Source organism: Aquaticitalea lipolytica, assembly GCF_014641635.1.
Taxonomy (GTDB): domain Bacteria; phylum Bacteroidota; class Bacteroidia; order Flavobacteriales; family Flavobacteriaceae; genus Aquaticitalea; species Aquaticitalea lipolytica.
Genome location: NZ_BMIC01000008.1, coordinates 1 through 47,202, shown reverse-complemented (window position 1 = coordinate 47,202; position 47,202 = coordinate 1). Strand labels below are relative to the sequence as shown.

The window sequence follows — 47,202 nt, the reverse complement described above, 5'->3', positions numbered from 1 at the left end:
ATCTGTAATTATATCTATAACATTTGTTGTTATATTATAACGATAGATATCTCCATTTAAATTATTTAATGCAAATAGCTCATTATTATTATTGCATACTAATGATTTAAAAGCAGAAAAGTTAAGTTGAGGAACATTTAAAATTGCTAAAACATTACTACTTCCTGTTTGTAGATTTATTTCAATAATTTTGTCGTTTGCTATTCCATAAAAACTTCCAGAAGGGGAAATAGCAATATCATTTATAACACCATCTGAACCTGTATTAACAGTAATAATATTAGTTAAAGTATTGTCATCATTTAATCTATAAATTGTATTATAAGAGGTGGAAAAATAAATGTTTTGACCAAAAATATTAATTGAAACAAAAAATAAAACTAACCATATTGCTCTTGCCATAAATTCTTATTTTATGTATAATGTAATTATCCTGAATTAAATATGTTTTGTTAATCTATCTACAATTCATAACTATTATTATTCACAAAGAAAATAGCGTTTACTAAAAATAGTTTTCCGTTTTCCCAAAAACTTCTAAACATAGTATTATCAACCATATACACAATACTTCCATTACCAATTCTCTCTTCGCCAAAAACTAACGAATTACTCAAGCCTTTTAAAGCCTCTTTACCAGCATAACCAGAAACATTTTTTGGGTTGTCGCCTAAATACGCAATGTTATAACCGTTTTCTAGCAAACTATACGAACTGCTTCCTAATTTTAAAGTAAAGTAGTTATTGTCATAACCAAAAGCCATAGGATGTGTATTATCAACATTAGATTTAAACACAGCTCCAGTGATCATGTTTTTAGTATATTCTCTTTCGCGCTCAGCATAAGGCGTAATGTTTTTGTCGGTTTTTGTAGAGTCTTCAGGTTTGTTTCGTTTTAATCCAAAGCCTTTTTTATCAGCAAAACTGTTTAAAGCACCATCAATAGCAATTAATTTTCCGCCTTTGCTAATCCAGTTTTGTAATTTCTCAATATTAGCATCATTTAATAAGCGACCATAATAACCATTAGGGATTATTAAAACAGTGTATTTATCTAAATTTACCTGTCCAAAATCATCTGTATTAATTGATGTTACAGGATAATGTAATTGTTGCTCAAAAAAGTGCCACAATTCGCCATAACTTAATGACGATGTATAGTTGCCAGATAAAATGGCAATTTTTTGTTTGTTAACCAATTTTATATCTGGCGAACCAAAATCTGGACCTCTTTTAGCAAATCCTGTAGTAGTACTCGTTAATTTAACATTAAATGAAGATGCAATTTCTGCTAAAGTCGCATCAAAAGTATTCATGTTTTTATTGTCACCTTTTGTAATAATAAGAGAGCCTCTGTCAAAATTCTCACCATTGTTTTCGAATGGTTTTTCGGTAAAACGAACTTTAAAGTCTTGTTCTAATAAAGCAGCAAGAAATTTTGCATTATTTAAACTATTCCAATGTGTAATATAACCTACAGCATCAGATTGCACTGAAGTTTCATTTTTGTTTGCATTATATGGTTTTGAAGGCACTAAAGATGTACTTGCAACTGCATTTAAACCATAAGCATAAGGAATACTCCAAGCAGTAATATCATAAGTTATAGAGTCGCTTAATTTTGCATTAGGTTCAAATAATACTTTTACCATTTTGCCTTTTGGTTGGTTTGTACTCACCACCAAATCGTTAGCTGTAGTTGTCATACTACCTTCTTTACTTGTAGCATATAAATAACCAGATACCTTACCAGAATTAGCATTGCCATACTTTATATCGTGTTTGTCTAATAAGGCTGTTAATGATTTTATTTTATCAGCATTACCTTGTAAAACGTAGCTTTTGTATTTTAAAGCATTATTATCGAAGAATTTTTTAAATTCAGTATTCAGTTTTTGAGCATTTTTTGAAGCAATTTCAACAGTCGATAATCCTGTTGTTGTATGATGTGCTATTCTGTCAATTAAAGTCAGCTCAATACCTTCATCATTCATTATGCCTAATCCAGCCATGCCATGACCAGCTTGCTCGTAAGTCATACCAATTGCTCCCATATATGTAGGATAAGTATCGCCATAACTTGGGTAAAATAAATCGAAACGCTCGCGAGTAAAATATAGCCAACCATTAGCATCGAAATATTTTGCGTGATTTTTACCTATTTGCGTTTGAAAATCGCGTTGCCAATCGGTTATTATTTCGTGAAAAGGTTCTGCTGCAGGAGCAAAATAATAAGGTTCATTAATGCCTTGTTCATGAAAATCGACATGAATTTGAGGTAACCATTTGTTATAAACTTTTAGTCGTGAAGCCGATTCAACTTGAGTTGCCCAAGCCCAATCTCTGTTTAAATCAAATAAATAATGATTTGGTCGTCCTCCAGGCCAAGGCTCGTTATGTTCGCTAGCTTGTTGGTCGACATCGTAAGGTTGACTCGAAGTTTCATTAAACCAATTCGCATAACGATCTCTTCCGTCAGGATTAATACAAGGATCAATAATTACAACTGTATTTTTTAACCAATCTTGCTTTTCTATTAGTAGCTTATATAAAGTATTCATCGAAGCTTCTGTGCTTGATGCTTCATTACCATGCACATTATAACTCAGCCAAACTATTGCAATTTCGTTTGATGATGAATTACCATCTAAAACACCAGCATTTTTGAGGTTGTTTTGTCTTATCGTTTCAAGATTTTTAATGTTTTCTTCAGATGAAACATAAGCAACATACAAAGGTCTGCGCTCATTGGTTTCGCCATACTTTTCCAGTTGAACTTGACTAGGCATTTGTGATGCTACGTGTTTAAAATAATCAACTACCTGATGGTGTCTCGAAAATTGAGTGCCTAACTCATAACCTAAAAAATCTTTTGGCGATTGTAAATTTTGAGCAATTGAAAATGTGATTGCATTAAGAGTAAGAAACAGAGCAATATAAATTTTTTGCATGGTTGTATTTTTTGATGTGAATGTAAAAGTAAAGATATAAATGAGAAACGAATTAACTAAAATTTAGGAGATAAAATAGTTAAGAGCATTATATTTACATCAGAATTGAATATCAACTATGCCAACAGACTGTATTCCGTTTAGAGAAACCTATTATTTTTCATCATTAATTTGTGATTATTTAGATGAAAAACAACATCTGCAACCCTTTTATAACAGATTTCCAAAACTTGAAAATTTTAAAGCTCAAATAGAAGAGAAAGGCTCGTCTGTTAGAGCACAGTCGAGAACTGTTTTGGTAGAAAGTTTGAAAAACCAATACAAAGGTTTTGATATTTCAGATTTAACTTCAAAACATATTGAGTCTTTAAAGCAAGACAACACGTTTACAGTTACTACAGGACATCAGCTTAATATTTTTACAGGACCTTTATATTTTTTCTATAAAATTATATCGACCATAAATCTTTGTAAAGAATTAAAAACGGCTTATCCACAACAAAACTTCGTGCCTATATATTGGATGGCAACTGAAGATCATGATTTTGAAGAAATCAACTATTTTAATTTTAAAGGCAAAAAAGTACAGTGGAATAGAAATGCCTCTGGAGCAGTTGGTGAATTGAATTTAGACAAACTTGATCATGTATATGAAGTATTTGCTTTACAATTAGATAAAAGCAAAAATGCAGAAGAATTAAAAGACCTTTTTAAATCGGCTTATTTAGAACATCATACATTAACTGAAGCCATGCGTTTTTTGGTTAATGCTTTGTTTTCAGATTACGGATTGGTAATTCTCGATGGAAATGATAAAGCGTTAAAACAACAGTTTATTCCATATATTGAGAATGAATTAATCGAACAAGAATCTTTCAAAAAAGTATCAGAGACGAATCATCAAATCAACGAAGCATCAAATCAAGATTATAAAATTCAAGTTACACCACGTGAAATCAATTTGTTTTATATTCATGATGGATTGAGAGAACGTATTGTTTTTGATAATGATACGTTTAAGGTGCTAAACACAAATATTACTTGGAGTAAGAGTGAGCTACTAAAAGAAGTTAATGACTTTGCAGAGCGATTCAGTCCGAATGTGATTATGCGTCCTTTGTATCAAGAAGTAGTGTTGCCAAACCTCTGTTATATTGGAGGAGGAGGCGAATTAGCTTATTGGTTACAACTAAAATCTAATTTTGAGGCTCAAAAAGTGGTTTTTCCAATGCTTTTACTACGTAATTCGGTATTGCTAATTACAAGTAAGCAAAAGGAGAAGCTAAATAAACTGAATGTAACAGTAAAAGATTTGTTTTTAAATCAGCACGATTTAATGACTAAAGTAACTAAAGAGCTTTCAAAAATAGATATCGATTTTGCGCCACAAAAAGAGCATCTTAAAAAGCAATTTGAAGATTTATATAAACTAGCAGAACAAACCGACAAATCGTTTAAAGGTGCAGTTGCAGCACAAGAGAAAAAGCAAACACAAGGCTTAGAAAATTTAGAAAAGCGATTACTAAAAGCACAAAAGCGAAAATTAGAAGATGTTTTAGAGCGTATCAGACTTATACAAGATGAATTATTCCCAAGGCAAAGTTTACAAGAGCGAAATGCTAATTTTTCTGAATTTTATTTAGAACATGGTAATCAGTTTACACAAAAACTCATTGAAAATCTTCAACCTTTAAAAGGCGAATTTTTAGTTTTAGAAATTTGAATAAAAAATCGGAAAACTAAATCGTAATTCTAAAATCCTTGTTATTTTTGCACATGCAACACAACAAGGTACTTATTTTAGATTTCGGTTCGCAATACACACAACTTATTGCGCGAAGAGTTAGAGAACTCAACATTTATTGTGAAATTCACCCATACAACAAAATTCCAACAAGTATTGAAGAATACAAAGCTGTTATACTTTCTGGAAGTCCATTTTCTGTACGAGGAGACGATGCACCACATCCAGATTTATCACAAATACGAGGGAAAAAGCCATTATTGGCAGTTTGCTATGGCGCACAATATTTAGCACATTTTTCAGGTGGTGAAGTAGCGCCTTCTAATACTAGAGAGTATGGAAGAGCAAATCTTGATTTTGTAAAAGAAAACGAAGCATTTTTTGCAGGTATTTCAAGAGGAAGTCAAGTATGGATGAGCCATAGTGATACCATTAAACATTTACCAACCAATGGTGTATTATTAGCAAGTACTCACGATGTTGAAAATGCAGCATTTAAAATTGAAGGTGAGCAAACATACGCTATCCAGTTTCACCCAGAAGTATATCACTCAACAGACGGAAAACAACTATTAGAAAACTTTTTAGTTCATATAGCAAAAGTTAACCAAGATTGGACACCACAATCGTTTGTTGAAGAAACTGTTGATGGATTAAAAGAAAAACTTGGTAACGATAAAGTAGTATTAGGTTTATCAGGTGGAGTAGATTCATCAGTAGCAGCTATTTTGTTACATAAAGCAATAGGCAAAAACCTATATTGCATTTTTGTAAATAACGGATTACTACGTAAAAATGAGTTCGAAAACGTATTAAAACAATACGAAGGTATGGGACTCAATGTAAAAGGTGTAGATGCTTCGGCACGCTTTTTGGATACTCTTAAAGGATTGAGTGATCCAGAGGAAAAACGTAAGGCAATAGGTAATGCTTTTATTGAAGTTTTTGATGACGAAGCGCATCGTATAGAAGATGTAAAATGGTTAGCACAAGGCACAATTTATCCAGATGTGATTGAAAGTGTTTCAGCAACAGGAGGACCAAGTGCAACGATAAAAAGTCATCATAATGTTGGAGGTTTACCAGATTTTATGAAACTAAAAATTGTTGAGCCTTTGCGCATGCTGTTTAAAGATGAGGTTCGTCGTGTTGGTGCTTCAATGGATATGGATAAAGACCTTTTAGGACGTCATCCTTTTCCAGGACCAGGATTAGCAATTAGAATTCTTGGAGATCTAACACGCGAGAAAATTCGTATATTACAAGAGGTCGATGCTATTTTTATAGACAATCTAAAATCTTGGAATTTATACGATAAAGTGTGGCAAGCTGGAGCGATTTTGTTGCCAGTAAATAGTGTAGGAGTAATGGGAGACGAGCGTACATACGAAAAATGTGTAGCGCTAAGAGCTGTAGAAAGTACAGATGGAATGACAGCAGATTGGGTAAATTTACCTTATGAGTTTTTACAAAAGACCTCAAATGAGATAATAAATAAAGTAAAAGGCGTTAATAGAGTAGTGTACGACATTAGCTCAAAACCACCTGCTACTATAGAATGGGAATAACATATAAAACAATGAAAAAACTTCTTTTAATCATCATCATTGCTGTTACATGTAGCATAACTGCTCATGCGCAAAAATTTAAAACTCATAAAGTAAAGCAAGGCGAAACTATTGAGAGTATTGCAAAACAGTACATGGTAACACCTTCTGATATTTATGCATTAAACCCTGATTCTAAAAAGAAGTTAGAAACAGATACTGTTTTAATTATACCTAATTCAAAATTTAAAGGCGAAAGTCTTACTACCGAAACTAAAGAGCTTGTAGGTTACGATACTCATAAAGTAAAGCGAAAAGAGACACTTTACAGTTTATCTAAAGAGTATAACATTGAGATTGATGAGATTAAAAAACATAATAAGCAATTATATTCTGAAAATCTTCAAAAAGGAGACAAAATTAGAATACCAAAGTACAAAACCATCATAACTAAAGTTGAATTAGATAACTCAATAAAAAAATACAAAGTATTGCCAAAAGAAGGAAAATGGAGAGTTGCCTATAAATTTGGTATTACAGTTGATGAGCTAGAAACGCTTAACCCAAATATGAGTGCAGTGCTTCAACCAGGTGATGAGGTAAATGTGCCAAATATAAATGTTGAAGAAGAAAAGCCAATTGAAGATAACTATAATTACTATACAGTATTAAAAGCTGAAGGTTTTTACCGTTTAAAAGTAAAACTTGGTTTAACCCAAGAGCAGCTAGAAACGTTAAACCCTAATCTTAAAGAAACAGGCTTGGTAGAAGGTATGGTTTTAAAAGTGCCAGAAAACATTACTGTAGGAACACTTAATGAAGATGCACAAATTGTAAACCTTACAACTGAGCTTAAAAATTTAAAAACTAAGCGTCTTGCTGTAATGTTACCTTTTAGGTTAAATAGAGTAGATGTTGACTCTATCCCAGAAGCCAAAGAGCTTATTAAAACAGATAGGTTATTATCAGTGTCTTTAGATTTTCATTCAGGAGTACTTATGGCTTTAGATTCGGCTAAGTATTTAGGAATTTCTACTAATTTAAAAGTGTTTGATACTAGAAATCAATTGTCAGAAGTTTCTAAAATATTAGATAATAACGATTTTTCAGGGTATGATGCTGTAATAGGACCAATGTTACCAGCAAATTTTGAACGTGTAGCAGCACAACTTAAACAAGATCATATTCCATTAATTTCGCCATTAACGAAGCCAGAAAATCTTTATGATAATGTGTTTCAAACCATTCCGAATGAAGAAAACTTGGTAAAATGCGCTATCGATTTAGTAAAAAATGATGCTTCTAAAACTAATGTGGTTATTATTGCAGATGAAGCTAATACCAAAACGAGTACCAAACTCAAAGCCGAGTTTGTAACTGCAAGGCAGATTTATTCAAAAAAGAACAAAGAAGGTAAGGATGCTTATTATATAAGTTCTGCAGATATAAGTGATGCTTTAAAAAGTGGAAAAAACTATGTGTTTTTAGAAACAGCTAATGCTGGTTTTGTAATGAATGTAACTAACTCACTAAATAGTTTAAATACAAGCAGAGATAAAGAAATTATTTTAATTACTACAAACAAGACAGATGCTTTTGAGTACGAGCATGTTTCTAATGTTCATCTATCAAATTTAAAATTTCATTATCCTTCAATTTTTAGAGTTGCAAGTAGCGATTTGCCAAGCAATTTTGTTAAGCAATACAAAAGTAAATATGGTGTTGAGCCTAATAAATATGCAGTACGTGGTTTTGATTTAACTTTAGATATATTGTTACGTTTAGCGTCTGAAGACGATTTGTATAAAGCTTCGGTTGGTGGTTTAGAAACAGAGTATATTGAAAATAAATTTAGATACTCTAAAAAACTATTTGGAGGCTATTTTAACGAAGCAGTATATATGCTTCAGTATAAAGATTTAACTATAGAAGAAGTAAAACAATGACCTCTAAAGTAACTTATCTTGGCGATTTGCGTACTGCGTGTACTCATACAAAATCTGGAAATACATTTATTACAGATGCGCCAACAGACAATAATGGAAAAGGAGAAGCGTTCTCTCCTACAGATACTGTTGCTACAGGATTAGCAAGTTGTATGATGACAGTAATGGGAATAAAAGCCAGAGATATGGGCATTGACCTAAAAGGCACAACGGCTTCTGTAAATAAAATTATGGCGAGCGACCCAAGACGAATTTATAAAATTGAGGTTACGTTAGATATTCCTGTTGAAGTAGATGAAAAATCTAGAATCATTTTAGAGCGTACTGCTAATACATGTCCTGTACATTACAGTTTACATCCTGATATCGAAAAAGATATCACGTTTAACTGGAAATAATGTGTTATAAATTAGTACTGTTTTTTTATGTTTTTATGTTTACGCTTGCGCCTCCAAACGATGAGGTAATAACTTGGCGTGACGATATAAAACTATCATGGAAAAACTTTAAAGGCGACCCTAAACCTAACTCTAATGCAGTTGCTGTAACAGCATCTGGAATAACCTTTGAGTATTCAGTAAAAGAGGCACAAAGCAGAATTGTTAGTTTTACGACAACCATTAAAGCGCATTTTTATCCTAACAAATCGTGGTATATAAAAGAACTAGCAGATAACCATATTTTAGCACATGAGCAGCTTCATTTTGATATCACCGAATTGCATGTTAGAAAATTCAGGAAAGAAGTAGCTCAACTAAAAGTATCTCCACGTTTAAAAAATGAGTTGCGACGTTTACATGAAAAGATAAATACAGATTTGGCAACTATGCAAAACCTGTACGATACCGAAAGTGATAACTCTATTAATAAAGAAGCACAAGCTAAGTGGCAGCTGTTTGTAAAAAAAGAACTAAAAGCATTAGAGTACTACAAATCTAAAGACTAAATAATTGCTACTACAACCAGATAAACAGTTTCTTATAAAACTTGCTCATACCAAAATGCCTTATGGTAAATATCAAGGTAAATACCTTATCGATTTGCCAGAATATTATGTGGTTTGGTATCATACTAAAGGGTTTCCAAAAGGAAAATTAGGTGAGATGCTACAAACTGTTTACGAGCTTAAAGTTAACGGACTTGAAGAGCTAATACACAATATAAAAAAGGCATATCCTAAATAGGATTTTTTGAAGTTTCGTTTAACGGTTTGGCTATGGTTTTGTTGCGTGAAAATCCGCGAGGATTTTCCGCCGTAAACCGAGGATAGCAAATTTGCGAGGACTTTCCGAGAGGAAAGTCAGAAGCAATGAACTATAGCCGTTGTTGGCAACAGTATTTTTTAATTTTCAATTATGTGGAAAAAGTCACCAACAAATGTTAATTCTGGTTTATTAGGTCTATACAAAATCGGCTTACTTCGAAGTTGAATTTTACCCATTAAAGTATCTCCTTTTTTTAGTTCCAATTGATTTATAGTAAGGGAAAAATATTTTGGGTCATATAGAGCTTCAAATTCTCCGTCATACTTTCTAAAGTCAGCCCAAATAAATGCTTTGATATTTATGGTGTCGCTAATAAATATCTTAATTCCAGTTCCGCCAAGTCCTCGTTTAGAGAATCCAACTTCTAAAGTGTCGATTAGTTTTTTGTCATAAGAATAGTTTATCAGATATTCTTTGTCAAATTCTGTAGTTTTAATGTTTGTTTCAGTTGTTTTAAAAGTAGGGTCAATAACTATTTTTTGACAAAATGTTATATTAAATACTAAAAATGAAAATAAAGTGAACAGTTTTGTTTTCATATTGTTGCCAATGTGACGAAATGGATTGTTTTAATTATCTATATCGATAGTTAAACGAAGTTAGCTTTTTTTTGTGATAAAATAAATACGTAGTTCTACGTATTTTTATAGGTTAGCCTCCTGCAACCCTTTGCATTTTACGTATTTGTTATTACTTTGTTAATTAACTAAAATGGCAAATATTACAAAATAGAAAATCCGCGAGAACTAACCATTAATTATAGACGTTGTTGTCATTAGTTTTTATTAAATAAGAATATTAATGAAACAATTACTAAAATTGAACCACTATAAAGCAAGAGAGTATTCAATTGGAAAAAAACACCTGAATTATTTTCTTTATCAGTTCGATTTCTTTCATATTTATTAAGTGAGATTTTACCTAGGATCAGTAAAATAATTCCGAAGATTAAAATTCCAATTTCGAGCATTAATTCAGTTATTTTAAATTTAGATTATTTACCTTGTTAAGCAACTAATTTAGTAAATACAAACCGAATAGAATATTCCGCAGGAATATTCGTAAGTAGGCTAGAACTAGCAATAAATTATATACGTTGTTGCCACACGTTTTTATTCAGCCAGTTTAACGATTTCGTTTATTAAATTATAAGTGTTAAAGTTCGGTGTCGCCTGACTTATAGAATATGAAATTGCAGTTTTGGTTTCTGGGCAGTAGCCAATATATGTACCATAAAATCCGTAGTGTCCAAAATAAGTTTTCCCATTATAAATTGATTCATAAATTCCCAACCCATATCTGTTTTCATTCTCTTTACTAAATTTAACATCAATCATTGTATTTAAAGATTGTTTGTTGATTAATTTTAAATTAAATAGTGATTTTATGAAAATGATTAGGTCATTATTGGTAGAGACAAGACCTCCACCAGACCAATCAAATGAGGTATTCATTTCCGTGAAATTTAAATTTCCGACATATTGATTAATCAAGTTATTTTTTTGAATTGGTTTTTCGTAAAACTCAAAATACGTCTCTTTCATTTCAAGAGGTTTCAATATTCTATTCCTTATGCTTTCAGCTAGTGAGGTTTGATCAATTTGTTCAATAATTAGGCCTATTAATACAAAATTCATATCAGAATAGTACCATCCTGTATTTGGTTCGAAATGTGATAATTTATTTAAATTGTATTCAAAATATAATTCTACGATAGATTTTGGCGAGTATTGTTTGTTTGGATTCTGTAATAAAAGACTGAAAAACTCTTCTTCTTTATCAGTAAAAATATCTGCTAAACCTGTTCGGTGAGTCAATAATTGTTGTATTGTTATTTTATTTGCAAATTTCGTTTTATTGTAAATATGAAAATTTTCAAAATCAAGAAAGTCTATGTCTTTTAAATATTTTGAAGCTTTGTCATCTAAATTTATTTTTCCTTCTTCAATAAGTTGAAGTATTATTGTTGAAACAATGAGTTTTGTACTACTTGCTATTTTAAACTGTTCTCGACCTGAAACTAGAGATGAATCTTTGTCTTTTTTTCCAACTCCGTTATTATAACTTTTACTTTTATCTGAATTATCTATTTGAATTAAAATGTTAAGTACAGGATTTTCAGATGCGTAATTGATTCTTGATTCAATTACTGAATCAATTTTATCAGCTTGACCAAAAGAAAACAATGGCAAAATCATTAAAAAAATTAAATATACTTTCATTGGTCTCAAATTGTGGGTATTACTACGATATGGATTGTTTTAATTATCTATATCGACAGTTAAACGAAGTTAATTTTAAAAATTGAAATAATCAATAGGTAGTTCTACGTAAATTTTGGTAAGCTAAAACTCACCTTTATAATGTAATGCCTGTTTAATATGTGCTAAATGGTGGTTACTATGCCATGCATATACACCAATGGTTTCGTCTAAACGAAAACGTCGTCCATGTTCTGGGTGTATAAACTCTCTTGCCATTTGCTCTTTGGTAATACTACGTAATAGTATACCCAATTTGGCATGTAATCCTTTTAGTAGCAATAAGGTGTTTTCTAAATTATTATCGTTGCCATCAACAAGTGTTGCCCAACGGTCTTCGTAATAAGGTCGTATAGTTGGTGAGTCTTCAGTGAGTGCTAATTTAAATCTTATAATACTGTTCATGTGGCTATCTGCACAATGGTGTACAACTTGCTTTATGTTCCAGCCATTTGGTCTGTAAGGCCAATGTAATTGCTGTACAGTTAAGTTTTTTGTTAGCTCTGCTATGGCTGTTGGAAAACGCTCAATGTCTTCAATCCATGTTAAAATTAAAGCATCGTCAATTACTTTAGGAGCTTCAAAAGTTCCTATAGGATATTTTAGTTTTTCAAGTTTTTTGTCAGCCATGCTTTTAAATCGTCGTCAGTTTCTAGTTTTAGTAATTTTTCAACGTTTTTGTCTTTTTTTATACCACTATCTTTATTGTTAGTATATACTTTTATTATGCTTTTTAAACCTGCAAAATTCCCATTAAAAGAATCTTGGTCTTCAGGATTTTCAATAGCATATCTTGTCCATGCTCCCATAAAAGTAATTAATAGCGTTGGATTTTTTTCTGTTAAATCTAATACATAAGAAGAAATAGCTACTGAAACGTCTGGGCTTCCAGTTATCCATTGCATAAAAAATGCATTGGCATCTGTTCGTTTATTTTCATCTTTATTTATTGGTGTGTTTTCTAGCCAATTTACGCAATCAACAACATCTTTCTCCAACTTTTTATAGTCATCTGCTACTTTAAGTGTATAGTTTTTTGGGACTTGAAAATCTTGTGCATTAATAGTAGTAAATACAAAAAACAATAACATAAAAGCAAATAGGAGTTTAAGATTTTTCATAAGTATAGGATTTTAGTTTGTGAGAATTAAAATACAATTTAAAACGCAAATTATTACAACTCTAAATAAAAATTTAAAAATTAACCCTAAAACTCACATTTGGTGTCATGCCTAGCGATAGGTTTTCAACCTTATTAATGTTATCGTTATCATCAATATTATAGTAGGTATTGATATTGTTTTTTTTGTTTAGAATATTCCAAACTGAAGCACCAATAGTAGCAGTTACTTTATTTGTAAACTGAAACTGATAGGTTGTAGAAAAATCTGCACGTAAATAATCGCTTAATCTTTCGCTATTTGGTGAAGTATAAATTATAGTATTTGTTGAGCTCTGATTGTCTTGAGGTGGTGTTGTAGGTTTACCAGAATGCCAGTTAACACCTAATGCTAATTTTAAATTATTTACTGTGTAAGTGCCTGCAAAAGTTAACGCATGACGTATATCTAGATTGTTAGGGAATGAGTTCCCGTTATTAAGATCATCAAATGTGTAATCGTTTTTGCTATAAGAATAACTTAACCATGTACTAAAATTATTAAACTGTTTATTGATTAAAAAATCAATGCCTTTTGTTTGGTAACTTCCAACAGCATCTACAAACTGATATTGGTTTTGAAACCCTTGACTTCGCGTTGTAATACCATCAACATCTTTAATAAAACCTTCGGCACTTATTAGTAATTTGTTTTTGTTATAATGTACTCCAATTGAAGCTTGTGTACTTTTTATAATTGGGTTAGTAGTATTGTTTGAGAGCATCCAACGACGTTTTTCAATACCTAAAAAATCGTTTTGTAAATCGATAATTTGCGATATGGTCTGGCTTTTAAATTCTGCAAGAAACTCGATTCTAAAATCATTGTTTAGTTTATGACTTAAAGCTAAACGAGGTTCGGTAAAAAATTCTGAAAATTTTTCAATATAGTTAGTTCTTAAACCAATTCGTGCATAAGAATTTTTATTGGCTGAAGTAAATTCGGCTTCACCATATATAGAATGGGTTCTTATAACTTGTTGAATAAAACTTGTAAAGTCTGGATTATTTACATCTTCTGCATTGCTCACAATAACCTCATTAAACTGATAGCCTCCATGGAGTTTTAGATTACTATCTATGTGATTAGTCGCATTAATTTTTAATCCAATATCTCTCACCTTATTATCTTGTGACAAACGTTGGTCGTTAATAACATCATAATTAGTGCTTTGCAAATCGTAATTAGACATATATATCTGAGCAGTTGTAGTGAGTCTGTTATTCCAATATTTTAAGTACTCAACACCAGCAGCCAAATTATTTTGTTTTAAACTACTTTCTAAAGTTTCATTAGAGTTGTTTATGGTACTTAGCTCATCATAACTTAATTTGTTATTAATGGTTAAGAAATTGAAACGTAACTGATCAGAATCTGTAATGTCATATAAAAACTTAGCAGCAACATCATAAAAATAAAACTGCTCATTATTTGATGAAGTACTATTGGTTAAATCGGAATCTTGAAACACACGTTTGGAATACTGATTGTAGGTTGGAGTAAAAATAAAGTCGGTTATTGAGCGACGAGCAGATAATTGTAACTCGGTTTGTTTAGATAGAGGCACTTTGGCAAAAGCATCTGTACTAATTAAATTAAAACCAGCTCCAGCTTTAAAATCTTTATCAAGTGTATTAGAGTGCTGCATATCTATAACACTACTTACACCATCGCCAAATTTTACACTGGTTCCGTTTTTTGATACATTTACTATTTTGGTTAAATACGGATTAAATGCAGAAACCAATCCGAAAAAGTGCCCAGATTGATACATTTTAATGCCATCCCAAAGAATAAGATTTTGATCGTGAGTTCCGCCTCTTACATTAATATTTGAAACTGTTTCATCAACACTTAATACTCCTGGAAGTGCTTGTATGGTTTGAAGAATGTCTGGTTCTATTAATCCTGGAAGGATACCAAACTCTTCAGTATTAAAAATAATTTTACCATCACTCTTTTTTGAAATACCTTTAGTTAAATAGTTAGTAATAACTATCTCTTCAAGCTTTTGAGTTATAAAAGCACTAAACGGATTTGCTCTGTTAGATATAACAACACTAGAATCGTCAATATTTATAAAATCGAGATTAGTTTCAGATTCAAGAAAAGTTAGGGCTTCAATAAGTGTTAATTGCTCATCTGGTAATACTGCTTTTTTGTTTTCTATGGCAGAATCTATATAACTAAAATGGATGTTGTAACGTGTTTCTAAATGTGCTAAAACCTCTATAAGAGGTCGCTTTTCTTTTGTAGTATGTTGAGCAAAAATGCTATAAATACTGCAAAAAAAGACTATAAGAACGGCATAAGTTTTACGATTTTTACTCACGTTTTAATGTAATCGTATCGTCTGTTTTTGTATACGATATGTGTAAAGGTAAAGTTATAGATTTTAAGGCAACATCAATATTGTTGTGAGTAAAACTTCCTGTGAATAGTTGTGAGTCGTTAATACTTTGCAAATTAATGGTCATATCATACTGACGCTCAAATTCTGCAATAACCTCTCTGTAAGGTAAACTTTTAAAAACACTATTGTTGTTAATCCAAGATGGTTCAATTTGGTTTTCTTTTTCGGTAGCAATTAATTTCCCATCTATAAGTAGTAAGCGGTTTCCAGGTTGTAATTTTGTTTCATTATTATTGTAGGTGACACCAACTAAGCCTTCGTAACATACAACTTCAAAATAATTGTGTCGTTGTTTTATATTAAACTGAGTTCCTAAAACAGTAACAGTTCCAGCATCAGTTATAACTTCAAATTTTGAGCCTTTAGCAACTTTAAAATAGGCTTCACCATTAAGTTGTACTTGGCGATTTGTATTCCATTGTTTTTTATTAAAACTTACTGTAGTAGTAGCATTTAAAGCTACTGTTGAAGCATCAGGCAATTCAATAGTTTGTTTTTGTGAGGCTAATGTTTTAAAAGTAGTATCTAGAGTAGTAGTGTAATAGTAAACACCAAAACAAACAACAAATATGGCTGCAATACGAGATAATATTGGAATCCAACGTACAGATTTTTTAGGTGTTTTAATAGCATGCAAAACATCTTGTAACGCTTCAGAAGTATTATATTCTGGCGCTTTAAAGTGTTTTACACTATCGGATAGTTTAACCAAAGACTCATAGTCTTCAAGCTTTTTAAAAGCCTCAAGCTCATCAGTATTTAGGTTATTATCTAACCATTTTTTTATTAAATCTTCTCGGTTCATAATCTGTATTACACTTATATAACAGCTAACATTAAATAATTCCTACCTTCTTCTTTAGTAATTAGTTTACAGTCACAGTTGACAGTAGTTCCCAAAAGTGAACTGCGACTCAATATTGCGACTGAACACTTATAACTCATCAATGTCTTCTCTTAGTTTTTTTAAAGCTCCATAAATTCGTTTTTCAACTGCTTTGGTCGAAATATCTAGAAGTTCTGCAATTTCCTTAAACCGTTTGCCTTCAACTCTATTTAATAAAAAAGCCACTCGCTGTGCTTCAGATAAGTTTGCAATTGCTGTTTCTAATTTTTTCTGATACTCTTTTTCCTGCATTATAAATTCAGGACTTTCGTTGGTGTACGATTTTGGAGTTGATTGTTGATGCCTTAATACCACTTTATGATGTGCATATTCATTAAGCATTAAATTATTTGCTGTGGTGAATAAAAAACTCTTGGCTTTATCCGGAGTAACATTAGCACAATTTTCCCAAAGTTTTATAAAGGCTTCCTGAACTTTATCTTTCGGATTTAGATAGCTACCAAACTTATAGTATAAAAAATCATGAAGGTTTTTTGAGTGTTTTTCAAACAATGACGAGAACAGACGTTCTTCACATATATGTTCATGTAATTGTTTGCTCATAATCAATTTTCTTCGTTGCCTAAATTATAAAAATTTTGAAATTAAAGGTAGGAGTTTTTTAATCTAATCTGTTTTATTAATGAACTCTAAAAAAAATACTATGTTTTTTAAACCCAAATCATTATTAATCCTAGCCTTTTTTGCCCTCATGACATTTACTTCATGCGAAAATGAAGTTGTTGATTTAAATCCGAATAGTGACAGTACTATCGCGCCAGATTCAGTATTGGCAAATTTAATGCAAAGTACAAGCGCAAATGATGGTTCGGTTGATAACATTTTGGATAATGCTAATTGTTTATCTGTTAACTTACCTGTGACCATTTCTATAAATGGACTACAGTTAACTATAAATACTTTAGATGATTTAGAACTAATTGAAAATATTTATAATGAATATGAAGATGATGAAGATATTCTTGAGTTTCTATTTCCAATTACAATAACACTTAACGATTACACAGAGTATGTAATTAATAATCAAGATGAGTTAGAAGCGTTTATTGAAGAATGCTCTGAAGTTGATGATGTTATTGAGTGTATTGATTTTCAATATCCGATTTCATTTTCTTTGTACAACCCAAATTTTCAAATTATTGATACGGTTGTTATAGAAAATGATCAACAATTATACTTGTTTCTACAAAATTTGGAGAACACAAACAATGGAGCAGTTTTAGCAAGCCTAAACTTTCCAGTAACTATGGTATATGCAAATGGTGAAACTATTGAAGTGAACAGTAATCAAGAATTAGAAGCTGCAATTAATGCTGCTGGAGATGATTGCGATGATGAAAACGAAGACGATTGTTCTCAAGAAGAAGTAAGCATGTATTTACAAGAATGCTATTGGAAAATAGTATCTTATAATGGTGACGATAATTTTATTAATTATCAGTTATATTTTTCTGAAAATGGAGGTTTAGCAATAGCTGGAACAGGTACAGTTGCAGCAACAGGAAACTGGAGCACACTTGTTAATAGTGAAGGTGTCCTTGTAACATTTAGTGAGTTAACAAACTTTAGCCAAGATTTAGGTGGAGGTTGGTATGTTGTTGAATGTGATGATGACAGACTTAAATTAGTTAGAGGTTCAGCAACAGGTGCTAATACTTATATTATTTTAGAGCAAGTTTGTGATACTAATACAAATAATTGTAATCAAGGAGACGTAAGTGATTATTTAATGGAGTGCGGACAGGTTCCTACATTAAATGGTTATACACCATCATTTACAACTTTTAATTTTTTAAATGATAATAACTTATCAACCTTATATGAAGGCGATTTACTTTTTAATGGTACTTGGGATATAACAACTACTCAAGGATATGTTTATGTATATATTAATTTTTCAGGACTTGAAGACTATAATGGAGAATGGAAAGTTGTTGAGTGTTCGGATAATGGATTAGTATTACATAGAGGAAACGATACTTTATTGCTTACCCAAAACTGTAATTCAAACAATTCATTTGAATGTTTTGAAAGTTTTGAGGCCGAAATGGTTGAATGTGCTGAGAGTACAGAAGGATTTGCAACTTTTAACTTAACAAATGCTTATGCAAATTGTATTCAGCCAGCAGTACATAATGTAACTTATCATATCTCTCATGCTGATGCTGAAACAAATACAAATGCAATACCAAATCCGTCGGCTTATACAAACTTGTCTAATCCTCAAACAATTTATGTAAGAGTAGAAACAAATGAAGGGAATTTTGCTGTTTTTGAAATAGGCTTGGTTGTAGAAAATTGTACTAATAATTGTACAGAAGAAGAAGTTGATGGCTTTTTAGTAGAATGTATTTGGAATATAGTAAACTATAATGGAGATGACCATTTGATAAATTACGATTTTAATTTCAATACAGATGGAACAGTTATTATTACAGGAGAAGGAATGACAATAACAGCAATGTGGTCAACATCAATGTCTGCAAACGGAGTTGTTGTAGAGTTTTCAAATGTAGCTGGTCCAAATATTCAGGCCATTACTGGTAACTGGACAGTTGTAGAATGCCAAAATAACCGATTAGAGTTTGTAAGAGCAAATGATATAATGGTTATGGAACGTACATGTAATTAGCTCTTGAGTGACAATTATATTAGTTTTTTAGTTTTTTTAGTTGAGAAAGGGCTGCTGTTATGGGCAGCCCTTTTTTTATTAGATTATTTTATAATTGTAAACTTTATTTATAGACTTCAAATCCTTAAATTTGCCACTTGTAAATTTGAAGATAGACTATGTTTAATAATTTAAGTGAAAAATTAGATAAAGCGTTTCATGTTCTTAAAGGACATGGAAGTATTACTGAAGTTAATGTTGCTGAAACTTTAAAAGAGGTTAGAAGAGCATTACTAGATGCCGATGTTAACTTTAAAATTGCAAAAGATTTTACTACTGCTGTAAAAGAAAAAGCACTTGGGCAAAATGTATTAACAACCTTACAGCCAGGTCAGTTAATGATTAAAATCGTTAAAGACGAGTTAACCGAATTAATGGGTGGAGATGCTGAAGGAGTTAACCTTTCAGGAAATCCTAGTGTAATATTAATGTCAGGTTTACAAGGTTCTGGTAAAACAACCTTTTCTGGTAAACTTGCCAATTATCTTAAAAACAAAAAAAACAAAAAACCTTTATTAGTAGCCTGCGATGTTTATCGTCCAGCTGCGATTGATCAGCTACATGTTGTTGGTGATCAAATTGGAATTGAAGTTTATAGTGATAAAGGAAACAACGATCCTGTAGCTATTGCAAAAGCAGGTATTGCTCATGCTAAAGCCAACGGATTTAATGTTGTTATTATAGATACTGCTGGTCGTTTAGCTGTTGATGAAGTGATGATGAAAGAAATTTCAAATATTCACAGTGCTATTCAGCCACAAGAAACATTATTTGTTGTCGATTCTATGACAGGTCAGGATGCTGTAAATACAGCAAAAGCCTTTAATGATGTTTTAAACTTTGATGGTGTTATTCTAACCAAATTAGATGGTGATACTAGAGGTGGAGCAGCAATTTCTATTAAATCTGTAGTAAATAAACCAATTAAATTTATTGGTACAGGTGAAAAAATGGAAGCTATCGATGTGTTCTATCCTTCACGTATGGCAGATCGTATTCTTGGTATGGGAGACGTTGTGTCGCTTGTTGAGAGAGCTCAAGAGCAGTATGATGAAGAAGAAGCACGTAAACTTCAAAAGAAAATTGCTAAAAACCAGTTTGGATTTGATGATTTCTTAAATCAAATTCAGCAAATCAAGAAAATGGGGAATATGAAAGACCTTATTGGAATGATTCCTGGAGCTGGAAAAATGATGAAAGGTGTTGATATAGATGATGATGCATTTAAAGGAATAGAAGCCATTATTCATTCAATGACACCAGATGAAAGAACAAATCCATCAATCATAAACGCGAGTAGAAAGCAACGTATTGGAAAAGGATCTGGTACTTCGGTACAGCAAGTAAATCAACTACTAAAGCAATTTAATCAAATGAGTAAGATGATGAAAATGATGCAAGGTGGAAAAGGAAAAGCTATGATGCAAGCAATGAAAAACATGAGGTAACTCATGTTTTTTTGTTTTCAATATTATTAAATAAACACAACACAAACAATGGTTATTTTAGATGGTAAAAAAGTAAGTAATGACATTAAAAATGAAATTACCGAACAAGTTAAAAAAATGAAAGCTAAAGGTGAAAAAGTGCCTCATCTTGCTGCTATAATTGTAGGAAATGATGGAGCAAGTTTAACTTATGTTGCCAGTAAAGTAAAAGCATGTGAGCGTGTTGGTTTCGACTCTACAATGGTAAGAATGCCTAACACAACAAGTGAAATTGAACTGTTAGATAAAATTGAAGAACTAAACGAAAATCCAGATATCGACGGATTTATTATTCAATTGCCTTTACCAAAACAAATTAATACCCAGAAGGTATTATTAGCTGTAAATCCAGATAAAGATGTAGATGGGTTTCATCCTACAAACTTTGGAAAAATGGCATTAGATATGTCTACATTTATTCCAGCAACTCCGTTTGGTATTTTAGAACTATTAGACAGATATGGTGTTGATACCCAAGGAAAGCATACAGTAGTTATTGGACGTAGTCATATAGTTGGACGACCAATGAGTATCTTAATGGGACGTAAAGGATTTCCTGGAAATTCTACAGTAACTTTGACTCATAGTCATACTAAAAACATCACTCAAATTACATCACAAGCCGATATCATTATTTCTGCTCTAGGAGTTCCAAACTTTTTAAAGGCAGAAATGGTCAAAGATGATGCAGTTATTATTGATGTAGGTATTACACGTGTTCCTGATGAAACTTCAGAAAAAGGATACATTATTACTGGTGATGTTGATTTTGAAAACGTAAGTAAAAAAGCAAGTTATATTACGCCAGTTCCTGGTGGAGTTGGTCCTATGACAATTGCAATGTTGCTTAAAAACACCTTATTGGCAAGAGAACGTCAAATGTAATATGTCATTTTGTTATATTGCAGGATGATATTTCAATTAGCTGTTTTTATTTCTTCAATTGGTAGAGTTGCAATAGGCAGTTTTGAGCATCTTATTCCTATATTTTTTGCATTCGTTTTTGCATTCTTTTTTATAAGATTTTCAATAAAATGGTCTGCAAATAAACAACAAAAAGCACTTCACTTTTTTGCAGTTTTTGTGTCATTAACAATTATAATTTTCCATGCGTATTATTTTAGTTTAGGAAATTATAATTTTAAGACAGATTTACCTTTATATCTGTGTAGTTTTATAGCATTACTTATTCCAATTTTTACATATTATAGAAAACATTGGATGTATGAAGTTTTGCTGTTTTGGATTGTTGCAGGAACTTTACAAGGAGTCATTACACCAGATATCGCTGAAGGGTTTCCTACATTCGATTATTTTAGATATTGGATTGTACATTTGGGATTATTAATCATTATTTTTTATGCAACTTTTGTATTTGGAATGCGACCAACTTTTAAAAGTATTTTTAAATCAGTATTAGCGTTGCAAGTTTATGTAGTAATGATGGTAGCTATAAATGCACTTTTAGATGCTAATTATTTTTATTTAAATGAAAAACCTAAATCAGCTTCAGTGTTAGATTATTTTGGTGATTGGCCTTACTACATTATAGTAACTCAACTTATTTTAGTGCCTTACTTTTTGGTAATTTATCTCCCTTTTTATATTGAAAAAAGACGAAAGAAACAGTCTATTTAGCAAATAACTGACTTATATCTTTAAAAGCCTTAAACTCTAAAGCGTTGCCAGCTGGATCTTTAAAAAACATAGTTGCTTGTTCGCCAACCTGACCTTCAAAACGAATATAAGGTTCAATAATAAACTGAACATTTTTAGAGGTTAGTTTCCTTGCAAAATTTTGAAACTCATCCCAAGGTAAGACTACTCCATAATGAGGTACAGGAACATCTTTACCATCAACAGGGTTTATGTGTAATTGCTCTTCAGATTTTGGTTTGTAGTGAATAACTAATTGGTGACCAAACAAATTAAAATCAACCCAATGGTCGCTACTTCTACCTTCTTCGCAATTTAAGATATCTCTATAGAATGCTCGACATTCATTTAGATTATGAACAGGAATGGCAATATGAAAAGGAGAAATTGTAGACATAATTATTTTTTTTTGGTTGGCTTTTTAAAACTATTTTGTTTCTGATATACTTTTTTAGAATCTTCTAGTAGCCTGTTTAATTCTTTAAACTCATCTTTAGTTAATTCTCGATATTCACCAAGAGGCATATCTAGCTTAATATTCATTATTCTAACACGTTTTAAAGTCTGAACTTCATAATTAAGATATTCACACATACGACGTATTTGTCGGTTTAATCCTTGAGTTAAAACAATTCTAAATTCGTAAGTGCTTAATTTTTCTACTTCACACTTTTTTGTAACTCTATCTAATATTGGTATTCCATTAGCCATTCTTTCTACAAATGTTTGCGAAATAGGTTTGTCTACAGTTACAATATATTCTTTTTCGTGGTTATTACTTGCTCTTAAAATTTTATTGACAATATCACCATCATCAGTCAGTAAAATTAGACCTTCACTAGGTTTATCTAATCGACCAATTGGGAAAATGCGTTTAGGGTAGTTTATAAAATCTATAATATTGTCTTTTTCAACTCTAGTATCTGTAGTACAAACAATCCCAATAGGTTTATTAAAAGCTAGATATACAAAAGATTCTTTTGCATCTATAACTGGTTTTCCATCAACATGAACAACGTCGTCTGGTGCTATTTTGGTTCCCATTTCTGGCACTTTTCCATTAATAGTAACACGTCCAGCCTCTATGAGTTTGTCAGCTTCACGACGTGAGCAATACCCAACTTCGCTTAAATATTTATTGATACGTTTTAGATTATCTTCCATTGTGCAAAGGTAGCAACTTAGTCTTCAATAAACTCGAAAATATAATTAGAAACAACTTCATTATTAAGTGAGTGCCCTAAACCTTGAGTTGTAACTAATTTGCTGTTTTTAAAATTGTTTTTTATCATTAAGGCATCGTTATACGGAATAATTTTATCCAATTCATCATGAATAATTAAACCTGAAGCATTAATTGTTTCAACAAATTTAGCTGTAGAATAGTTTTCAGGTCTCGATCCAAACCGTTCTACAATAGTACAATCTATTTGTTCAGATACACGTTGGTTATAACCCATCATATCTTTATAGCGTTTTAAAACATCTTTAAACTCTGATGGAGCACCAAGCAAAATCATTTTTTCAATACCATTGAATTGATATTTATTTTGAAAGAAAACAGAAGCCATGCCACCAACAGAATGACCAATTATTATTTCTGGACTGAAATGTTTTACTGCTGTATTTATAAATTCAGAATATAGGAGTGCATTAAAAGTTTTGCTTCCAGAATTTCCATGAGCAGGAGCATCTAAAGCAACAATAATATAGTCTTTCTGTTTTAGTAAATTAATTAAGTTTTTCCATCGCGCAGAATTGCTTTCCCATCCATGAGCAAGAAGTATTGTCTTTTTTGTTCCTGACCAATAGTAGGTCATTATGGAGTGTTCGTTGTATTTTAGTATTTCTTGTTGTGAAGTTGCTAAAAACTCAGATTGACTCTCATTAATTTTTCCAGCTCTGGGCTTTATAAATAGCGCCAATGCCTTGTTTGCAGCATAAGGTTTTGATACAAAACTTAAGGTGTTTAAATAGGTGCCAATGCTTTTTATTAAAAGTGTCTTTATCATTATTCTCGGTTCACTTTATCCATAGAAAAAGCAGGTAAACAAATAGCTAGATATTCACAAGGCTCTGTAAAAGGATTAGAGTATTGAACTCTTACATTTTTTTCAATTTTTATTGATTGCCCAACTTCTAAAACTATAGTTTCACCATCAATAATAAATTGTTTTTTTCCTTTAAAGATAAATGTGTATTCTTCAAACTCAGGAGTTTGAAAAGGCTCACTCCAGCCAGCAGGAGCAATCATATGTGCAATACTTATTTTCGTATTACCATCTGTAGCATTACCGAAGTGTTCTTTAATTACTTTTCCATCTGTTGTAGGCACAACAAAAGGAGAGTTTTGTATAGTGTATTTCTTCATGTTTATTTTAATGGTTTTTTCTTAATCATTCCGCCTTTTAAGTCTTTTACAATTCCCATAATTATAAACGCTTTTTTGTCTATTTTGCTAATTTCTGTTTGCAGTTTTGCTAGTTCTAAACGTGTTACTACAGTATAAATTATGTCTTTATCATAACTTTTACCATTTTTACCATAACCACCTCTGCCTGCATATATTGTACAAGCTCTATTCAGTTTTTCAATAATCATTACTCTTAGCTCTTCATGCTTTTCAGATATGATGGTTACACCTACATATTCTTCAACACCATCTACAACAAAATCTACTGTTTTTGCTGCTGCTAAATAGGTTAATATAGCATATAATGCTGTTTCGACTGATAATACATAAGCTCCAAAAGAGAAAATGATAATATTTATAAGTAATAATACATCACCTATGGTTATTGATAGTTTTCGACTTAAAAAGATGGCTAATACTTCAGTGCCATCAATTACACTGCCTCCTCTCATTGACATACCAATACCTAATCCTAAAAAGAATCCACCAAAAACAGCTATTAATAATTTGTCTTCAGTAATGGTTGGATAATCAATAAAATGTACAACAAAAGCCAAAAAGGCAATTGCAACGATACTTCTAATTGCGAATTTTACACTAAAAGTTCTTGAGGCTAATAGTATAAATGGGAGGTTTACTATAATTAATAAATAACTTAAGTTAATGTGTGTGATGTTTTCAAGTAATAACGAAATACCTGTCGCTCCTCCATCAATAAAATTATTAGGTAATAAAAATCCTTTTAATCCAAAGCCAGCAGAAAAAACACCAATAATTATAAAAATGTATTCCTTAATGGCATGAGATAGTTCTACTTGTAAAACTCTTACTAATGGAACTACTTGCTTTTTGCTAATTGAAGTAGTATTATGCTTAGCCTCCAATCTCTTTCGAGCGATAACTACTAGTAATTTTGAGATAAAAGGATTCATAACTTATAAGTTTATTTAATTAATCCCAATACAAAAAAAAGAATTTAATTTTTGCACTTTCAGGAATTTGTATAGCTTCTATTGTTGCACTTGTGTCATAACGTAAATTAGCTGGTAGCTCTGTTTTATCGATGCTAAAAGAAGCATTAATTTCATTAACCGATATTAGTACAGAATTGATAAGATTATCAATTTTAGATATTTTATATGCTTTTTGAATATCTTTAAATGTACTTAATGTTGATATTCCTTTTTCAGTTTTATATCGCGAATCTACAATTCGAACATTTCCAATAGTTGATGTTGAATCTGATATTTCGCGTGGTGTTAATATTAGTAGTTTATTTTTATTAGTGTCAAAAATTTCTACCATATTTACAGGCAAATTAAAAGTTTCATTCCCTTCGTAAGTTGCTATTGAATCATTTGGAAAAACTAATTCTAAATCTTTTACTTGTGTTGTATCAGTTAAAAAACCAATAGCATTTTTACTTATTAAAAATGGGTTTTGTTCTTTTTTACAACTTACTAATACAAGTGCTATTATTATAATGCTTGCGAATGTCTTTTTCATAAATATTTTTATTTTTTCATTAGTTTGGTTAAAATACCAAATACACTTCTTATAAAAGTAGCACTGGTTAATACTTTAACTACTGGGTTTATTACAGATCTGCGTCTTGCAGAACTTTGTTTTTGCTTTGTTTCAGCTTTTTTTAATTCTTCATGCTCTTTACGAGCTTTTTCTTTTGCTTCAGTTGCTTGTGCTTGATCTATTTTTTTGTTTAAAAGCTCGTAAGCACTTTCTCTATCAATAGTCTCGTTATACTTTTTTATTAATTTAGATTTACCTAATAAAGTACTTAACTCAGAATCGGTTAAAACATCCATTCTACTCATAGGAGCTCTCATCATTGTTGCTGCTAATGGTGTAGGACGTCCTTTTTCATCTAAAGCAGAAACTAATGCTTCACCAATTCCTAACGAAGTTAATACATCTGCAGTATCATAATAATCAGTATCTGGATAATTTTGTGCAGTTAGTTTAATAGCTTTTCTGTCGTTAGCTGTAAATGCTCTTAAGGCATGTTGTACTTTTAGTCCTAACTGACTTAATACAGCTTCAGGAACATCTGTTGGGTTTTGAGTTACAAAATAAATACCAACACCTTTACTACGAATAAGTTTTACAATACTTTCAATTTGATTTAATAATGCTTTTGATGCTTCATTGAATATTAAATGAGCTTCGTCAATAAACAACACTAATTCAGGTTGACCACTGTCACCTTGCTCAGGAAAAGTAGAATATATTTCGGCTAATAAGCTCAACATAAACGTAGAGAATAGTTTTGGTCTATCTTGAATATCTGTAAGCCTAATTATATTAATATAACCTCTTCCATTTTCATCTATTCGTAATAAATCATCTACTTCAAAAGATGTTTCGCCAAAAAACAATTCAGCGCCTTGTTGTTCTAGTTCTACTACTTTACGTAAAATAGCTCCAGTTGAGGCTGTAGAAATTCTACCATATTCAGCTTCAAATTCATCTTTGCCTTCTTGAGTAGAGAATTGTAATATTTTTTTAAAATCTTTTAGATCTAAAAGCGGCATTTTATTGTCATCACAATATTTGAAAATTACTGAAACAACACCAGATTGAGCGTCAGATAAATCTAAAATTCGAGATAGAAGCACAGGTCCAAACTCACTTACTGTAGCTCTTAATCTTACTCCATCTTGTTCTGATAAGGTTAGTACTTCTACAGGAAAACTTTTAGCTTCAAATGGTAAGCCAATTTTAGCATGACGTTCATCTATTTTTGCATGGCCAGGACTCGGTTGAGCTAATCCGCTCAAATCTCCTTTAATATCCATTAGTAAAACAGGAATGCCTTTGTCAGATAAATTTTCAGCCAATACTTGTAATGTTTTGGTTTTTCCAGTACCAGTAGCTCCAGCAATCAAACCATGTCTGTTTAAGGTTTTTAATGGAACATTTACAAATGCATTAGTAATAGTTTCCCCATCTAACATAGCAGAGCCAAGAGTAATATAGTCTCCTTTGCTTTTATTTCCTTCTGTTATATGGTTAAAAAAGTCATCTTTTCTACTCATTCTCTAAATTTTGTATAAAAATACTAATCTATACTGAAAGCAACTGAAATGTTTTAACAAAAAAGTGAGATTTTATGACGTTTGAGGTTAAACATATTTTTAGTCATAATAACTTTTAAAATTTTAAGACTGTATACTGTCAACTGAAGACTGTTTCCTATCTTTGCAAGCTATGACAAGAAGTGAACGACAAGAATTATTAGATAAAGGCTTATTGTTGCCTTTAATGGAGGAATTTTACACTATTCAAGGTGAAGGATTTCATAAAGGAACTGCTGCTTACTTTATAAGAGTTGGTGGTTGTGATGTTGGTTGTCATTGGTGTGATGTAAAAGAAAGCTGGTTAGCAGAATTACATCCTCCAACTGAAACAAGCAAAATTGTTGAAAATGCTGCAAAATACAGTAATACAATAGTAGTTACAGGCGGAGAGCCTTTAACATGGAATATGGATGAATTGACTTCTCAATTAAAAGCAAAAGGACTTCAAGTGCATATTGAAACTTCTGGAGCTTACCCATTATCTGGTACTTGGGATTGGATTTGCTTGTCACCAAAAAAGCTGAAATTACCAACTGACGAAGTGTACAAAAAGGCAAATGAATTAAAAGTAATTGTATATAATAAAGACGATTTTAGATTTGCAGAAGAGCAAGCTGCAAAAGTGAGTAAAAATTGTATTTTGTATTTACAGCCAGAATGGAGTAAAAAAGATAAGGTTGTACCAGAAATCGTAGATTATGTTATGGCAAATCCAAAATGGAAGGTGTCATTACAAACACATAAATATTTAAACATACCATAAATAAAAAAGCCTTGAATTTTTCAAGGCTTTTTTATTGAGTTTAGGTTTTTAATTATTTTCAAATGGTACAGAAATAACAACTTCTCCCCATCCTAAATGCATAATCGCACCAGTCTTAGATTCTTCAAAAACAATTGAAAAAGCTTCTAAAGGTAACTTTGCAGATTTAACAGGGACTTTAATTCTTGCAACATCATTTTTCGGATTATAAGTATAAGCTCCCCAAACATTAATGTCAGAGTTTAAAATAACGGTCCATTCTTTTTCACCAGGAATAGTAAATAAAGAGTAAGTGCCTGCTTTAATTTTTTTGTCTCCAATTTTAAAGCTTTTGTAAAGTGTAATTTCAGCAGCTTCATTTGCTCCAGTTCTCCAAACTTCATCATTAGGAGCTAATTTAGAAACAGTTCTTCCTTTAAGTAATGGTCTACTATAAATTACTTTAATCTGTTTGTTAGATATTTTATAACTACCAGGATAAGTAGCAGCATCCATAGAGCTTTTATCTAAATCTGGAAAGTCTTGAGCATTTACATTAAAAGTGATTAGCATCACAAATACAAACAATAGTGTAGGTAATAAGGTTCTTTTTTTCATGTTATTTTTTTTATGAATTATAAAATTAATATTTATTTGCCTTAAAGTAGTCTTATATGAGTGTTAAAGTTTACAAATTTGCATTTTATAATAAATTATTAAAGCCAATAATTTCATTATTATACAAATAATGAATAAATAGTTATAAAATGAAAGCATTTAATTGCTTTAAGTTTTATAATTAGAATCATAATACCATATTTGCTTCAATAAATTAAATAATAAAGTAAAAAATATATAAAATGTGTGGAATTGTATGTGCCTTTGATTTAAAACAAAAAGCTGAAGATTTAAGACCTCAAATATTAGAAATGGCTAAAATTATTCGCCATAGAGGACCAGATTGGAGTGGAATTTATAATGATGATAAAGCTATTATGGCTCATGAGCGTTTAGCAATTGTAGATCCAGCCTCTGGTAAACAACCATTATTGAGTGAAGATAAAAAATTGATTTTGGCAGCTAATGGTGAAATTTATAACCATAGAGCGTTACGCAAACAATTTCCAGATTATAACTTTCAAACTGAAAGTGATTGTGAAGTTATTTTAGCACTTTTCAAAGAAAAAGGTGTTGATTTTGTTGATGAAATGAACGGGATTTTCGGATTTGCAATTTACGATGTTGAAAAGGACGAATATTTTATTGCTAGAGATCACATGGGAATTATTCCTTTATATATTGGTTGGGATCAAAACGGAACTTTTTATGTGGCTTCAGAATTAAAAGCTTTAGAAGGTTATTGTACAAAAATTGAATTATTTCCTCCAGGGCATTATATGTCTAGTAAAGATGGAAAGTTTGTAAAATGGTATAAACGTGATTGGACAGAATATGAAGCTGTAAAGGATAACGAAACAAGTATTAAAGCCATTAAAGAAGCATTAGAAGCTGCTGTGCATAGACAGTTAATGAGCGATGTTCCTTATGGTGTTTTGTTGTCTGGTGGTTTAGATTCTTCAGTGACTTCTGCTATTGCAAAAAAATATGCTGAAAAGCGTATCGAATCTGATGATACACAAGCTGCTTGGTGGCCTCAATTGCATAGTTTTTCTGTAGGTTTGGAAGGCTCTCCAGATTTGGCTGCTGCTCGTAAGGTTGCTGATCATATTGGTACAGTTCATCACGAAATAAAATTCACAATTCAAGAAGGATTAGATGCGATTAGAGATGTAATATATAACCTCGAAACGTATGATATTACTACTATTAGAGCAAGTACTCCAATGTACTTAATGGCCAGAGTTATTAAATCTATGGGAATAAAAATGGTATTATCTGGAGAAGGAGCAGATGAGTTATTTGGTGGTTATCTTTATTTTCATAAAGCCCCAAATGCAAAAGAATTTCATGAAGAAACAGTTCGTAAATTAAGTAAACTTCATATGTACGATTGTTTAAGAGCTAATAAAAGTTTAGCAGCTTGGGGAATTGAAGGGCGAGTACCTTTTTTAGATAAAGAATTTATGGATGTTGCTATGCGAATCAATCCACAAGATAAAATGATTAATGGTGAGCGAATGGAAAAATGGGTTGTTCGTAAAGCATTTGAAGGTATGCTTCCAGAAAGTGTTGCTTGGAGGCAAAAAGAACAATTTAGTGATGGTGTAGGTTACAGTTGGATCGATACTTTAAAAGAAGTTGTTGCAACAGAAGTTACAGACGAACAATTAGCAAATGCTAAGTATAAATTCCCATTACAAACTCCAACAAGCAAAGAAGAGTTTTACTATCGTTCTATTTTTGCTGAACATTTCCCAAGTGATGCCGCAGCTTTATGTGTGCCACAAGAGGCTTCGGTAGCTTGTAGTACCAAAATAGCATTAGAATGGGATGAAAGCTTTAAAAACATGAACGACCCTTCTGGTAGAGCTGTAGCTAAAGTGCATTCAGATGCTTATGTGAAGGCGTAAACTTGCTTAATAAATTATTTTAAAAACCTCAAAATTTCACTTCTAAACGATTTTGAGGTTTTTTGATTTTTATGAACAATAAAAAAAAACCTAAAATCAATTTTAAGACCATTTTTAAGCGATTTAAGAGCATTTCGAGTAATTAACAAATGTTGATAATTTTGAATCAAAATCGATAAAAAACTTTCAAAATGCTCTGTTGTTTCTTATCTTTGTAAGTATCCAAAAAATGATACAAAACGTGTCATTTTTTTTATGCAATTACATTTCAAAAAAACAGATATAAATAATAGAAATATATAATATTTATGAAAGAAGAATTTAATAAGCACAATTACTCAGCAGACAGTATTCAGGCATTAGAAGGTATGGAGCATGTTCGTATGCGTCCATCAATGTATATTGGTGATGTTGGTACTCGTGGATTACACCATTTAGTATATGAAGTTGTAGATAACTCTATTGATGAGGCACTAGCAGGTCATTGTAATAATATCACAGTAATCATTAATGAAGATAACTCTATAACTACCGAAGATGATGGTCGTGGTATTCCAGTAGATTTACACAAAAAAGAAGGTGTTTCTGCTTTAGAAGTTGTAATGACAAAAATTGGAGCAGGTGGTAAGTTTGATAAAGATTCTTACAAAGTATCTGGAGGACTTCATGGTGTTGGTGTAAGTTGTGTTAACGCATTATCAGAACACTTAAGAGCTACAGTATATAGAGATGGTAAAATTTGGGAACAAGAGTACCAACGTGGTAAAGCTATGTATCCTGTAAAAGCAATTGGCGATACGGATAAACGTGGTACAACAGTTACTTTTAAACCAGATTCTACAATTTTTACTCAAACATTAGAATATAGCTATGATACTCTTGCTAGTAGAATGCGAGAATTAGCGTATTTAAATAAAGGAATTACTATTCATCTGGTTGATAAAAGACATAAAAAAGATGATGGTTCTTTTGAAGGTGAAACATTCCACTCTGAAGAAGGGCTTAAAGAATTTATCAAGTTTTTAGATGGAAACAGAGAGCCTTTAATGCAAAGTGTTATTGCTTTTGAGGGTGAAAAAAATGGTGTGCCAGTTGAGGTGGCTATGATTTATAATACATCATATGCTGAAAATTTACATTCGTATGTAAATAATATTAACACACATGAAGGAGGAACACATTTAGCTGGTTTTAGAAGAGGATTAACAATGACTCTTAAAAAATATGCTGATGAGTCAGGAATGTTAGACAAATTAAAATTTGATATTGCAGGAGATGATTTCCGTGAAGGATTAACAGCTATTATTTCTGTAAAAGTACAAGAGCCACAATTTGAAGGTCAAACAAAAACCAAGTTAGGAAACAGAGAAGTATCTGCTTCAGTAAGTCAAGCGGTTTCTGAAATGTTAACCGATTACCTAGAAGAGCATCCTGATGACGCTAAAGTGATAGTTCAAAAAGTAATACTAGCAGCACAAGCACGCCATGCAGCTCAAAAAGCTCGTGAAATGGTACAGCGCAAAACTGTAATGAGTATTGGTGGTTTACCTGGAAAATTAAGTGATTGTTCAGAACAAGATCCTTCAAAATGTGAAGTATTTCTTGTAGAGGGAGATTCTGCAGGTGGTACAGCTAAAGCAGGTCGTGATAGAAATTTTCAAGCAATCTTACCACTAAGAGGTAAAATTCTGAATGTTGAAAAAGCAATGGTGCATAAGGTTTTTGAAAATGAAGAGATAAAAAACATTTTTACTGCATTAGGTGTTACAATAGGAACTGAAGAAGATAGCAAAGCGTTAAACCTTTCAAAATTGCGTTACCACAAAGTGGTGATTATGTGTGATGCCGATATTGATGGTAGTCACATTGCTACTCTAATCTTAACCTTCTTCTTTAGATACATGAAGGAATTGATTGAAAATGGGCATATTTACATTGCAACTCCACCATTATATTTGGTGAAAAGAGGAGCAAAAAGTAAGTACGCTTGGAGTGATAAGGAACGTGATGAAATCATTCAAGAATTTGGTGAAGGGTCTAAAATTCAGCGATACAAAGGTCTTGGAGAGATGAATGCAATTCAACTTTGGGATACAACTATGAACCCAGAATTTAGAACTTTACGTTTAGTTCAAATTGATAATGGAGGAGAAGCTGATCGTATTTTCTCAATGTTAATGGGTGACGAAGTACCACCACGTAGAGAGTTTATAGAGAAAAATGCTGTTTATGCAAATATTGATGCTTAAATAGATAATTATAAAACCCAAACAAAAGCAATTACGTATTTATTTATGTAGTTGCTTTTTTTGCGTAAAAAACTAAAGAAACATCGATAAAAAACAATTTAAGACGATAAAATGCGTTAAATTAATAAAAATGATTATTTTAGCCTTATAAATTTAACCTATGAAAATTATGAAAAAGTATATAGTATTGTCACTTACATTATTAACTGTATCATTATCTAATGCACAAGAAAATATTGATGATTTATTAGCTGCAGGTATTAATGATGCCAAACGATTTACTACAGATTACATAGCTCCAGCATCTGAAGGGTTAGTTTACGGAATTAACAACGGCTGGTTTAATAGTGGTAAAGCACCTCATAGATTTAATTTTTCAGTGTCTTTAATTGGAAACGCATCTTTTATTAAAGATGATAAAAAAACGTTTGTACTTAATGTTGCTGATTATGAAAACATACGATTTGAAGATAATAGTCCATCAAAAACAGTAGCAACTGCTTTAGGACATAACGATCCAGATATTACAGTTATAGTAACCTATGATGATCCAATTTTTGGTAATCAAGAGGCAGAAGTAACTTTGCCAACAGGAATAGGTTCAGCTAATATTAACTTAATACCGACAGCTTTTTTACAAGCTAGTTTTTCACCATTTAAAGGTACACAATTAAAAGCACGTTTTTTTCCTAAAGTACAGGCTGAAGATGCCGAAATAGGATTGTATGGTGTTGGTTTACAACAAGAGTTTACATCTTGGCTACCAGCTGATAAAATCTTTCCAGTAGCTATTTCTGGTTTAGTTGCATATACTCATCTAGATGGTAGTTATGACTTTACTGACGAAGGAATAGTTGAAGGAGAAAATCAACAAGTTAAGACAGAAGTTAATACCTTGCTTTTAGAGTTGATAGTTTCAACTAAATTAAAAGTTATTAATTTTTATGGTGGAGTTGGTTATGTGAATGGTAAAACAACTACAGATTTATTAGGAACTTACAGAGTATCAAATGGTGCTCTATTTTCAGAAGATATTATTGATCCTTTTTCAATTAAACAAGACGTTTCTGGCGTTAGAACAACAGTTGGAGCAAATTTAAAAGTCGGGTTTTTTAGCTTAAATGCCGATTATACAATAGCAGAATTTGATAGTGCTTCGTTGGGTTTAAATTTTTCATTTTAGATTTAATAAAATCTTAAATAATTTATGGTTTAAAAATGTTAAATTTGCAACACATTTAATTTAATCTAAATCATTTATTATGAAAATTACAGTAGTTGGAGCAGGTGCAGTAGGTGCCAGTTGTGCAGAATATATTGCTATCAAAAATTTTGCAAGTGAAGTTGTTTTATTAGACATTAAGGAAGGTTTTGCCGAAGGTAAAGCGATGGATTTAATGCAAACAGCATCTCTTAACGGATTTGATACAAAAATTAAAGGTGTAACAAACGATTATTCTAAAACAGCAAATAGTGATATATGTGTAATAACGTCTGGTATTCCTCGTAAGCCTGGAATGACTCGTGAAGAATTAATAGGTATTAATGCTGGAATTGTAAAAACAGTATCTTCAAGTTTAATTCAACATTCTCCAAATACTATCATTATTGTGGTTAGTAACCCAATGGATACAATGACATATTTAGTGCATAAATCAACAAACCTTCCAAAACACAGAATTATTGGAATGGGAGGAGCTTTAGACTCAGCTCGTTTTAAATACAGATTAGCAGAAGCTTTAGATGCTCCAATTAGCGATGTTGACGGAATGGTAATTGGTGGTCATAGCGATACTGGTATGGTGCCATTAACACGTTTAGCAACTCGTAATAGCGTTCCTGTATCTAAATTTTTATCAAATGACAGATTAAATCAAGTAATGGAAGATACTAAAGTAGGTGGAGCAACACTTACTAAATTATTAGGTACTTCGGCTTGGTATGCTCCAGGTGCAGCAGTTAGTGGTTTAGTGCAAGCTATAGCTTGTGATCAGAAAAAAATGTTCCCATGTTCAGTATTGTTAGAAGGAGAGTACGGAATGAATGATATTTGTATAGGAGCTCCTGTTATTTTAGGACGTAATGGAATTGAAAAAATCGTAGAAATTGAATTAAATGATGCTGAAAAAGCTCATATGGTAGAAAGCGCTAAAGGCGTGAGAGCTACTAACGATTTGTTATAATTTTATAAAATTAAAATAGATATTTAAAGACTGTAGAAATGCAGTCTTTATTTTTTTATATATTTGGCGCATGAAGTCGAGATGGTACATTAGTGTATTAATAATTATTCTTACCCTTTTAGGTGGTGTTGCTAGTCAGCAGCAAGTTTGTCTGCCTAATCAAGAAATAGTATTACAATTTACTGATAATGAGGTAACAACTGATGAAACTCTAAATGCAATAACAATTATTAAACAACAATTGTTAGACATTGGAGTTGATAATATTCAAGTTGCTGAACAAGAAGATGGTCAATTAAAAATTACTTATTATAGTAATATTGATGTTGTAAGAATAAAGAAATTACTTTCAACAGATAATGACTTAGATTTTAATTCTAAACCTTATAAAAAAGGTAATAAGCCAGTTAAACCATCGTCTAATGAAAACTTACTAAGTTATAATTTAGATGTTTACGAAATTCATAATGGTAATACAGGTGCTTCAGACTTAGGCGGAAAGCTTGCGCTAGAGCAGAAACCTGAAAACATTAGGTTTTTCAATCCTAACTTTTATGTTCCTTTTAATGAGGTAATTGCTAAGGAGAATGATAAAATATTAAAGGTAGCTTACATTTTCCAAAGAAATATTGCAATAGCAATAAACAATACTCCACATAAAATACCTGAAGTAAGAGCAGGTCCTCTTTGTTAATAGGATTTATTATTATACTTCCTATAATACATTCAGATTTTGAAGTAACATTTAGCATTTGCAAATGTTACTCACTTAATAGGGCTTAATGTTTTTAAACAAAAAGCTATAAAAATTCATTTATAACCGTAAAAAATAATTGTCAAATCAGAGGTAAATTCTATATTTGCTCGTTTTAAAAAATTTGACTTAAAAAAATATAATAATGCAAAACAAAGGACTAGTAAAACTGTTTGCAGTGCTATTTGGGTTGGTAAGTATTTATCAACTATCATTTACATTCAAATCTAACCAAATTGATGACCAAGCAAAAGAAATTGCTGCGAGTAAATTTGATGACCCAGCACAAAGAAGTGCAGAAGAAGCTCGATATTTAGATTCTTTAAATACTCAAGAAGTATTTAATTTAGGAATTGCTAAATATACATATACAGACGTAAAAGAGAAAGCAATGAACCTTGGTCTTGACCTTAAAGGAGGTATCAATGTTATTCTAGAAATTTCAGTAAAAGACATTTTAAAAGGTCTTGCTAACTATAGTAAAGACCCTGTTTTCAATAAAGCATTAGATGATGCATCTGAGCTACAAAAAAACAGTCAAAATACATATGTTGATGATTTCTTTATAGCTTTTGACAAAATTAAAGGAGATAGCAAATTAGCATCTCCAGATATTTTTGCTAACAGAACTCTAAGCGAAGAAATTACTTTCGATATGTCTGATGATCAGGTTAAACCTATTATAAGACAAAAAATTGACGAGTCAATCGTTTCTGCTTTTGAAGTATTACGTAAGCGTATTGACAAGTTTGGTGTAACATCTCCAAATATTCAACGTTTAGGAAACTCAGGTCGTATTTTAGTAGAGTTACCAGGAGCTAAAGATGTAGAGCGTGTTAAAAAACTATTACAAAGTACAGCTCAGTTAGAATTCTGGGATGTTTATAGAGGTGAAGAATTAGGTGCATTTTTAATGCAAGCTAATGAAGTTTTAAAACCATTAGTAGATAACAATTCTGAAAATACAGAAACAAATGAAGTTGTTGGAGATACTATTGATGAAGTTGATAGTAAAATTAAAGAGTTAATTGGAGACTTAGGATCAGACTCAACAGATGTTGCTGTTAATCCAATAGGAAACTTATTAAGAGGTGGAGCTAATGGACCAATACTAGGTACTTTTGAAGCAAAAGATAAAGACTTAGTAATGTCTTATTTAAATAAACCACAAGTTAGAGCTTTATTACCAGCAGAACAACGTTATGTGAAATTTGCTTGGGGAATTCAAGCTAAAGATAGTGAGTTTGTAGATTTATATGCTTTAAAAGGAAACAGAGATAACGTTCCTGAATTAAGTGGAGCAGTTATTACAGATGCACGTCAATCTTACAACCAAACAGGAAAGCCTTCTGTGAGCATGCAAATGAACGCAAAAGGATCTAAAATATGGGAAGAGATGACAGGTAGAGCTTTCGCTCAACAAAGTCAAATAGCTATTGTGTTAGATAACATTGTTTACTCTGCACCAGGTGTAACTACAGGAGCAATTTCTGGTGGTAACTCTGAAATTTCAGGTTCATTTACACTTAACGAAGCAATAGATTTAGCTAACGTATTAAGAGCTGGTAAATTACCTGCTTCAGCTGATATTGTTCAAGCTGATGAGGTAGGTCCATCACTTGGTCAAGAAGCTATTGATAGTGGAATGAAATCTTTCTTAATAGCATTAGCATTAGTGTTAGTATGGATGATAATGTATTATGGTAAAGCTGGTATTGCTGCTAATATTGCACTATTGTTTAATATTTTATTAATTTTTGGTGTACTTTCAGGATTAGGAGCAGTATTAACATTACCAGGTCTTGCAGGTATTGTACTTACTGTAGGTATGTCTGTAGATGCCAACGTTCTTATATTTGAGCGTATTAGAGAAGAATTACAAAAAGGTAAAGGGCAAAAAGAAGCTGTAAAAGATGGTTTTGCAAATGCATTATCATCAATTTTAGATGCTAACATTACTACCATTCTTACTGCAATTATACTATTTGTATTTGGTACTGGTCCAATTAAAGGATTTGCTACAACATTAATCATCGGTATTTTAACATCATTATTTACTGCAATATTTATTACAAGATTGTTAATAGATTGGTATGTAGGTAAAGGAAAGAACCTAGATTTCTCAACGTCGTTTACAAAAGGATTATTCAAAAATGTAAATATTGATTTTATCAAAAAGAGAAAAGTATCTTATGTTGTTTCTGGATTATTAATTTTATTGAGTATTGGTTCTTTATTAACTGAAGGATTAGACCAAGGAATTGATTTTGTTGGAGGAAGAACTTACCAAGTTCGTTTTGCTCAAGATGTAAGTCCAGAAGAAGTAAATAAAGATTTAAATGCAACTTTTGGTAGTGCGGAAGTAAAAACTATTGGTAGCGCAAATCAACTAAAAATTTCTACTAAGTATAAAGTTGATGAAAACTCTGCTGAAGCTGATGAAGAAGTACAATCTATGTTGTTCGAATCATTAAAGCCATATTTACCAAAAGGAATGGATTACGAAACATTTGTTGATGGTTCAGGCGAAGCAAAAATTGGTAAAATGTTATCAAGTAAAGTGAGTCCAACGATTGCAGATGATATTAAAAAAGAATCATTCTGGGCAGTATTAGGGTCGTTAGTAGTTGTATTCTTATATATTTTATTACGATTCAAAAAATGGCAATTCTCTCTTGGTGCAGTAGCTGCTGTATTCCATGATATAGTTATTGTGTTAGGTGTGTATTCATTATTGCACAAGTTTATGCCTTTCAGTATGGAAATCGACCAAGCATTTATTGCAGCAATTTTAACAGTAATTGGTTACTCGTTAAATGATACTGTTGTTGTGTTTGATAGAATTAGAGAGGTAACTAATGAAAAAGGATTTAGAGGTGGTTACAATATTAACTCGGCAATTAACAGTACATTAAGTAGAACATTAAATACATCGTTAACAACATTAGTGGTGTTAATAGCAATGTTTACTTTTGGTGCAGATTCATTAAGAGGGTTATTATTTGCCTTAATTGTAGGTATAGTTGTAGGTACTTACTCATCTATATTTATTGCAACTCCTATAATGTTTGATACATTAAATGATAAAGGAGAAGCACCTGAAGAAAAGAAATAATACATATGTATTAATATTAAAAAACCACTTCGAAAGAAGTGGTTTTTTTGTTTTATAATATTTTTGATGAAGTAGTTTTAATAAGCAATCTTATCACCAACTTCTAAATTCCATTTATCAGATAAACCTGCGTTAATTTCAAGCACATATTTTGCAGGCTTTTCAGATGGTAATGAGTTTTCGTCAAAAGGTTTTGCGTTTTTCTGAAAACTTACAATTGTTTTATTGGCATCTATATAAATAATATCTAATGGTATTTTAGTGTTCTTCATATAAAAATAATGATAGTCTGCTTTTGGAAAAACAAACAACATACCTTGATGCTCTTCCATTGAGTCTCTATACATTAATCCTGTTTGCGTCTGGTAGTCGTCATCTGCAATTTCAATATCAATAGTTTTAATTACTGAATCGTTTGCTTTTTTTAAGGTGAGTTCACCTTCTTTTTTAAATTTAATGACTACTGGCTTTACTGTTTTTTTGTCGTCTTTACATGAAGACATATTTAAGCATAACAGACCTAAAGTAATTACTGAAATTATTTTAAGGTTTCTATTTTTCATTAAGCAAGTTTAGCTTTTGGCTTATAAAAAAACATAAAGTAAAGACCAATTAGTATAAACGGAATACTTAATAGTTGCCCTGTATTTAAACTTCCAGCAGTAAGGTACTCTTCTCCTTGTGGTTCTTTAACAAATTCAACACAAAAACGAATTGCCCAAAGTAGTACTAAAAACAGTCCGAATAAGAAGCCTTCCTGTTCGCTTTTTTTAGTTTTCCAGTAGAAATAAAACAATATTAAAAACACAAATACATAACTAAATGCTTCATAGAGTTGTGCAGGATGTCTAGCAAAATTTTCACCATTTTGGACGAATATTACGCCAAAATCTGTTCCTGTTGGTTTTCCTACTATTTCTGAGTTAATAAAGTTTCCTAATCTAACAAATACAGCTCCTAATGCTACAGGAACAACAACTCGGTCTAAAATCCAGAGTACAGTTTTATGCAGTACTTTTTTATTATATAAGTACATCGATATAATCATTGCAATAGCTGCACCATGACTAGCTAATCCTTGAAAGCCTGTAAATTCAAAACCACCTTTAAAGCTAAATGGTAAAAAGATGCTAAAAAAATCTTCAGATATAAGTTCTCGTTGGTAAAACAATACATGGCCTAATCTCGCACCAAGCATAATACCTAAAACAGAATAAATAAATAAGGAATCTAATGATTCGTCTGTTTGGTTTTCGTTTTTGTAAATACGCTTCATAATGTAAAAACCAATTATGAATGCAATTATCCACATTACACTATAGTAATGTAAAGTGAAAAAGCCAAAAATTTCAATTCCTTTAGATGGATCCCAGACAAATTTTAATGCGTGCATTTAGTAATCTTTTATTGTTAGGTAAATATACTATTTTGAAGAGTATTTATGTTAGATAGATTTAAATTTTACAAAAGCTTTAAGTTTTGCGTTAGTGATTGAGCAAAATGTTTGAGCTCTTTTCAGTCTTTAATTTTGCATTGTAAAGCGGAATAATAGGGCTGAAAAAGCGAGTTGCAAAAGCACGACACACAGTTGTGTGTAACGCCAAAAAGTTTATTTTTTCTTTTCAGGCACAGGATCGTAACCACTTTTACCCCAAGGATGACAACTAAAAATTCGTTTTAATGCTAGCCATCCTCCTCTAAACAAACCGTGTTTTTCTAACGCTTCTTTAGTGTAATGAGAGCATGTTGGTTGAAATCTGCATGTTGCAGGTGTTAATGGCGATATAAATAACTGATAAGCTTTAATTAATAGTAAGAATGGTGCAATCAGAATTTTTTTCATGACTAATTAGTCGAGAATGTTGTGCCTTCTTTACCATCATTTAACTGTATACCTTTAGCAGCAAGTTCGTCACGTATTTTATCTGACATAGCAAAATCTTTATTTGCTCTAGCTTCTTGTCGTAATTGTATTAAAAGTTCAACTGCTCCTGAAAGTTTATCAGTACCTGTATCTGCTTTTGTAACATTAACCAATCCTAAAATATCAAACACAAAAGCATTAATAGTGTTTTTTAGAGTTGCCAAATCTTCTTTTGTGATTGTAGCACTTCCGTCTTTAATTTGATTGATGTATTTAACAGCTTCAAATAGGTTAGCAATAACCATTGGCGAATTAAAATCATCGTTCATGGCGTCATAGCACTTTTGTTTCCAATCTGAAATATCAAAAGTAGATGTAGTTGAAGGCTTTAATTCATCAAGAATATTAATGGCATCCATTAAACGATAAAACCCTTTTTCGCTTGCTAATAATCCGTTATTTGTAAAATCTAAAACGCTTCTGTAGTGAGCTTGCAACATAAAGAAACGCGCTACACTTGGAGCATAGGCTTTTGTGATATGCGGATTATCTCCAGAAAATATTTCGTTTGGTAAAATAAAATTGCCTGTCGATTTCGCCATTTTTTTACCATTCATAATCAGCATATTGGCATGCATCCAATAGTTTACAGGAGCTTGATTATTACATGCTTCGGCTTGGGCAATTTCACATTCGTGATGCGGGAATTTTAAATCCATTCCACCACCATGTATGTCAAAATGCTCGCCTAGATATTTAGTGCTCATTGCAGTACACTCTAAATGCCAACCAGGAAATCCGTCGCTCCATGGAGAAGGCCAACGCATAATGTGTTGCGGTTCGGCTTTTTTCCAAAGTGCAAAATCTTGCGGATTTTTTTTGTCGCTCTGTCCATCAAGTTCACGTGTGTTGTGAATTAAATCTTCAACATTACGCTTACTTAAAATTCCGTATTGCTTAGTTTTATTATACTTTAAAACATCGAAATATACAGAGCCATTAACCTCATAAGCTAAACCTTTTTCAATTATGTTTTTAATAATTTCAATTTGCTCAATAATATGACCTGTAGCTGTTGGCTCAATACTAGGTGGTAGAAAATTAAATGTGTTAAGTATGTTATGAAAATCGACAGTATAACGTTGTACAACTTCCATAGGTTCAATTTCTTCTAAACGTGCTTTTTTAGCAATACGATCTTCACCAACATCAGCATCGTTTTCTAAATGGCCAGCATCAGTAATGTTTCTTACATATCTAACCTTATAACCTAAATGTTTAAAATAACGAAAAATCATATCAAATGACATAAAGGTTCTTACGTTTCCTAAATGTACATTACTATAAACTGTAGGTCCACAAACATACATACCTACATAACCTTCATGTATAGGCTTAAATGTTTCTTTTTCTCCAGTTAATGAATTGTATAAATTTATAGTGTGTTGATTATAAAGCTGCATTGGTATATGTTCGTTTTTGTAAATTTAAAAGAATTTTAAAAAGAAGTATCTAATTTTATATAATCTAAAAACTCTCTTCTTGTTTCCTTTTCTTTAAATTTTCCACCAAATTCTGATGTTACTGTACTACTATCTACATCTCTAATGCCTCTAGAGTTTACACATAAATGTTTAGCATCTATAACACAAGCTACATCATCAGTATTTAAAACTTTTTGTAATTCTTTTACAATTTGAATTGTTAAACGCTCTTGTACTTGTGGACGTTTTGCATAGTAATCAACTATTCTATTCATTTTTGAAAGCCCTACAACTGTTCCGTTAGAAATGTAAGCTACATGAGCTTTTCCAACTATTGGTAATAAGTGATGCTCGCAAGTTGAATACACAGTAATGTTTTTTTCAACTAACATTTCACCATATTTGTATTTGTTGTCAAAAGTAGAAGCGCTTGGTTTTTTTTCTGGGCTCAATCCTCCAAAAATTTCTTTCACAAACATTTTAGCCACACGCATTGGTGTACCTTTTAAGCTATCATCAGTTAGGTCTAAACCTAATGTTTCCATGATATGACGAACATCGTCTTTAATAATATCAATCTTCTCATCGTTAGTGAGTTTAAAAGCATCTTCACGTAAAGGTGTATCTGAAGATGTACCAATATGATTGTTTCCTAAGGATTCAAAATTTTCTATATCTTTTTCTATTTTCATTTTTTTAAATCTAAATGAACTTTAAATTAACAGATTGCAAAGATAAGCATTAAAAATATTCATTTGCTAGGTAGGAATTTTTTAATTTGAAATGTTATATAGTTAAACTATATGTTTGTTAATATCATTAACATATTAACAGTTTAGTTATTAAAATTTTCTTAAATTTCACATCTTAAAAATTAATAAAAGAGCAATGAAAATAAATACTCAATTACGTTTAGTGCTTGTTTTGTGCGTTTTAGTGTCTAGTTACGGCTTTTCGCAATCGAAATCAGACTATAAACAACCACTTCAATTAGTTAAATACAACCCAAATGTTAATGCTCCATTAACAACAAAAGAATTGAATCAAATTAAAGAAGTTTATGGAGATAAAACACAAGAGGATGTTTTAAACCACCCACAAAGAGTTAAGGATATAAAAAACATTTTACGTAATAGAGTGATAATTAATCCAATAAAAGCTGGCGAATCTCTAAAAAAATGCACTTTGTTATCTGAAGTGCCTTTGTTCGACTATTATTCACCAAATATTATTAGAGATGCTTCATTTAATCCTGAATCATTTAATCCTTTGAAATATAATTTTAACTTTTATTCAAAGGAATCAGCTATGTATAGAGTTGATAATTCGAATTACTATATTATAATCTTGTCTCAACATCAATAAACTATAAAGCATTGATAATGAAAAAAATTACACTTATACTCCTATTTTTAAGTACATATATTACATTCTCTCAAGATGTATTAATGCAAAACGGAACAGTAAATCGTTGTTCTGGTGTTTTTTACGACTCTGGTGGTAGTGGAGGAAACTACAGTAGTAATGAGAATTTTATACTTACAATATGCCCAGAAAATCCTGGACAATTAATGCAACTAGATTTTACTGCATTTAATACACAGCTTAATGCTGATACTATGACTATTTATGATGGAGATAGTACAGCAGCCAACCCTTTTGGAACATTTTCTGGAGGTGGAGCAGCAAATAATCCAGGCTTTGTTAGTGCTACACCTACAAACCCAACAGGATGTTTAACTATTGAGTTTATATCTAATGGTTCTGGAACAACTACAGGTTGGGCAGCAACCATGTCTTGTTTAACACCTTGTCAAACGATTAATTCACAATTAGACTCTGCATCACCAGCTCCTAATGGAGATGGTTATATTAGAGTTTGTCCAAATGACCCAATTACACTTTCCGGAAGTGGGATATTTTCTGTAGATGGTACAGGTGCAACTTATGAGTGGGATTTAGGTGATGGGAATACAGTTGCAGGTCAAACGGCAACATTTTCTTATCCTAACCCTGGAGTATATATTGTAAATTTAAATATTAGAGATACTAATACATCTATAGATCCATTAGGGTGTACAAATACAAATTTAATTAATCAGGTTATACAGGTTGGAACCGAACCAGATTTTACTGGTACACAAGCAGCTCAATCCACAATTTGTTATGGAGATACTACAACTATTACAGGAGTAGTAAATCCTGTAGAGTTTATTAATGATTGTACACCACCTGTTAGTGGAACTACTTTCTTACCTGATGGTTCAGGAGCTGTATACCAAACTTGCATTACTGTTGATTGTTTTGAATCTAACCAAACCTTAACAGATCCTAACCAATTGCTTAATATTTGCCTTAATATGGAGCATTCATATCTTGGTGATTTGCAAATTACTATTATAAGTCCAAATGGTCAACAAGCAATATTAAAGGCTTACCCAGGTGGTGGTGGTACCTACTTGGGAGGAGCGAATGATGATGGTTCAAATACTCCAGGTGTTGGTGCTGATTACTGTTTCTCAATGACAGGTACAACCTTATTAGTTAATGGACCTACTATGATAGCAGGAAGTAATCCACCTTCTGCTTCAATAGTTCCTGGTACTTATTTACCACAACAATCTTTTGCTAATTTAGTTGGTAGCCCACTAAATGGTGATTGGTGTATTAGAGTTGTTGACAATTTAGCTATTGATAATGGTTTTATATTTTCTTGGGGAATGGCATTTGATCCAAACATTCAGCCACCAGAATTATCATTTACACCAGTAATCACTTCAGAAGGTTGGGATGCTGATGCTTCTATTATTAATACTACAGGAAATACTATAACTGTTCAGCCAGCAACAGCAGGGCAACATTGTTATACCTATAGAGTGACAGATGATTTTGGTTGTGAATACACTGAGCAAGTATGTATTGACGTGCTTCCTGAAATTATTAATGATCAACCAAATAATTTATTTTTGTGTAACCCAGGTGCACCACCTTATATTTTTGATTTAACACAAAACACACCAGTTATGTTGGCTCCAACACCAGTGCCTGCTGATTTGGTTGTAACTTATCATGAAACTCAAGCAGATGCAGATGCTGATACAAATCCTATTGCAACACCAGGAGCTTATGTTGGTACAGATGGGCAAATTATTTATGTAAGAATAGAGTATCAGACGTCTGGTTGTTATGAAACAGAAACATTTACTCTTAATATAACATCCCAACCAACAATTAACCCTGTTGGAGATATGGTGGTTTGTGATGATCCATCAAATGATGGTTTTGCCCAGTTTAATTTGGAAAGCCAAACGCCAGGGATTTTAGGAGCGCAAATACCTACAGATTTTATTGTTACTTATTATGCTTCATTTACAGATGCAGATACTAGTACAGGAGCATTAGTAAGCCCTTATACTAATACTGGTAATCCACAACCAATTTATGTAAGAATAGAAAGAGTTGGAGACCCATTATGTAACAATGTCTCTTTAACTCCAGCTTTTAACCTTATTATTAATCCTTCAGATGATGCTTCATTTACAATGACGCCAACATGCGATGGGGCTACAGCTACAGTTACAGGAACACCAGGAGGAACTTTTACATTTAATCCAGTTCCAACAGATGCAGCTGTAATTGATTCGGTTACAGGCACAGTTACAGGTGGAACATCTGGCGCATCTTATACAGTTGAATATACAACTACAGGAATTTGCCCATTGTCAAGTACACAAACATTTAATGTTCTTATTACTGATGATGCTTCATTTACAATGACACCAACATGTGATGGAGCAACAGCAACAATTACAGGAACACCTGGAGGAACCTTTGCATTTGATCCAGTTCCAACAGATGCAGCTGTAATTGATTCGGTTACAGGTACTGTTACAGGTGGAGCATCAGGAGTATCTTATACGGTTGAATATACTACATCTGGAGTTTGCTCAAGTGTTAGCACACAAACCTTTACAGTAATTCCTGTTGATGATGCATCATTTACAATGACACCAACATGTGATGGAGCAACAGCAACCATTACAGGAACACCAGGAGGAACCTTTGCATTTAATCCAGTTCCAACAGATGCAGCAGTTATTAATGCTGCAACAGGAACAATAACAGGAGGAACTTCTGCTGCAACTTACACTGTAGAGTATACTACATCTGGAGTTTGTCCAGCTAGTAGTATTCAAAATGTTACAGTATTAACATCAGATGACCCTTCATTTACAATGACACCAACATGTGATGGAGCAACAGCAACCGTTACAGGAACACCTGGAGGAACATTTACATTTAATCCAGTTCCAACAGATGCAGCAGTGATTGACTCTGTAACCGGAACTGTTACAGGAGGAACGTCAGGCACGTCTTATACAGTTGAATATACTACATCTGGAGTTTGTCCATTATCTAGTACACAAACATTTAATGTTCTTGTTACTGATGATTCGTCATTTACTATGACACCAACATGCGATGGTGCTACAGCTACAATAAATGGTGTAACAGGTGGTACTTTTGCTTTTAATCCAATACCTACTGATGCTGCAGTTATTGATGTTCTAACAGGAACTGTTACAAATGCTACACCTGGAGTATCTTATACAGTTGAATATACTACATCTGGAGTTTGTCCTTCATCTAGTTTAGTAACATTTACTGTCCACCCTTTACCAGTTATAGTAGTTCCAACGTTATTAGGTGTTTGTGATGACAATGTACCAGATGGATTTACGAGTATAGATTTAAGTGTAAAGA

Annotated in this window: 41 protein-coding genes; 19 read left to right on the top strand and 22 right to left on the bottom strand. The window is 31.8% G+C overall.

From position 1 onward, the window contains the following. Positions 1-402 (bottom strand): hypothetical protein (locus IEW41_RS13575; protein WP_188606923.1); only part of this gene is annotated, 402 nt, incomplete at its 3' end. 59 nt (positions 403-461) lie between these two features. After that, positions 462-2,951 (bottom strand): M14 family metallopeptidase, encoded by a 2,490-nt coding sequence (locus IEW41_RS13570; protein ID WP_188606922.1) that lies wholly within the window; start codon positions 2,949-2,951, stop codon positions 462-464. Between the two features lie 118 nt (positions 2,952-3,069). On the opposite strand from IEW41_RS13570, the gene bshC reads away from it, so the two are divergent. Genes bshC through IEW41_RS13540 form a run of 6 tightly spaced genes read left to right on the top strand, consistent with a single transcriptional unit; the run spans position 3,070 to position 9,372 of the window. Further along, complete coding sequence (gene bshC, locus IEW41_RS13565) at positions 3,070-4,674, top strand: bacillithiol biosynthesis cysteine-adding enzyme BshC (RefSeq protein ID WP_188606921.1); 1,605 nt, start codon at positions 3,070-3,072, stop codon at positions 4,672-4,674. Between the two features lie 53 nt (positions 4,675-4,727). Next, positions 4,728-6,263 carry a glutamine-hydrolyzing GMP synthase gene (gene guaA, locus IEW41_RS13560; RefSeq protein ID WP_188606920.1) on the top strand — a complete coding sequence of 512 codons (1,536 nt, stop codon included), beginning with the start codon at positions 4,728-4,730 and terminating at the stop codon, positions 6,261-6,263. A gap of 11 nt (positions 6,264-6,274) precedes the next feature. Then, positions 6,275-8,188, top strand: a complete 1,914-nt coding sequence (locus IEW41_RS13555; RefSeq protein WP_188606919.1) for a PBP1 and LysM peptidoglycan-binding domain-containing protein — start codon at positions 6,275-6,277, stop codon at positions 8,186-8,188. Further along, positions 8,185-8,586, top strand: coding sequence for an OsmC family protein (locus IEW41_RS13550; protein WP_188606918.1), 402 nt, complete (start codon positions 8,185-8,187; stop codon positions 8,584-8,586). The genes IEW41_RS13555 and IEW41_RS13550 overlap by 4 nt, the downstream gene beginning before the upstream one ends. Beyond that, complete coding sequence (locus tag IEW41_RS13545) at positions 8,586-9,134, top strand: DUF922 domain-containing protein (RefSeq protein ID WP_188606917.1); 549 nt, start codon at positions 8,586-8,588, stop codon at positions 9,132-9,134. The genes IEW41_RS13550 and IEW41_RS13545 overlap by 1 nt, the downstream gene beginning before the upstream one ends. A gap of 4 nt (positions 9,135-9,138) precedes the next feature. Continuing rightward, complete coding sequence (locus tag IEW41_RS13540) at positions 9,139-9,372, top strand: DUF3820 family protein (RefSeq protein WP_262891389.1); 234 nt, start codon at positions 9,139-9,141, stop codon at positions 9,370-9,372. A 158-nt stretch (positions 9,373-9,530) separates the two neighbouring features. On the opposite strand, the gene IEW41_RS13535 is transcribed toward IEW41_RS13540, so the two are convergent. From IEW41_RS13535 to IEW41_RS13505, 7 genes are all read right to left on the bottom strand, one after another. Then, a complete protein-coding gene (locus IEW41_RS13535) occupies positions 9,531-9,992 on the bottom strand; it encodes a hypothetical protein (protein WP_188606916.1) in 462 nt (153 codons plus the stop codon). A gap of 573 nt (positions 9,993-10,565) precedes the next feature. Continuing rightward, entirely contained in the window at positions 10,566-11,675 is a 1,110-nt protein-coding gene (locus IEW41_RS13530) for a serine hydrolase domain-containing protein (RefSeq protein ID WP_188606915.1), read from the bottom strand. A 123-nt stretch (positions 11,676-11,798) separates the two neighbouring features. Next, positions 11,799-12,344 carry a YfiT family bacillithiol transferase gene (locus IEW41_RS13525; RefSeq protein WP_188606914.1) on the bottom strand — a complete coding sequence of 182 codons (546 nt, stop codon included), beginning with the start codon at positions 12,342-12,344 and terminating at the stop codon, positions 11,799-11,801. Continuing rightward, on the bottom strand, positions 12,317-12,835 hold the full coding sequence (locus IEW41_RS13520) for a hypothetical protein (RefSeq protein WP_188606913.1): 519 nt from the start codon (positions 12,833-12,835) through the stop codon (positions 12,317-12,319). The genes IEW41_RS13525 and IEW41_RS13520 overlap by 28 nt, the downstream gene beginning before the upstream one ends. Positions 12,836-12,908: 73 nt before the next feature. After that, positions 12,909-15,206 carry a TonB-dependent receptor plug domain-containing protein gene (locus IEW41_RS13515; protein WP_188606912.1) on the bottom strand — a complete coding sequence of 766 codons (2,298 nt, stop codon included), beginning with the start codon at positions 15,204-15,206 and terminating at the stop codon, positions 12,909-12,911. After that, positions 15,199-16,092 carry a FecR family protein gene (locus IEW41_RS13510; RefSeq protein WP_188606911.1) on the bottom strand — a complete coding sequence of 298 codons (894 nt, stop codon included), beginning with the start codon at positions 16,090-16,092 and terminating at the stop codon, positions 15,199-15,201. The genes IEW41_RS13515 and IEW41_RS13510 overlap by 8 nt, the downstream gene beginning before the upstream one ends. A gap of 129 nt (positions 16,093-16,221) precedes the next feature. Then, entirely contained in the window at positions 16,222-16,737 is a 516-nt protein-coding gene (locus tag IEW41_RS13505; protein WP_188606910.1) for an RNA polymerase sigma factor, read from the bottom strand. Between the two features lie 79 nt (positions 16,738-16,816). On the opposite strand from IEW41_RS13505, the gene IEW41_RS13500 reads away from it, so the two are divergent. The 4 genes from IEW41_RS13500 (at position 16,817) to IEW41_RS13485 (ending at position 21,990) form a co-directional block, all read left to right on the top strand. Continuing rightward, entirely contained in the window at positions 16,817-18,826 is a 2,010-nt protein-coding gene (locus IEW41_RS13500) for an FIDD domain-containing protein (protein WP_188606909.1), read from the top strand. A gap of 158 nt (positions 18,827-18,984) precedes the next feature. After that, positions 18,985-20,313 (top strand): signal recognition particle protein, encoded by a 1,329-nt coding sequence (gene ffh, locus IEW41_RS13495; protein WP_188606908.1) that lies wholly within the window; start codon positions 18,985-18,987, stop codon positions 20,311-20,313. Positions 20,314-20,361: 48 nt separating this feature from the next. Beyond that, positions 20,362-21,237, top strand: coding sequence for a bifunctional 5,10-methylenetetrahydrofolate dehydrogenase/5,10-methenyltetrahydrofolate cyclohydrolase (locus tag IEW41_RS13490; protein WP_188606907.1), 876 nt, complete (start codon positions 20,362-20,364; stop codon positions 21,235-21,237). A gap of 24 nt (positions 21,238-21,261) precedes the next feature. Further along, entirely contained in the window at positions 21,262-21,990 is a 729-nt protein-coding gene (locus IEW41_RS13485) for a YwaF family protein (protein WP_188606906.1), read from the top strand. Here the strand turns inward: IEW41_RS13485 and IEW41_RS13480 are convergent. Genes IEW41_RS13480 through IEW41_RS13450 form a run of 7 tightly spaced genes read right to left on the bottom strand, consistent with a single transcriptional unit; the run spans position 21,983 to position 27,474 of the window. Continuing rightward, the gene (locus IEW41_RS13480; protein WP_188606905.1) at positions 21,983-22,405 is read right to left on the bottom strand and encodes a VOC family protein; all 423 of its coding nucleotides are present in this window, start codon (positions 22,403-22,405) and stop codon (positions 21,983-21,985) included. The genes IEW41_RS13485 and IEW41_RS13480 overlap by 8 nt on opposite strands. A 2-nt stretch (positions 22,406-22,407) precedes the next feature. Continuing rightward, complete coding sequence (gene rluF / locus IEW41_RS13475) at positions 22,408-23,172, bottom strand: 23S rRNA pseudouridine(2604) synthase RluF (RefSeq protein ID WP_188606904.1); 765 nt, start codon at positions 23,170-23,172, stop codon at positions 22,408-22,410. A gap of 17 nt (positions 23,173-23,189) precedes the next feature. Continuing rightward, on the bottom strand, positions 23,190-24,020 hold the full coding sequence (locus IEW41_RS13470; RefSeq protein ID WP_229660227.1) for an alpha/beta hydrolase: 831 nt from the start codon (positions 24,018-24,020) through the stop codon (positions 23,190-23,192). Next, the gene (locus IEW41_RS13465) at positions 24,020-24,379 is read right to left on the bottom strand and encodes a cupin domain-containing protein (RefSeq protein WP_188606903.1); all 360 of its coding nucleotides are present in this window, start codon (positions 24,377-24,379) and stop codon (positions 24,020-24,022) included. The genes IEW41_RS13470 and IEW41_RS13465 overlap by 1 nt, the downstream gene beginning before the upstream one ends. Before the next feature lie 2 nt (positions 24,380-24,381). Further along, complete coding sequence (locus IEW41_RS13460) at positions 24,382-25,353, bottom strand: YitT family protein (RefSeq protein WP_188606902.1); 972 nt, start codon at positions 25,351-25,353, stop codon at positions 24,382-24,384. Between the two features lie 19 nt (positions 25,354-25,372). Further along, a complete protein-coding gene (locus IEW41_RS13455) occupies positions 25,373-25,927 on the bottom strand; it encodes a hypothetical protein (RefSeq protein WP_188606901.1) in 555 nt (184 codons plus the stop codon). Between the two features lie 8 nt (positions 25,928-25,935). Then, positions 25,936-27,474, bottom strand: coding sequence for a helicase HerA-like domain-containing protein (locus tag IEW41_RS13450; protein WP_188606900.1), 1,539 nt, complete (start codon positions 27,472-27,474; stop codon positions 25,936-25,938). A 172-nt stretch (positions 27,475-27,646) separates the two neighbouring features. Here IEW41_RS13450 and IEW41_RS13445 point away from each other — a divergent pair, with 172 nt between their 5' ends. Continuing rightward, positions 27,647-28,279, top strand: coding sequence for a 7-carboxy-7-deazaguanine synthase QueE (locus IEW41_RS13445; protein WP_188606899.1), 633 nt, complete (start codon positions 27,647-27,649; stop codon positions 28,277-28,279). A 48-nt stretch (positions 28,280-28,327) separates the two neighbouring features. Here IEW41_RS13445 and IEW41_RS13440 read toward each other — a convergent pair whose 3' ends face one another. Continuing rightward, positions 28,328-28,876: a DUF2911 domain-containing protein gene (locus IEW41_RS13440; RefSeq protein WP_188606898.1), complete on the bottom strand. Its 549-nt coding sequence runs from the start codon at positions 28,874-28,876 to the stop codon at positions 28,328-28,330. Between the two features lie 242 nt (positions 28,877-29,118). Between IEW41_RS13440 and asnB the strand changes: the two genes are divergently transcribed. The 6 genes from asnB to secDF all read left to right on the top strand — a co-directional run bounded on the left by asnB (position 29,119) and on the right by secDF (position 39,090). Beyond that, on the top strand, positions 29,119-30,789 hold the full coding sequence (asnB, locus tag IEW41_RS13435; protein WP_188606897.1) for an asparagine synthase B: 1,671 nt from the start codon (positions 29,119-29,121) through the stop codon (positions 30,787-30,789). A gap of 308 nt (positions 30,790-31,097) precedes the next feature. Beyond that, complete coding sequence (gene gyrB / locus IEW41_RS13430) at positions 31,098-33,038, top strand: DNA topoisomerase (ATP-hydrolyzing) subunit B (protein WP_188606896.1); 1,941 nt, start codon at positions 31,098-31,100, stop codon at positions 33,036-33,038. A 169-nt stretch (positions 33,039-33,207) separates the two neighbouring features. Further along, positions 33,208-34,221 carry a DUF6588 family protein gene (locus IEW41_RS13425; RefSeq protein WP_188606895.1) on the top strand — a complete coding sequence of 338 codons (1,014 nt, stop codon included), beginning with the start codon at positions 33,208-33,210 and terminating at the stop codon, positions 34,219-34,221. A gap of 79 nt (positions 34,222-34,300) precedes the next feature. After that, positions 34,301-35,221 carry a malate dehydrogenase gene (mdh, locus tag IEW41_RS13420; protein WP_188606894.1) on the top strand — a complete coding sequence of 307 codons (921 nt, stop codon included), beginning with the start codon at positions 34,301-34,303 and terminating at the stop codon, positions 35,219-35,221. 70 nt (positions 35,222-35,291) lie between these two features. Then, positions 35,292-35,915 carry a hypothetical protein gene (locus IEW41_RS13415; protein ID WP_188606893.1) on the top strand — a complete coding sequence of 208 codons (624 nt, stop codon included), beginning with the start codon at positions 35,292-35,294 and terminating at the stop codon, positions 35,913-35,915. A 205-nt stretch (positions 35,916-36,120) separates the two neighbouring features. Beyond that, positions 36,121-39,090, top strand: coding sequence for a protein translocase subunit SecDF (gene secDF / locus IEW41_RS13410; protein ID WP_188606892.1), 2,970 nt, complete (start codon positions 36,121-36,123; stop codon positions 39,088-39,090). A 77-nt stretch (positions 39,091-39,167) separates the two neighbouring features. Here the strand turns inward: secDF and IEW41_RS13405 are convergent, their stop codons facing one another. The 5 genes from IEW41_RS13405 to folE all read right to left on the bottom strand — a co-directional run bounded on the left by IEW41_RS13405 (position 39,168) and on the right by folE (position 43,130). Beyond that, positions 39,168-39,653 carry a DUF192 domain-containing protein gene (locus tag IEW41_RS13405; protein WP_188606891.1) on the bottom strand — a complete coding sequence of 162 codons (486 nt, stop codon included), beginning with the start codon at positions 39,651-39,653 and terminating at the stop codon, positions 39,168-39,170. Beyond that, on the bottom strand, positions 39,653-40,483 hold the full coding sequence (gene lgt, locus IEW41_RS13400) for a prolipoprotein diacylglyceryl transferase (protein ID WP_188606890.1): 831 nt from the start codon (positions 40,481-40,483) through the stop codon (positions 39,653-39,655). The genes IEW41_RS13405 and lgt overlap by 1 nt, the downstream gene beginning before the upstream one ends. A gap of 216 nt (positions 40,484-40,699) precedes the next feature. Beyond that, complete coding sequence (yidD, locus tag IEW41_RS13395) at positions 40,700-40,933, bottom strand: membrane protein insertion efficiency factor YidD (protein WP_188606889.1); 234 nt, start codon at positions 40,931-40,933, stop codon at positions 40,700-40,702. A 2-nt stretch (positions 40,934-40,935) separates the two neighbouring features. After that, the gene (cysS, locus tag IEW41_RS13390; RefSeq protein ID WP_188606888.1) at positions 40,936-42,417 is read right to left on the bottom strand and encodes a cysteine--tRNA ligase; all 1,482 of its coding nucleotides are present in this window, start codon (positions 42,415-42,417) and stop codon (positions 40,936-40,938) included. A 35-nt stretch (positions 42,418-42,452) separates the two neighbouring features. Further along, a complete protein-coding gene (gene folE / locus IEW41_RS13385; RefSeq protein WP_188606887.1) occupies positions 42,453-43,130 on the bottom strand; it encodes a GTP cyclohydrolase I FolE in 678 nt (225 codons plus the stop codon). 196 nt (positions 43,131-43,326) lie between these two features. On the opposite strand from folE, the gene IEW41_RS13380 reads away from it, so the two are divergent. Further along, positions 43,327-43,803: a hypothetical protein gene (locus tag IEW41_RS13380; protein ID WP_188606886.1), complete on the top strand. Its 477-nt coding sequence runs from the start codon at positions 43,327-43,329 to the stop codon at positions 43,801-43,803. 17 nt (positions 43,804-43,820) lie between these two features. Next, positions 43,821-47,202 (top strand): FIDD domain-containing protein (locus tag IEW41_RS13375; protein ID WP_188606885.1); only part of this gene is annotated, 3,382 nt, incomplete at its 3' end.

Excerpts from the sequence above, each read along its gene's own strand:
- IEW41_RS13470 (WP_229660227.1), bottom strand. The coding sequence starts at position 24,020 with ATGATAAAGACACTTTTAATAAAAAGCATTGGCACCTATTTAAACACC.
- secDF (WP_188606892.1), top strand. The coding sequence starts at position 36,121 with ATGCAAAACAAAGGACTAGTAAAACTGTTTGCAGTGCTATTTGGGTTG.
- asnB (WP_188606897.1), top strand. The coding sequence starts at position 29,119 with ATGTGTGGAATTGTATGTGCCTTTGATTTAAAACAAAAAGCTGAAGAT.
- IEW41_RS13405 (WP_188606891.1), bottom strand. The coding sequence starts at position 39,653 with ATGAAAAATAGAAACCTTAAAATAATTTCAGTAATTACTTTAGGTCTG.
- IEW41_RS13545 (WP_188606917.1), top strand. The coding sequence starts at position 8,586 with ATGTGTTATAAATTAGTACTGTTTTTTTATGTTTTTATGTTTACGCTT.
- gyrB (WP_188606896.1), top strand. The coding sequence starts at position 31,098 with ATGAAAGAAGAATTTAATAAGCACAATTACTCAGCAGACAGTATTCAG.
- IEW41_RS13520 (WP_188606913.1), bottom strand. The coding sequence starts at position 12,835 with ATGAAAAATCTTAAACTCCTATTTGCTTTTATGTTATTGTTTTTTGTA.
- IEW41_RS13530 (WP_188606915.1), bottom strand. The coding sequence starts at position 11,675 with ATGAAAGTATATTTAATTTTTTTAATGATTTTGCCATTGTTTTCTTTT.
- IEW41_RS13480 (WP_188606905.1), bottom strand. The coding sequence starts at position 22,405 with ATGTCTACAATTTCTCCTTTTCATATTGCCATTCCTGTTCATAATCTA.
- yidD (WP_188606889.1), bottom strand. The coding sequence starts at position 40,933 with ATGAAAAAAATTCTGATTGCACCATTCTTACTATTAATTAAAGCTTAT.
- mdh (WP_188606894.1), top strand. The coding sequence starts at position 34,301 with ATGAAAATTACAGTAGTTGGAGCAGGTGCAGTAGGTGCCAGTTGTGCA.
- IEW41_RS13500 (WP_188606909.1), top strand. The coding sequence starts at position 16,817 with ATGAACTCTAAAAAAAATACTATGTTTTTTAAACCCAAATCATTATTA.
- bshC (WP_188606921.1), top strand. The coding sequence starts at position 3,070 with ATGCCAACAGACTGTATTCCGTTTAGAGAAACCTATTATTTTTCATCA.
- IEW41_RS13460 (WP_188606902.1), bottom strand. The coding sequence starts at position 25,353 with ATGAATCCTTTTATCTCAAAATTACTAGTAGTTATCGCTCGAAAGAGA.
- IEW41_RS13450 (WP_188606900.1), bottom strand. The coding sequence starts at position 27,474 with ATGAGTAGAAAAGATGACTTTTTTAACCATATAACAGAAGGAAATAAA.
- ffh (WP_188606908.1), top strand. The coding sequence starts at position 18,985 with ATGTTTAATAATTTAAGTGAAAAATTAGATAAAGCGTTTCATGTTCTT.
- IEW41_RS13555 (WP_188606919.1), top strand. The coding sequence starts at position 6,275 with ATGAAAAAACTTCTTTTAATCATCATCATTGCTGTTACATGTAGCATA.
- cysS (WP_188606888.1), bottom strand. The coding sequence starts at position 42,417 with ATGCAGCTTTATAATCAACACACTATAAATTTATACAATTCATTAACT.
- IEW41_RS13485 (WP_188606906.1), top strand. The coding sequence starts at position 21,262 with ATGATATTTCAATTAGCTGTTTTTATTTCTTCAATTGGTAGAGTTGCA.
- folE (WP_188606887.1), bottom strand. The coding sequence starts at position 43,130 with ATGAAAATAGAAAAAGATATAGAAAATTTTGAATCCTTAGGAAACAAT.
- IEW41_RS13455 (WP_188606901.1), bottom strand. The coding sequence starts at position 25,927 with ATGAAAAAGACATTCGCAAGCATTATAATAATAGCACTTGTATTAGTA.
- IEW41_RS13535 (WP_188606916.1), bottom strand. The coding sequence starts at position 9,992 with ATGAAAACAAAACTGTTCACTTTATTTTCATTTTTAGTATTTAATATA.
- IEW41_RS13440 (WP_188606898.1), bottom strand. The coding sequence starts at position 28,876 with ATGAAAAAAAGAACCTTATTACCTACACTATTGTTTGTATTTGTGATG.
- IEW41_RS13415 (WP_188606893.1), top strand. The coding sequence starts at position 35,292 with ATGAAGTCGAGATGGTACATTAGTGTATTAATAATTATTCTTACCCTT.
- IEW41_RS13465 (WP_188606903.1), bottom strand. The coding sequence starts at position 24,379 with ATGAAGAAATACACTATACAAAACTCTCCTTTTGTTGTGCCTACAACA.
- lgt (WP_188606890.1), bottom strand. The coding sequence starts at position 40,483 with ATGCACGCATTAAAATTTGTCTGGGATCCATCTAAAGGAATTGAAATT.
- IEW41_RS13505 (WP_188606910.1), bottom strand. The coding sequence starts at position 16,737 with ATGAGCAAACAATTACATGAACATATATGTGAAGAACGTCTGTTCTCG.
- IEW41_RS13380 (WP_188606886.1), top strand. The coding sequence starts at position 43,327 with ATGAAAATAAATACTCAATTACGTTTAGTGCTTGTTTTGTGCGTTTTA.
- IEW41_RS13570 (WP_188606922.1), bottom strand. The coding sequence starts at position 2,951 with ATGCAAAAAATTTATATTGCTCTGTTTCTTACTCTTAATGCAATCACA.
- IEW41_RS13510 (WP_188606911.1), bottom strand. The coding sequence starts at position 16,092 with ATGAACCGAGAAGATTTAATAAAAAAATGGTTAGATAATAACCTAAAT.
- rluF (WP_188606904.1), bottom strand. The coding sequence starts at position 23,172 with ATGGAAGATAATCTAAAACGTATCAATAAATATTTAAGCGAAGTTGGG.
- IEW41_RS13445 (WP_188606899.1), top strand. The coding sequence starts at position 27,647 with ATGACAAGAAGTGAACGACAAGAATTATTAGATAAAGGCTTATTGTTG.
- guaA (WP_188606920.1), top strand. The coding sequence starts at position 4,728 with ATGCAACACAACAAGGTACTTATTTTAGATTTCGGTTCGCAATACACA.
- IEW41_RS13525 (WP_188606914.1), bottom strand. The coding sequence starts at position 12,344 with ATGGCTGACAAAAAACTTGAAAAACTAAAATATCCTATAGGAACTTTT.
- IEW41_RS13550 (WP_188606918.1), top strand. The coding sequence starts at position 8,185 with ATGACCTCTAAAGTAACTTATCTTGGCGATTTGCGTACTGCGTGTACT.
- IEW41_RS13425 (WP_188606895.1), top strand. The coding sequence starts at position 33,208 with ATGAAAAAGTATATAGTATTGTCACTTACATTATTAACTGTATCATTA.
- IEW41_RS13490 (WP_188606907.1), top strand. The coding sequence starts at position 20,362 with ATGGTTATTTTAGATGGTAAAAAAGTAAGTAATGACATTAAAAATGAA.